This is a genomic window from Bifidobacterium miconis, from assembly GCF_019331735.1.
GTDB lineage: Bacteria > Actinomycetota > Actinomycetes > Actinomycetales > Bifidobacteriaceae > Bifidobacterium > Bifidobacterium miconis.
In genome coordinates, this window is sequence record NZ_JAHBBH010000001.1 from 1 (window position 1) to 57,671 (window position 57,671).

Genomic DNA, 57,671 nt, shown 5'->3' on the forward strand with positions numbered 1-57,671 from the left:
CTTGCCGGCGGCAGTCTTCGCTGTCATGGTTTCCATTGTCTCAGTCGGCATGCTCATCACAGGCCCCTTTCCCGCCGGCCTCACGACCGGCGATCAAAGCCAGTTACACACATTCCGAGACAGTCCCGCTCTTCGTATTTTGGTGGCTCTTCGTGTTTTGGTGTGTATGGGTTGTGCGGTCTGATTCGGGGTGTCGCGGCGGCTTCTTGCGAGGTAGTCCTTCCTTGCCGTTGCTTGGCTGGAATGATTGTGGGTATGGGCGGGATGTCTGCGACGGTGATTGACCGGGGAATGACCGCCGCTGATCCCGTCGGGAAACGGTCGTGGGCATAACCGGTACATGGCGCATCCCGATTCGTGGGCACGGACGGTACACGCAGACGATCGTGGGCATGGACCGGCCACGAAGAACCGGCTCTGAGCCCGTACGTGGTCGGTGTATGCCCACGATCCTGTAGGCGGGCGGACAAGTGGACGGTTCATGCCCACATTCAGCCGAGGAAACCGAGAAGACGCCGAGAGATGCCGCCAACATCACAGGACGGTGAAACCATGCCGGACGCGGCAGCCACCGCTGCCGCTGACCGCGCAGCATCGTGAGATAACACGATAGCAATGCAGCAAGCAAGCCAACACCTCATACACACCACAATGCGAAGAGCCGGTTGACGTGCTGATACGTTGCCGGCCTTAATCGTCATGTGATGGGCTCTGACCGCCCCTCAGTCACCTCGTGACGGCTCCCCCTGACAAGGGGATGACAAGGGGAGCCAAGAGGAGAACGGCCGTGTACGTCTAACGGGTCAGTGGTTCTGACGGTATTCCTTCCAGATGTCGCTGAGCTTGCGGCCGTCGGCGGTGCGCTTCCACACGTCCAGGCCGCCCGACGCGCGTCCGCCGGCCGCAGCCCGGGCCGCCGCGGTGGGGGATGAGTATTCGGAACCGTCCTCCAGGCGGAACTTGCCGTGGTCGGTCACGGTCACCGTCCACCGTTCGCCCTTGCGCGGACGCTCCCACACCAGCGTCTCGCCGGGAATGAGCAGCCCGGCCTTCACCACCTGCGCGATGGTGACGCGCTGGGAGCCGCGCCCGGTCTTGCCCACGGTCGCGCCGGCGTCCTTGGCCAGCTGTTCGACGTCCTGACGGGTCAGGTCGGCATGGCTTTCGTCGTACCGAATCTCCCAGTAGTCGGCGATCAGCCGGATCGTCTCCTCCTGCCGGTGCCGAATCATCGCCGGCGTGCATTCAGCGAAGTCCGTCAACTGTCGCGTCAGCGGATACCGTCGCGAATCGGCGCGCAGCAGCATGCGGTCGCGTCGGCGGCCGTACGCCGCGATGTGGTCCAGCTGATCGGCGCTGCCCTGCACGAGCGCCATGTTGCCCAGCCGGTACATCCAGTAATCGTGGTCGTCCTGCGACCACGACGACCACGAGGCGTCGTCGCCCGTATCCAGCGGCATGATCGGCAGCGCGCTCAGCCTGCGCGGACGGGCGATCCTGCTCTCGGCACGCTGTTCGTTCGCGCGGATCAGCAGCAGCCGGACCAGTTCCTCATCGCCCTGCATTTCGCCGTGCAATCGCACCAGCGCGCCGGCGCGATCGTCGGGAGTCACGGCCAGCCCACGCACAAGCCGCACCGGATAGCCCTTGTCGAGATCACGCATCGCCGCCGCGGCATGCCCGCGACGATCGATGGACGGCGTGCGGTTCAGCGTATCCACGCCGGTCACGCGTTCAAGCGCGGCGAGCAGCTCCTCGAGCCGTTGCCGGTCGTGCAGTCCGAGCGACGCCTCGGTGACCGTTTCGCGGCGCGAATGCGAACCGCGCTGCGCGAACGGCGACAGCCCCTGCTCGCCGAGTTTGCGGAACGAGTTGACCAGCGCCCACATGGCCACGGGCTTCCACTCATGGCCGGGATAGTCGCCGAGCGCCTCCAGCCGGTCGCGCACCGCGGCCGACAGCACCGTGTCGTTCGGGTGCCCGATGATGCGCCATGCCATCGCGTACGGGGCGAGCACGCGGTCCACGAACGCGGGAACTGTGCCGTTCGCCACATGCGGCTGGATCACGTCCGTGAGAAAATCCTCGATGAGCTTGCCCGTGGCCGGCTTGTGCGTGAGCGCCATGTGCAGGAAGGAGAAGAATTCTTCCGTGTCGCGCGGATCGTCGCCGAGCGGATCCATGACGTCGTCCCAGCGCGTCGCGTAGGCGTCGAGCTCGGCGGGCCTGAGCCCGGACGTGGCGCGCGCCTTGAACACGTCGGATGGGGTGAGTGGCAGGCCGCGCATGTTCATCACGTCGAAGATGCGGTGCGCGCCGTCCAGATCGTCGGTGGTGACGATCACCAGCGTCACCCCGTTGACCAGATAGGATGCGAACGTGTGCCGTTCGTCGTCGCTGAAGCGTTCCAGCGCATCGTACGCGGTCTTCGTGTTCACCATGATGTTGCGTTGCGCGGTGCTCGACAGATCCTCGTCGGTCAGGTCGAACAGCGCCTCGAGATTGCCTTCCTGCACGTATTCGCGGAAGAACGCGGCGTCCCGTTCGCGCAAGGTGAGCCGCGGCTCGTTGCGGATGCCGCGCAGCTTGTCGCCGGGCTCGACGATGAGCGCGTCCAGCAGCCGCATCCACTCTTGGTCCTTCTCCAGATCGCGCAGCGCGGCGATGATGATCGACAGGGACACCAGCCGCTGCTGGCCGTCGATCACCTCGAACTTGGTGCCGCCGGCGCGCACGAGGATCAGCGAGCCGAGGAAATACGGGGTGCCCGGGGTCTTGCACGCCTCCTGAAGGTCGGAGATGAGCTGCAGGACATTGGACGCCTTCCAGATGTAGGCGCGTTGGAACGAGGGGATTTCGAATCTGAAGTCCGGGGTGAACACCTTGCCCAGCGGCAGTTCCTTCGCGTTGATCGCCATGATTTGCCCCCTCGTGCGTCGATGATCTGCACGGCCCAGCCTACCAGCGGCCGCCTATGTGCCGTCCGCGCGACGGCGGGCGTGTCGACGGGCTGTCTGCACACGTTGGCACGACGTGCCATGAAGAACGGCATGCCGTGAAGACGGCGTGCCATGGAGTACGGCGGGCCGCGTCTGGCATCCGCGGTCAGCCGACGGGCGGCAGATCCGCGCGCTCGACCAGCCGGGCCAGCTGCACGCGGTTCATGCTCAGCTTGTCGGCCGCGCTTGACAGATGCGCCTTCGCCGTGCGCTCCGAAATGAACATGCGGGCCGCGATCTCCGCGTTCGACAAGCCTTCCGCCGCCAGCAGCACCGTCTCGCGCTCGCGGGCCGGCAACGCGTCGAGCAGGCGGCGCGCCTCGTCGCGCCGGCCGACCGGCCGCTGGACGCGCAGGTCGCCGATCAGCTGGCGTTGACTGGCCGTGTTGAACTGCGGCGCGCCCTCGCACACGTCAAGCACGCGGCGGATGATGTCGCCCGGCGCGTCCGTCTTCGACACGAACCCCTCCGCGCCCGCCTCCACGGAACGCTCCACCGTGTTCGACGGGTTGAGCGACGTGAGCATGAGCACGTGCGGCGCATGGGGAAGCGCGCGCAGCCGACGGGCCGCCTCGATGCCGTCCATGCCGGGCATGGCGATGTCCATGAGCACCACGTCCGGGCGTTCGGCGGCGGCGCGCTCCACCGCGCCGGTCCCGTCGGTCGACGTGGAGACGACGCGGATGCGCCCGTTCGAATAGTCGGTGAGGATCAGACCCATCGCCTGGCAGACCATCGGATCGTCGTCGATCACGCTGACCGTGACCGTGCGCGACGTCTCCGCCGCGTCGCCGCCCGTCGTTCCGGCACCGGAGGGCATGCCGCCGATCGATGGGCCATCGGCAGGTGGAATCGGCTGTACTGTGCTGTTCACGGCTTCATTGTACCGACGCGACGAGGTCGGTCGGTCCCGCCGCCGTCGGCGAGTCCGGCCGCGCGTGCGGTCCCGGCCGCCGGCCCTGCCGCATCGGCCATCGTCCACGGCAGCGTCACATCCACATGGAACACGCGACGGTCGTCGAACCCGTAGCGGCACGTTCCTCCCGCCTCCTGCACGCGCGCGGCCAGTCCCGGCAATCCGGCGCCCCCGCGCCCGCGCTCCGGCGTGCCCGCGTCGTCGGTCGTGACGGCAACGTCGCCCGCATGGCCCGTCGGATTGCTCGCATGCACGTGCACGCCGGCGTCCGGCCCGGCCGTGACCTCCAACGACACCGGCGCGTCCGGCGCATGCCGACGCGCGTTCGTCAGACTCTCCTGCACGGCCCGATACGCGACTTTGCCGATGCTGTCATCCAAATCGCCCAGCTGACGGATGTCGATCCACGTGTCTATGCGCTCGCCGGCCTGCCGTGCGTCGTCGAGCAGCGCGGTCAGCGACTCGCGCGTCAGCGCCGTGTCGTCGGTGGGCGCAAGACGCTCCCACGCCTGCTGCGGATGGCGCAGCATGTCGATGACCGAATGCGCCTCGTCCAGCGCACCCGCCGCCTGACGGCGGATTTCGTCGGCCTTGGCCGCAACCGTTTCGGCGGCCCGCCGCGTCTCCTGCGGATCGGCCGGTTCGTGTCGGCCGTCGGGGGAGACGACGTGCGCCAGCCGGTTCGCCTCGGCCTGCAGCGCGCTGGCGTTCAATGCGATGAGCGAGAGCGAATGGGCGAGCGTATCGTGCGCTTCGGCGGCGATCGCGTCCGCCAGCTGCTGGTTGTCCAGATCGTTTTGCAGATGAGCCGCATGATGTTGCGCGGCGCGCGTTTTCGCGTCCGCCTCGTGCAGTCGCGCACGCGATCGAATGTGCAGTCCCGACAGTACGGAGACGGTCACGCCGGTCAATGCGACGACTATGGCCGTGGCGATGATCGTCGGCTCGCCGACCAGCATGACCAGGTCGCCGCCGTACGCGCCGCCCGTGTACGGTTTGGCGAAAACCAGATGCCACAGCGACGCCTCGGCCGGCTGCAGCGCGTCGCGCAGCTGCGCCCACACGGCGACCGGCGTCGCCGCGGCCACCGCGCGCACGGTGCGCACGATGCCGGACCGACGCGCGATCAGCGAGCACAACGCCATGAGCATCAGCAGCGGATCGTACGGGAACAGCACGGTGACCGCCAGACAGATCCAGAACACCGGCTCGGGATACTTCGAGCGGGCCACCAGCGCAAACGGCCAGACGCCCGACAACAGCAGACCCAGAACGATCCACAGGTAGCGTCCGTCATACACTCCGTGCGAATAGATCTGGGCCGCCATCGATGACTGCACCACGCACATGGATATCGCGCACGGAATCATCAGGCACACGCACCAGAACCGAGTGCGCACCGGCACTTCGTCGTCCGCCATCCGCGTGGCTGCCTGTCCGGGCATACGGCCGGACGCATCTCTCCGTACTCTCATGCCTTCCCACTGTATTGGCACGTCCGCTCCGCCGCCATTGGACATGCGGGCGGCGTTGCGTTGCTCCGATTGCCCGAACGGGCGCCGAACTCCGCCCATTCGTCCACTTACGTCGCATGCGCCTCGCCGGTAGCGTCATAATCACGCGATTCCACGCAAGAGAAAGAAGGAACCATGGCAAAATCCACGTCGAACCGGCAGAACGTCGCCGAGACGAAAAAACCGTTCTGGAAACGCTGGTGGTTTTGGCTGATCGTCATAGTCGCCGTGATCGCCATCGGCGGCAGCCAGGCGGGCGGATCGAAAACGGCCGACGTACCGGCATCGCAGACGCAGTCCCAGACGAAAGACAGCGAACGGACAGACGGCACGGATCAGGAAACGCAACCCCAGCAGCAGGCACAGTCATCGACCGAATCGCAGACGGAGCAGAAGTCGGAGTCGTCCGACGTTCCCGCCGACTATCGGTCCGCGCTGAAGCAGGCCGAATCGTATTCCAACACGATGCACATGTCCAAACAGGGCATCTACGACCAACTGGTCAGCGAATACGGCGGCAAGTTCTCCGCCGAAGCCGCGCAGTACGCCATCGACAACGTCAAAGCCGACTGGAACGCGAACGCCTTGGCAAAGGCGAAGACCTATCAGAGCGAGATGTCCATGTCCCCGGAGGCGATCCGCGATCAGCTCACCAGCGAATACGGCGAGAAATTCACCGCAGAGGAAGCCGACTACGCCATCCAGCATCTCAATGACTGACGAGTTTGTGCGGATAGTGTGACTGTTGTCGGCCTTCGCCTTGCTTGCGGCTGAAATTCAGGTGATTCCAAGGTGGGGCCCCGTAGGATGGGTGCAAGTCACCAGCTAAGGAGCAATCATGGCATTCGGCCAGCAGCCGCAAGACGGCAACAACCAGTACCCGTACGGCCAGCCGCAATACGGCCAGCCCCAGTACGGACAGCAGTACCAGCAGTACGCGTACGCGCCCAATGGCACGGCCGCGATGAACGCGCAGACCGCATATTCCTACGAGGAGGTGCAGTCGGCCAAGCGCGCGTCCGTCACCAAGGCGTACGCCGAGATGACGATCGGCCTGCTCATCACCGCGGCCGTCGCCGTCTTCGCGCAGGTCAGCGGCGCGTACATCGCGTTCCTGCAGGCCACCGGCCTGATCGGCATCATCCTGTTCGCCGTCATCCAGGTCGGCATGGCGGTGTATCTCGGCGCCCGCATCATGAGTATCAAGGCGTCCACCGCGCGCGTCATGTTCTACGTGTACGCGGCGCTCATGGGCTTCACCCTGAGCTCGATCTTCATGGTCTACGACCTCGGTTCGATCGGCGTCGCGCTCGGCATGACGGCCCTGTTCTTCCTCGTGCTCACCATGTTCTCGCTCACCACGAAGATGAACATGCTCAAGGCCGGCCCGATTCTCATGGTCGCGCTCATCGTGCTCATCGTCTCGCAGCTCATCCTCTCGTTCCTGCCGGTGAGCGGCATGACGCAGCTCGTGTGCGCGATCGGCCTGATCATCTTCGCCGGCATGACCATGTACGACGCGCAGCAGACGCGCGCCCTGCTGTCCGCCTACGAGGCGCAGGGCCCGGAGATGATCAGGAAGGTGTCGATCGTCTGCGCGCTCAACCTGTACCTCGACTTCGTGAACATGTTCCTGTACGTGCTGCAGCTGCTCGGCAGCCGCGACTAGCACACGCAGCCGTCGCGCCGGCTGCGGCGCACGCGTGCATGCGTCTCTCGCGAAAGCCCCGTCCATGATTCGTTCATGGCGGGGCTTTTCCGTTGCATGCCGTCGGCGCGCGACGGTAGCGTGGTGCCCCATGAAGAAGCAGGAACTCGTCGGCATGGCATGCCTCGTGCTGACCGCACTGATTTGGGGATTCGCGTTCGTTTCGCAGGTGCAGGGCATGGATTCCATGACCCCGCTGTTTTTCAACGCGACCAGATTCACGCTCGGCGCGCTGTCGCTCATGCCGTTGCTGCTGTGGAGGCGCGCGAAGCGGCGCGCTGCCGGCGGCGTCGATGACGGCGGCGACGACGTCCATGCGGCCGCGGTGGGAGAGGGGGCCGCCGGCAACGCCGGCGCGGCTTCCGCAGTCGCGCGGCTGCTCGCCAATCCGGCGATCGTCGGCGCGGTGTGCGGCGTGTTCCTGTTCACCGCGAGCACGCTGCAGCAATACGGCATCCTGTACGGCAGGTCGGCGGGACGCGCCGGGTTCATCACCGCGCTGTACATCGTGATGGTGCCGTTGCTCGCGTTCGTATTCCTGCACCGCCGCGTGCACTTGGTGACCATGGCCGCCGTCGTGGTCGCTGTGATCGGATTCTATTTCCTGTGCGTCACCGACGGGTTCGGTTCGCTCACGCTGGCCGACCTGCTCCTGCTGTTCACGGCCGTGCTGTTCGCCGCGCACATTCTCGTGATTGACACGCTCGGCGCGCGCGTGGATCCGCTCGTGCTCTCGTTCGGCCAGTTCGTCACCACGGCCGCGCTCAGCTGGATTGGCTCGCTCATCGAAGGCTCGGTGAACTGGGCGGGCGCCCTGCAGGGCTGGGAAGCCGTGCTCTACGCCGGCATCGGCTCCGTGGGCATCGCGTACACGCTGCAGGTAGTGGGCCAGCAGTGGGTGCCGCCGACCCGCGCCAGCCTCATCATGTCGCTCGAATCGTTCTTCTCCGTCGTCGGCGGCGCGCTGCTGCTCGGCGAGGTCATGACCCCGCGCGGCTACCTCGGCTGCGCGCTCATCTTCGCCGGCACCATGCTTGCCCAGCTGCCCGCCAACCCGTTCAAGAAGAAAGCTGACTAGTCCGCCTTCGGGGCCTCGCCGACCTGCGGGGCTCCGTTGATGTCGCGGTGGATGTTTTGCATCTGCGTTTCGATGTTCTGCAACGATCGCGCGCAGTCGAGCAGCGTCTGGGAATGCTCGCTGAGCCGCGAATCCGGCAGATCGGTCTTGTAGCGCAGCGCATGCTCGAGGCTCGCCCAGTAGTCCATGGCGATCGTGCGGAACTGCACTTCGACCGGCGTGTAATGGGCGCCCGACGACAGGAACACCGGCACCGCGTAGATCACGTGCAGCGAACGGTAGCCGTTCTGCTTCGGATTCTTGATGTAGTCCTTGACGCGCAGCACGGAAATGTCGCTTTGCGCCGACAGGTAGTTCGACACCGAATACACGTCGTCGCGGTAGTTGCAGATCACGCGCACGCCGGCCACGTCGAACAGGTTGTCCCGGATCGAGTTCACCTTGAGCGGCAGACCCTTGCGCTCCAGCTTGCCGAGGATCGAATTGACCGACTTGAGGCGGCGTTCCATGTGATGGATCGGATCGTGCGCGAACCGCACCTGGAACTCGGAGTCGAGAATCTCCAGCTTGGTGCTGATCTCGTACATCGCGCCCTCGTACACCTGCATGAGATCGACGAATTCGGTGATCTCCTCGGCGGGGAAGCGGCCGTCGTCGAAATTGACGGCTTTGAGACGAGCCTTCAGCTCGCCCGTGTTGATGCGGCTCTGTCGGTCAAGTATCACGGTTGTCCATTGTAATCGCGCGAATGCGGAGGACCTGAAAATTCGCTGGGTACGGGTGCGCAAGGACGCCGGACACGGCTCCGCCGGAGGCCCGCACGCGCCGGCGGAGCCGCTGGGCGGCCCAATCGTTACGATGGAATGCTATGAACGAAGACATGATGACTGAGGCGGAGCGCGCCTCGAAACGGTCCGAGACGGCCGCCGGCGTCGGCGACGCGGTGTCCCGCGGCAAGGGCGTGTACTACGTGCACACGCTCGGCTGCCAGATGAACGTGCACGATTCCGAACGCATCGCCGGCGTGCTCGAGGCCGACGGCTACGTGCCGGCCAGCGAGGATCAGGTGATCGACAAGGACATCGACCTGATCGTCATGAACACGTGCGCGGTGCGCGAGAACGCGGCCGAACGCATGTACGGCACGATCGGCCTGTGGGCGCGGATGAAGCGCGCACGCCCGAACCTGCAGATCGCGGTCGGCGGCTGCATGGCGCAGCTTGACCGGCAGAAGATCGCGAAGAAGGCCCCGTGGGTGGACGCCGTGTTCGGCACGAAGAACATCGGCTCGCTGCCGCGTCTGCTCGATCAGGCGCGCGTCGCCGGCGAAGCGCAGGTCGACGTGGTCGACAAGCTCGACTATTTCCCGAGCCAGCTGCCGACCGCGCGCGCCTCGCGCGTCTCGAGCTGGGTGTCGATTTCGATCGGCTGCAACAACACGTGCACGTTCTGCATCGTGCCGACCACGCGCGGCAAGGAGCATGACCGCCGCCCCGGCGACATTCTTGCGGAGATTCGCCAGTGCGTCGACAATGGGGCCAAGGAGGTCACGCTGCTCGGCCAGAACGTGAATTCGTTCGGCTACGGCATCGGCGACCGGTACGCGTTCAGCAAGCTGCTGCGCGCGTGCGGCGAGATCGACGGGCTGGAGCGCGTGCGCTTCACGTCGCCGCATCCGGCCGCGTTCACCGACGACGTGATCGCCGCGATGGCCGAAACGCCGAACGTCATGCACCAGCTGCACTTCCCGTTGCAGTCCGGCTCCGACCGCATCCTGCGCGCGATGCGCCGCTCCTACCGCTCCGCGAAGTTCCTCGACATCTTGGGCCGCATCCGCGAGGCCATGCCGGACGCGCAGATCTCCACCGACATCATCGTCGGCTTCCCGGGCGAAACCGACGAGGATTTCGAGGAGACGATGCGCGTGGTGCGTGAGGCCCGCTTCTCCTCCGCGTTCACGTTCGAGTATTCGCCGCGCCCCGGCACGCCGGCCGCCGCGATGGAACAGGTTCCGCACGAGGTCGTTCAGGAGCGTTTCGAGCGTCTCGTCGCCCTGCAGGAGCAGATCACGGCCGAAAACCTCGCTTCGTTCGAAGGGCGCGACGTCGAGGTGATGATCACCGGAGTGGCGGGCAAGAAGGACGCGGCCACGCACCGTGTGACCGGACGCGAGCGCACCGGCGTGCTCACGCACATCGGCGTGCCCGAGGGCGAGCCGATGCCCGAGGTCGGCGACTTCGTCACCGCGACCGTCACGCACGCGGCCAAGCACAATCTCATCGCCGATCCGGATCCGGCCAAGGGGCAGACGTATCATGTGCGTCACTGAGCAGTCCGGGCATGCGGAACGGCCGACCGTCGCGCCGCGCGTCGTGTCGATCGTCGGACCGACCGCATCCGGCAAGACGGGCCTCGGCATCGCCATCGCCAAAGCGTTGCAGGCGCGCGGCCAGCGCGCCGAAATCGTGAACGCGGACGCCTACCAGATGTACCGCGGCATGGACATCGGCACGGCCAAGGCCACGGCCGAGGAGCAGGCGGCGGTTCCGCACCATCTCGTCGACGTCATCGAACCCGACGACGCGATGTCCGTCGCGCGGTTCCAACAGCTGGCTCGCGAGTGCATCCGTGATCTGCAGGCGCGCGGCATCCGCCCGATCATGGTCGGCGGCTCCGGCCTGTACGCGCGCGCCGCCATCGACGACATCTCCTTCCCCGGCACCGACCCGGACGTGCGCAAGCGGCTCGAGGAGCGGGAAAAAACCGAGGGTGCGGGCGCGCTGTTCGCCGAACTCAAGGCCAAGGATCCGGTCGCGGCCGCGCGCATGGACCCGCACAACCCTCGGCGCACCATCCGCGCGCTCGAAGTCATCGAAGTGACCGGCAAACCGTATTCGGCGAGCCTGCCGCACTACCGGTACGTGATCCCCACCGTGCAGATCGGCCTCGACCTGCCGCGCGAGGAACTCGACCGGCGCATCGACATCCGCACCAAGCGGATGCTCGACGGCGGATTCATCGAGGAAGTCGAACGGCTGCGCCCGCGGCTCGGCGTCACCGCCAGCCGCGCGCTTGGCTACCAGCAGGTCGTCGACTATCTCGACGGCCTCGCCGACCTCGACGACACGTTCATGGACATCGCGCAGAAAACCAAGAGGCTCGCCCGCAAGCAGATGGGCTGGTTCGGCCGCGACCCGCGCATCCACTGGCTGCAGGCGCTCAATCCGAAGCTGCTCGACAACGCGCTCGCGATCATCGAACACGCGGACGCCGGCGACTATGACGCGATCGACGCGCGCGCCGACGAATACACGCAGCATCATCTGGGCGACATCGGCCAGGTCTGAGCGTTCGGACGCAGTGGCGGGCGTCGTCGGCGGGGGAGCGGGTGCGGTCAGTGCGCCGGGCCCTGCTCCCAGCCAGCGATCAGGAACGTGCGCGTCGGATTCGCCGGACGCACGATCGCGCCGAACAGCCGCTCGAACCCCGTGGTGTCGCCGCGGTACGCCGCATGCTTGGCTGTCTTGTACCCGTCGCGCGTCACCGGGCCCCAGTCTAGGTCCCAGCCCGCATCATGGGCAAGGCGCGAGGCGAAGATGCGCAAGGTCATCGCGTTGCCGCCCTTGAACGGGTGTAGATAGCCGAGCTCGTCGTAGACGTGGGCCAGCTCGCGCACGAACACGTCGCGGTCCAACGCGACCAGATTGCGCTTGTCGGCCAGCTCGGTCGCGATGTTGAGCGCGCCCGTCTCGATCAGCGCGGCGGGGAAGAACGTGTCCGGATTGCTCGCGATCGCGCGGTCGGACGTGACCTCGCGCGTCGTGTTCGACGTGCGTAGACGGCCCGCATCGGAGAACACCCCCTCGAACAGGCCGCGGTGAATCGCCTCAAGCTCGTTCAGGTCGCCTTCCGCCGGCCAGCCGCGCTCCACCAGCAGCACGGTGCGCGCCACGATGCCGCTGGCATGATCGGCCGCATGGTCGTCAAGGCTCCCGTCCGCCAGACGCGCCGCCGCAAGCCCCGACGTTTCGGCGTCCGCCGCGTCGATCAGCGCGGACACGTCGATGTCGCCGCGCTCGTATCCGGTCAGGGCCCGCATCGTCGCGTCGCCCGGCCTCATCGCTTCCAACGCGCAGTTCTTCAGTGCAAATGCGACTGCGCTCGCACGTTCAGCTGGAGTCATAGGGCCATCCTAGCGGATAAACCGTGAGGATGCCGGCAGCAACGGCGCGAAATGACGTGGTTTGGGTAGAATCGTGAACCGCTATGGCACGAACATCATCATCTGAGAAGAAGAAACCGCAACCCGCCGGACCGTCCGAGGCCGACGAGCCGGTCTGGAAGACGATCCTGCTGGCCGTTCCCCGGGCGCTCGGCGCGGCGGTCCGATCGGTGTCCGGAGTCGGCGAATTCGATCCCGCCTACCGTCGCGACGGCCTGTGCTTCCTGATGCTCGTGCTCGCCATCTGCTTCTGCGCGTCCGAATGGTTCCGCGTCAACGGCGTGCTCGGCCGGTTCCTGCACGCGATCGCGGCCGGCCTGTTCGGCGTGATGAGCGTGATCGTGCCGGTGCTGCTCGCGATCGTCGCCGTGCGGCTCATGCGCAATTCCGGCAAGGGATCGGACAATCCGCGCGTGGTGACCGGCTGGGTGCTGCTCCTGTGGGCGGTGTGCTCGATCATCGACGTGGCCGTCGCCGCGGACACGCCCGGCTTCGACATCGCCGTCCTGCAGCGGGCCGGCGGCCTGCTCGGCTTCGCGCTCGGATCGCCGCTGGCATGGGGCCTGTCGAATGCGTTCGCGATCGTCGTGTTCGTCGTCGTCGCGCTGTTCTCGCTGCTGCTCATCACGCGCACGCATGTGACCGACCTGCCCGGCAACGCCCGTGCGCTCGCCGACCGGCTGCACCTGTTCGACGGCGCGCATAACGGTTCGTCCAGAAAACGCGGCGCGTCCGACGACGAGCAGTCCCAGTTCCCGAACGAAGTGCGCGTCGGCGACGGCACGCTTGCGTTCGCCGACGGCGTGCCCGCGCACGATGGGACCGACGACGACGCCGATGACGGGCGCGGCGCGTCGGCGCGCGGGGGATTCCTTTCCCGCCTGTTCTCCTCATTCCGCCGCAAAGGCGACGAAAACCGTTCACTCGACCGTTACGCCGGCGACGAGGCGTTCGACCATGCCGCCGAACGCCACGGTCAGGCCGCGGAAACGCATCTGGACGGAGGCGCGGGCTCCGCGCATCCGCGCACGGTGTCGTCGAGCGGTGGATACGGCGCCATGGGTTCGTCCATGCCGATTTCCGGCGGACTGCCGCATGCCGTGCCGTCGGGGGCTCCCGTTCCCCGGTCCGTCACGGGCACGGCGTCGGCCGGTTCGGCGGGCATGCCCGGCGCGGACCCGTGGGCCGGCATCGGCGTGGACGGCACGACCGTCATGCCGTCCGGCACGACCCCAACAGTCGCCGAGACCGGCGGGGAACGGGTTGACCCGCACACCGGCGAGCTGCTGGACGACGTGCCGTCCGGCGGCGCATCAGGATATGTCGGCGGAGCCGTGCCGTCATCGTCCTCCTCGTCCGTCACTCCGATGGTCGCGACGCCGTCCGCAACGGCCGCGACGCCGGACGGATCCGGCGTTCCCGCGGCCTGGGCGGCCGACGCGGCGGGGACGCCCGCCCAGGCCGATCAGAACCTGCCGTACCAGCTGCCCAGCCTCGCGATCCTGACCAAGGGCCAGCCGCACGCCGCGCGCACCCCGGCCAACGACCACGTCATCGCCGCGCTGACGAACACGTTCCAGCAGTTCAACGTCGACGCGAAGGTCGTCGGCTTCCTGCGCGGACCCTCCGTCACCCAGTACGAGGTCGAGCTCGGCCCCGGCGTCAAGGTCGAAAAGGTCACCAACCTGCAGAAGAACATCGCGTACGCGGTGGCCAGCTCCGACGTGCGCATCCTCTCGCCGATCCCGGGCAAATCCGCCATCGGCATCGAAATCCCGAACGTCGACCGCGAAATCGTGCACTTGGGCGACGTGCTGCGAAGCGACAAGGCCGTCAACGACCCGGCCCCGATGCTCACCGGCGTCGGCAAGGACGTCGAAGGCCACTTCGTGACCGCCGACCTGACCAAAATGCCGCACCTGCTCGTCGCCGGCGCGACCGGCTCCGGCAAGTCGAGCTTTATCAACTCGATGCTCACGTCGATCATCATGCGCGCGACGCCGGAACAGGTGCGCATGATCATGGTCGACCCCAAGCGCGTGGAGCTGTCCGCGTACGCGGGCATCCCGCACCTGCTCACGCCGATCATCACCGACCCGAAAAAGGCCGCGCAGGCGCTCGAATGGGTCGTCAAGGAGATGGACGCGCGCTACTCCGACCTCGAGTTCTTCGGATTCCGCCACATCAAGGACTTCAACAAGGCCGTGCGCGAGGGCAAGGTGCACGCGCCCGCAGGCTCGCAGCGCAAGGTGGCCCCCTACCCGTACATTCTCGTGGTCGTCGACGAGATGGCCGACCTCATGATGGTCGCCAAAAACGACGTGGAAAGCTCCATCCAGCGCATCACGCAGCTTGCACGAGCCGCCGGCGTGCACCTCGTGCTCGCCACGCAGCGTCCGTCCGTCGACGTGGTCACCGGCCTCATCAAGGCCAACATCCCGTCGCGTCTTGCCTTCGCGACCTCGTCGGCCACCGATTCGCGCGTCATCCTCGACACCACCGGCGCCGAGGCGCTCATCGGCCAGGGCGACGCGCTGTTCCTGCCGATGGGACTCGCCAAGCCGTTGCGCGTGCAGGGCTCGTGGGTGAGCGAATCCGAAATCCGCAAGGCCGTCGAATTCGTGCGCACCCAGCGCAAGCCCAGCTACCGCGAGGACATCGAACAGATGGCCAAGGAGGCGGAGAAGTCCGCCGCCGAACCGGACGAGGAGATCGGCGACGACATGGACGTGCTGCTGCAGGCCGCCGAACTCGTCGTCACCACGCAGTTCGGCTCCACGTCCATGCTCCAGCGCAAGCTGCGCGTCGGCTTCGCCAAGGCCGGCCGACTCATGGACCTGCTCGAATCGCGCGGCGTGGTCGGCCCGTCCGAAGGCTCCAAGGCGCGTCAGGTGCTCGTCCAGCCGCAGGACCTGCCCGCCGTGCTCGCGTTCATCCGCGGCGAGACGAGCTCGCTGCAATCGTCCGGCGGCGACGCCGGGGCCGCGCCGGACGGATCGGGCGCACTGGTCTGACATTGCGCAATGCCGTGCGCTCCCTCCCGCGCGCATGGCGTACAATATAACGGTTGGCCGTTGCGACATGCTCCGGCCGACGCCCTCGTGGCGAAATGGTATACGCAGTCGACTTAAAATCGATCGCTTCGGCTTGCGGGTTCGAGTCCCGCCGGGGGCACCTTTCTTACGCTGCGCCGCATAAGCGTTATCCGGCGGACAGCCGATCCGAGACGATTCGGAAACATTCGGTTTTTCTCGTGCTTATAGACTGACCCGCGAATTGATACGCGAACGGCCGAACAAGGCCGGGGGAGGGATGACCATGGCCGGTTGGCTGGACGTGAGCCGCGAAACTGAGGACGGGCTGCCCACGATGCTCGTGCAGGCGGTCGTGATCGCCGCCGCGATGTGCGTATGCGAACTGGTCAGCGCACCCATCTACGTGACGATGTCCGGCGACGCGTTCAACATCCTGCCGTGGTTCCTCGTCGCCTCGCTGTTCGCCGTCGCCTTCACCTGCACGGTCGGTTTCATTCTGCTGTGGGTCGTCGAATCGCTCACCGCGCGCCACAGCCTGCCCAAGCTGCTGCCGTTCGTCTACGCGCTCGCCGGACTCATCGGCTTCGCCGCATGGGGCTACGCCGTCTATCCCGCCGTCATCGACTCGATCGTCGTGCCGGTCGGCGGCACGGCGCTCGCCGCGGGCGCGAAGCTCGGCATCGGCGTCAACTGCGCGGCCGCCGGATTCGTCTCGTTCTTCTTCGGCGCCATCCTCACGCCGCGCATCGCGGGCCGTCGCGCCGCGGTGATCGCGGCCGGCGTCGCCGCGCTCGCGATCGCCGCGCTGGGCGGCGTCGTGTTCGCCATGACCATGTCGACGCTGTCCTGACCGGTCGCCCCAGCCCGCGACGCCGGATGGCGCCGCCCGTCGCAACGCTTGCGCGGTGCGGCGAGGACGGGTATCCTAAGGCACATTGTGCGCGGCGATGCCGCGTGTATCGACAAGGAGGAACACATGGCAGCGAACATGCCCAAGGTCAACGCCGAATTCGGCGCCACGCCGACCATCGAATTCGAGGGCGAGGCTCCGGCCGGACTCAAGGCCGTCGAGCTCGTCGAGGGCGACGGCCCGATCGTGCGCCGCGGCGACACGGTGACCGTCAACTATCACGGCGTCGTGTGGGGCAAGAGCGAGCCGTTCGACTCGAGCTTCGCCCGCCACCAGCCGGCCAGCTTCGGCATTGGCGTCGGCCAGGTCATCAAGGGCTGGGACCAGACCGTGCCGGGCCACAACGTCGGCTCCCGTCTGGTCGTCTCCATCCCGCCGGAGTACGGCTACGGCTCGCGCGGCGTCCCGCAGGCCGGCATCGGCGGCGGCGACACGCTCGTGTTCGTCATCGACATCATCTCCACCCGCTGAGCGACGGGACACCCGTCCAGCAAGCGGACGCGCCGGCGCAAGTCGGCGCTTTTTTCGTACACTGACTCAACAGACCTAACCAAGGAAGGACCATCATGGGTGAAGAAAAGGCCGTCCCGCTGACGCAGGATGCGTACGACAAGCTGAAGGACGAACTCGCCTACCGCGAAGGCCAGTACCGTGACGAGATCACCAAGCGCATCGCCGCGGCCCGCGCCGAGGGCGATCTGTCCGAGAACGGCGGCTATCAGGCCGCCCGCGAGGAGCAGAGCAAGAACGAGGGTCGCATCAACGAACTCATCGTCAAGCTGCGCAACGCGGTCATCGTCGAGGCCCCGAAGGCCGGCACCGTCGGCAACGGCTCGCTGGTGACCATCGAACTGGCCGGCAACGAGATGACCTACGTGCTCGGCGCGCGCGACATGGCGTCCGTCACCAAGTACGACGTGCTGAGCGAGGATTCGCCGATCGGCAAGGCCATCATGGGCGCCAAGCAGGGCGACACGGTGAGCTATCAGGCCCCGAACGGCCGCACGATCAGCGTGACCATCAAGGAGGCCAAGCCGGTCGAGTGACGCGGCTCCCGCGGCCGGTTCCGACTGCGCGGCATTCCGTTGACGAGGGGGCTTCCTGCCCGGGTTTCGGTGTGGGAAGCCCCCTCGCGCATTTGGCGGGCGGAACCGCGGGGGCGCGCGGTCGGCGGCATCGGGTGCATCCGTGATCCGTTGTCCGGCCGTCGCGTCGGCGCGTCCGCTAGTGCCAGAGCGAGACGATCACCATGTAGATCGCGACCATATGGCATGCGTATCCGGCAACGGTGCCGGTGTGGAAGATCTCGTGGAAGCCGAACACGCGCGGCCACGGGTCGGGCCTGCGCAGCCCGTAGACGATCGCGCCGGCGATGTAGCACGCGCCGCCCGCGCCCAATAGGATCACGACGGTGGGCCCCGCGTACGGGGACGTCCAGAACAGGCTCATGAACGCGACGCCCGACACGCCGAAGATGATGTAGACGATCACGTACAGCCAGCGGGGCGCGCCGATCCAGATCACGTGGATGACGAGCGCGACCAGCGTGCACGCCCACATGCCGGCGATGATCGCGTCGCGCCAGTGCGGCGCGAGCGCGAACGAGACGGGCGTGTACGTGCCGGCGATGAGCAGGAAGATGTTCATGTGGTCGATGCGGCGCAGCACGTCGGTGACGCGCGGCGACCAGTCGCCCAGATGGTAGGCGGCCGAGTTGCCGAACAGGACCAGCGAGCAGGTCATGAACACGGCGCACGCCCATTTGAGTCCGGCTCCCTGCGCGAGGCAGATGAGCACGATGCCGGCGGCGAGTGCGAGGGGCGTGGCGACGGCGTGGATCCAGCCGCGCAGGAGCGGCTTGGGCCGGCCGTGCACGTCGAGTCGGATCTTGCGCTCGACCTCGGCGGGGGAGATGCCTTCGAGGCGGGCCGCGCGCGTCTCCGCCTTGGCGATGACGGCAAGCGCCTTTTCCTCGCCGTGCCGGCGGATGCGTTCGGCCTTGGCCTGCGCTTTGACGCGTACGGCGTCCGCCTTGGCCTGCAGCGCCGCCTCGCGCGCCTTGGTCGCGGCGTCGCGGGCCGCCTGTATGGCCGCGCGTTTGCGCGCGACCTCTTCTTCGGAGACTGCCATCGTTCCTCCCATCGACGATTGCTGTCGATATCGGCGTCGGCATAGACAATAACCTACGCTACCGTAACCTACGATAACGTAACCAATGTGTTTGTCAAGACCGTGTTCGGCATGGGCATGTTCGCGTGACGCACACGGTTGCGTATGATGGTGGGCATGGCTGATTTCACACAAGTACTCGCTACACGACCCGACTTCGACGCGGAGGACCGCGAATGGCTGCACCATCTGGTGGGCGACTGGCAGGTCATCGCGGACCTGAGCTTCGCCGACCTGCTGCTCATCGTGCAGGACGGCGACGGCCATTACGTGGTGGCCGAACAGTGCCGCCCGTCCACCGTCTCCACGCTGCGCACCGAGGACGTGGTCGGCGACCTCGCCCCCGAAGACATGATCGGCGAGCTCGACGCGGCCATGAGCTCCGAAGTGGTGTTCCGCTCCACCGTGCTGCGCAACGTCGGCAAGTCCACCGTATGCAACGTGTACGCGCCGGTGCGCCACAACGGCAAGACGCTCGGACTCGTGGTGCGCGAGACCAACATGGCCACGCGCGAATCCAACGGCCGCAACGAGTCCGAAAGCATCAACGCGGGCAAGCAGCTCTACGAGATGATTCCGCGCGGCCAGTTCCCCTACACCGATTCGGTGATGAGCCAGCGGCACATCGCGCGCGTCTCCGACGGCTTCATCGTGCTCGCCGAGGACGGCGTGGTCCGCTACGCCTCCCCGAACGCGATCAGCTGCTTCCGCCGTCTCGGCTCGCTGGTGACCATGCAGGGCAAGCTCCTGAGCGAAGTCGGCACGCAGCTCCTGCACGAAAACGATCCGCTGCCCGAATCGCTGCCGCTGGTTTTGAGCGGCAAGGCGGCCATCGACTCCGAGCTCAACGCGAACCGTTCCGCGGTGTCCATGCGCTCCATGCCGCTGTACGGCACGAACGGGCGCACGGGCGCGATCATCCTGTGCCGCGACGTGACCGAGCTGCGCCGCCGCGAGGAGGAACTGCAGACCAAGGACGCGACGATCTCCGAAATCCACCACCGCGTCAAGAACAACCTGCAGGCCGTCTCCGCGCTGCTGCGCCTGCAGGCGCGCAAGACCAAGTCCGAAGAGGTCAAGAAGGAACTCGAGGAGGCGCAGCGCCGCGTGCAGACCATCGCGATGGTGCACGAGGGCCTGAGCCAGACCGCCGACGAGATCGTCGACTTCGACAAGGTGATCTCCAACCTGCTCAAGATGAGCGTGGACCTGGCCACCATGCGCGACCAGCACATCAGCATCGAATACGTCGGCCAGTTCGGCATGATGCCCGCGCAGGACGCCACGCCGCTGTCGCTCGTGCTCACCGAGCTGATCACCAACGCGGTCGAGCATGGCTTCGAAGGGCGCAAGGAGGGCCACATCGTCATCTCCGTGGGCCGTTCGGGCGCGAACCTCAACGTGGTCGTCGAGGACGACGGCTCCGGCCTCGACCACGAGGAAAAGAACGGCATGGCCCGTTCGAGCGGTTCCGGCCTCGGCACGCAGATCATCAACACGTTCGTGACCAACGACTTCGGCGGCAGCGTGCACTGGGAGCCGCGCCGCGAGGGAGGCACGCGCGTGGTGCTCGACATGAAGCTGCGCGCCGCGCAGGACGAGTGACCTCGCACGCTGCGAGGCGCATACGCGAAGCGGCCCACGGGAAAAGATCCCGTGGGCCGCTTCGCGTATGAGCCGCCGCATTGGTTCGGATATCCGGACACGCCCGATCGCGCAGGCTCCACTCCGGCTGAATCAGATCTGCTGCAACGCCTGGGAGCGGCGGGCACGCATCGCGCGGCGCTTGAGCGCGCGGCGCTCGTCCTCGCTCAGACCGCCCCACACGCCATAATCCTGATTGGTGTCCAGCGCGCACTTCAAGCACGCGTCGATGACCTTGCAGGTACGGCAGACGGCCTTGGCCTCCTCGATCTGCTGATATGCCGCGCCGGTGTTGCCGACCGGGAAGAACAGTTCCGGATCCTTGTCTCGGCACGCGGCCTTGGCTCGCCAGTCAAAAGCACTGCTCATCGTATCGCCTTCCTCATTCCACAGGACTCATGTCTTGTAACCACTACACAGATAACCACGAAACCACCGACTTTTCAAGAGGTTACGCTTACGGAATTGCCCGGGGAGTCCGCGCGGAGGCATTGGACCGGCGTCGCGCGCCCCCTGTCGATCAGCACCGCGCGCCCCGGCGTGTTCAGATCTTCGTGGGTGAAACGGGCCAGCAGATCGGACGGAATGCCGCTCGACAGATCCGTCGGCCGGTCGCCGGTGGGGAAGACGACGCGCGTCGTGCAGTGTTCCGGCACGCGCACGTGGCGCATGGTGAGCGCCGCGAAGATCACGGTGACCGCGGGATCGCGCAGCGCCGCGCGAAATTCGGCGCACAGCGGATCCTCGCCGAGCGGGTCGAGCAACGGATCGGCGTCGTCGGCGAGCCAGACCATGCGCGGATGCGCGGGCGGCTGCGCGCCACGCGACGCCGTGCCGGTCGCGCCGGCATCCGGCACGGCGCGCGCCGGGCCTCGTACGATGGAGGACTCCATGCCGTGCGCGGTGCGTCGGCTGACCCGCAGCTGGACGGACGGCACACCGCGCAGCATCGAGCCGATGACGGACAGCACCGTCGATTTGCCGCGACGGTGGGCTCCCACGATCGCGACGTTGCCGAGCGTGACCGGAAGCGTCGCGGTGCCCAGCGTCACGCCGTCGTCGGACAGCGCGAACGGCACGGTGTCCGGACCGGCCGCCGCGTCGGACGGGGGCAGGCACGCCGCATCGGCCAGACGCGGCAGCGGCGCGCTGAACAGCGGATCCGCCGCCCTGAGCCCGCAGAAACGCTGCGCCGACAGCATCGCGTCGACCGCCGCGTCGATGTCGCGCACCTCGCAGCAGCGCATCGCCTCGATCGTCTCGCCGTCCGAACAGTAGGCCGCGCCGGGCAGCGACGGGCTGATGGACGCCGCGTCCGACACGCCGAGCAGCTCCTTCGACTGCATCGGATCGCGCACGCGCAGGCAGATGTTGACCGCGATGTTCGCCTTCATGTCCGCGCTGACCTGTCCCTGCGGGTTCTGCGTGCACGCCACCAGGTGCATGCCCAGCGACCGGCCGAGCGCGGCGATGCGCACCAGACGCCCGACATAGTCCGGCAGCTGGCTGCGCAGCGCGTGAAATTCGTCGACTACGATCATCAGCCGTGGGGGAGGGGCGGCCATGCGCTGCACGTCCGCCACGCGGTGCTCGGCGACCAGCCGTTCGCGCCGGCGCAGTTCGCTTTCCAATGCCTCCAGCGCGCGCGTGGCGTGCGCCAGGTCGAGATCGCACACGTTGCCGGCCACATGGGGCATGCGCGCCAGCGCGCTGAACGCCGAACCGCCCTTGAAGTCAAGGAAGACGAAATGCAGGCGATCAGGCGGATTGCGGCAGGCCAGCGACAGGCACCACGTCTGCAGCAGCACCGACTTGCCCGAGCCGGTCGTTCCGGCGACCAGCGCGTGGGGACCGCGCCGGGACAGGTCCAGCAGGAACGGCCCGCCCTCCCGCATGCCGAGGAGCGCTTCCATGCTCGGCGGTTCCAGCCAGCGGCGCACGATATGGCGCCAGACCAGTGGTTCGTCGCGCGGATCCGGCCATGCAAGGGATTCCCAGGACCGTGATGCGATGGCGCCGAACGCCTGGCGCGAATCGCCGTTTTCGGCGCCGACGCCGGCGGAGGGCCTATTGCCGGAGACGCCGCCGGCCCCGTCCGGCCCGGACGCGGCGCCGCGCTTCCCGCCGGACATGCGCGACAGGGCAAGCAGCGCGGACGCGGAGCATCCGATCAGTCCGGGCACGACCATCATCGCGAACATCCAGCGGCGTTCGGCCACCATGACGACGAGCATGACCAGCTGCGCGCCGATCGGCGCGACCGCAGCCGCAACGGACAGCGCGCGCGTCCTGCGCCCGCTGTCGTCCTGATGCCGTCGTGCGTCCCTGTTGTTGCCCATACGGCGAGTCTGCCGGGCCGACCGACCGAACGCAAGCCGAAACGGGGGCTGTGGTCGAAAGGTCGGCATCGGCGTGTCGCACAGGCTCCGCGCGGCGGCCTCGTCTCGGCCGCGCGGCGATCAGCCGGCCGACTCGGCGAGCGTGCCTACGGTGCCGCTTTTGTGCGTGCCCGCAGCCAGCTGCGCAAACAGTTCGGTGTTCGCGGAATCGTCCAGCAGCACGCTCGAACCGACGCCGTCCACGTAATAGTCAGGATCCGACCAGTACACGCTGCCGTTCACCCCCGCGTCTGCGGTGGCCGCACGGAACGCGAGCGCCATGGCGCACAACGTATATGGATTCGTGTTTTCGTCCACGGTGATCGAGTCCAGCGAGGCGGACGCCAGCTTGGCCAGCTTGGCGGGATTGGCGAGCGTGGAGGCGCTCATCGCCTTCTTCATCACCGCCGCGATGACCTGACGCTGCCGGGCCGCGCGTCCGAAATCGCCCTGCGGATCGGCGTAGCGCATGCGCGAGAACGCGAGCGCGGTGGTGCCGTCCGCCTTGTGGCAACCGGATTTCCATTCCAGCCCCGAATACGCGTCGCTGACGTCCTGGTCGTAGCACAGTTCGACGCCGCCGATCGCGTCGACCACGTTCTTGAGCCCGCCGAATTGGATTTCGGCCACATGATCGATCTTCTGCCCGGTGATCTGTTCGATTTCGCCGACCAGCGCCTTGTTGCCGTACGCTTGGTCGACCGAGTTGATCTTCATGTACTGGCCGTCGACCTCTACCAGCGAGTCGCGGGGAATCGAAATGAGGGAGCTCGGACCGCTTTTCGGCTTGGTCAGCACGAGAATCGTGTCGGTGCGGAAGCCTTCGATGGTCGAATCGTCCGAACCGTTCACGCCGGCCGTGCCGTCGCGCTTGTCCGAACCGAGCAGCAGCCAGCTCGTGGCCCCCGACGTGTCCTTTTTGCCGGTCAGCCACGCGGCGTGGCCCAGATTGCCGTCCACCCAGTTCCACGCGCCGAACACGGCGAGCGCGAGCAGGACGACCAGCGTGGCGAGCACGCCGAACATGATGTGCGCGGGATGGTGCCTGCGACGGGCGTGGGTTCGGCCGGCGCCGCTGTTGCGAGGCTGTTCCCGCGGGGACGTCTCGTTCCGGACGGGGGACGAGACGTCCCCGCGGTGCGCGGCATGGCGTTCGTGCCCGGAGGTGCGGTGATGCGTCGGCATCGGCTGCGGGCGCGACTCGGCGGGCGGCGACACGGGACGCGCCGCCGCGTTGGCCGTCGATCCCGAGGAACGCCGCGCGGTGCGGGAAGCCGCCGACGGGGCGAAGCTCTGCGGCTGCTGCGGATCGAACCTTGCGGCCGAAGACGTTCCGGAAACGCCCGAAGGGCGCTGCTGCGGGCGTTTGGCGGGAGCGGGGGAAAAGGAAGGCGGTTCCGACGGGTTCGGCTGGGGCCGTCGCGCATCCCCGGTCGGTCGGGTCGAGCGTTTGCGGGATCCGGAGGGTATGAAGCTGGGCGGGGTCGCCGAGTCCATGCCTTCGCTGCCGTCAGCCATATCCTGTGTTCCTCCATAGCCGGTTACGTTCTCATGTCACTTTGGCACAGCGCGTGCGGGACCGTGCCCGGACGCCGCCATACCTGCGCAGGAACGGCACATAACGTGGGCTTGGCCGTCGAAACGGCCGTCCTGCGACCTGCGCGGCGGAAATGACCGGTCTATCATATCCGTTTCAAAAACGTGGTATTGACACGGCAGTGACTTGACAAACGCCGGATCGCGTGTGTGTAATTTAACAGCCGACCGTACGGTTGGCGCACAAGAAAACCATCGGCTAAGGAGGAGACGCATGTGGGGTGTCGTCGAGGATTCCGCCGATGAGCCGTTCGCCGAGCTATGGGAGCTGTTCGCGCCGGGCGAGGATCTGTCCTGGCAGCACAAGGCGCTGTGCTCCCAAACCGATCCGGAGGCGTTCTTCCCGGAAAAAGGCGGTTCCACCCGCGACGCCAAGCGCGTGTGCGCCGGTTGCGAGGTGCGCGAGCAGTGCCTCAAATGGGCGCTCGACCACGATGAGCGCTTCGGCATTTGGGGCGGCATGAGCGAGCGCGAGCGCCGCCGCTACAAGAAAGAGCACAAGGAGCAGGCGTGACGCCACGCGAGGGCGCGCGCGTACACTGGAGAACATGAATTCCACGGGCAGCAGCGAAATCGAGCAGGCCATCGCCGCCGCATTGGCGGATCGTCCCTATTCCCACCGTCAGGACGTCGACGATTCGGTGGCCGCGGCGATCACCGTCGAGGACGATCTGCGGTTCTTTCCCGAAACCTTCCGCGCCATGCTCTCGCAGAGCATCCTGCCGGGCATGATCGTCGTCATCGACTGCGACGGCGCCGGACAGCCGGCGAAGGCGGCCAGTTTCGACGTCATTCCCTCGCCGTCCGGTCCGGTCTCGAGCGTGCCCGACGCGAAAACCGTGGAAATCCGGCTGGTGCGCGTCGCCGGGGCCTCGTCGTTCGCCGACGCCGTCACGAAGGGCATGACCGCGGCACGTCTGCCCGACGGCATCCGCGCATGGTGGACGCTGCACGACGATTCCCGGCCGGCGGACGAGCATTGCCTCGCCCGCCTGCTCGACGCGTGGCGCAACAATTCGTCCGCCAGCCTGCTGGGAGCCAAGCAGCTCGACTGGCAGGCCCGCGACCTGCACGACGTCGGCCGCTACGCCGGCCGTCACCGCGTCGAATCGCTCGTCGTCGACGGCGAGGAGGATCAGGAACAGTACGATTCCCGGCAGGACGTGTTCGCCGTTTCCCTGGCCGGGGCGTTGCTGCCCGTGCGCACGCTGGCCGATCAGGAGGGCGCCAACCCGTGGTTCTCCACCTTTGGGGAGTCCAACGACTTCTGCCGGCGCATATGCCTTGACGGCGGGCGCGTCGTCGTCGTGTCCGCGGCGCGCATCGCCCACCGCCGCGCGCGCTTCGAGGGCATCCGTTCCAGAGCCGGGGAGCCGGTCGAGGAGGGACGGCTCAACCCGTCCCTGTCGGTGATGCACGCGGAGCAGAAATACCTCTACACCGACATGGCCGTCGCCCTGTGGCCGTTCATGTGGGTGTTCCGATTGCTGCGCGCGTTCGTCATGGCGGTTCGCCAGCTGGTTTCCAAGCGGCCCTATGAGGCGGGCTGCGAGCTGTGCCTGCCGTGGCTCGGCCTGCTGGGCCTGCCGCGCGCCCTCGCGGCACGTTCCCTGGTGGCGCGGCACAGCCGGATTCCCCTGAGCCGGCTGGGGGCGTTGAGCGTCAACCACCAGCAGATGGCCCAGTGGAAGGACCGCGCGCAGGCGTTGGAGGACCAGCGGCACACGATACTGCTCAGCCCGCTGGCCAAGGCCCATCTGCGTCGCCGCCGCGTCAGGCGCTGGGGCCTGGCGCTGGCGATGGCGCTGGCCGCGTTGCTCGCCGTCGCCGTGGTCCACCGTCAGGTGCTCTTTCCCGCCTTGTCCGGCGGATCGCTGTACTCGAACGGTCTGCTGCCCACCGACGCCACCATGCGTCAGCTCGCCCAGTCGGCCACCACTCCGTGGGTGTTCGGTTCGGGCACGGGCATTCCGGCCCCGCCCACCCCGTGGCTGCTGGTGTGGCTGCTCGCCTCCGTCGCCACCGCGGGCCATCCCGCACTGGCCCTGTCCCTGATGTTCTTCTTCTCGGCGCCCCTGATGGCGCTGTCGTTCTGGGCGTTGGCGGGCGTGTTCACCCGTTCGGACGCGGTGCGCGTGGTGTCCGGCCTGCTGTGGGTGGCCTTGGCCATGGCCATGGGCCTGTTCGACGAGGCCGATCTGCCGATGCTCACCGTGATGGCGTTCCTGCCGGCCGCGTTCGCGTTCGCGTTCCGCGCCGTGGCCATGTACCGCACGGAGGATCAGATCCGCGTCCACCAGTCGGTGCAGTCCGCGGCCCTGGCGTCCCTGTGCTTCATTCCCGTGGTCGCCGCCGAACCGCAGCTGCTGTTGCCGCTGGTCGTCATCTTCCTGTCGTTCCTGATGCTCGTGCGGCGTCATCGTCTCATGCTGCTCCTCATGCCGGTGCCTGCGGCGTTCGTCGTGGCCCCGACGCTGGTCAATGCGGTGCGATACGCCTCCGAAGGCGCATGGCGGCAGCTGTTCGGGGACGCCATGGTGCCGTCCGCCGCGGCCAATGGCGTACCGGCCTCCCTGACTCTGCAGGGGGTGTTGGCCCGCGCGTTCGGACTGGACGCCGGATTCGGCCTGCATGCGGTGCTGGGAGGGGACCTTGCGGCGATCGTGGCCGCGGCCGTGCTGCTGGTGCTGTTCGCGCTCGCCGTCTGCGCCCTGTTCGCGCCGATGGCGCTCAGGTTTTCGCTGATGATGTGGTCCGTGGCCGCGTGCGGCGGATTGCTGTCCCTCGTCTGCGCCCGTCTCGTCGTCGCGACCGGGGAGGATGGCGACGTCGCGGCCTCCGTGCTGCCCGGGTGCGCGCTCATGCTGCTCGGGCTCATGTCGTGCGCGTGCCTCGTGTCGGGAGCCGCCGTCAAGCGATTCGTCCCGTTGCGCACCAGCGCCGCCGGGGACGCGGCGCGAGGACGTTCCTCGTCCCGCAGCATCGCGCGCACCGCCGTCGTGCACACGGCGCGTCTGCTGCTCGTCGCGATCCTGTCCGCCGGACTGGTGGCCACCGCATGGCTGGGACTGCTGCGCGGAGGACACGGCGGCGTCGCCGTGTCCGAAGCCGGTCTGCCGATGGTCGCGTCCGACTATCTGCAGCAGGGCGATGATCACCGCATCCTCGCGCTTCGTGCGGTGTCGAACAACAGCGTCGAATACGCCGTCATGCGCACCGCGCGGGGCGATCTGATCGACAGCTCGCCCGCGCAGCGCGTCCGTGCGGCATTTGCGGGAACCGACAAGGCCGACGAGACCATCGCCGCGTCCGCGGCCAAGCTGATGGCCGGCGGCGACGCCGACGCCGTGGCCGCGATCAGCAAGCTCGGCTTCGGCGGCATCTTCGTGGCGTACGACGCCTCGGCCGGCTCGGACGAGGCCACGCAACGGCTGACCAGCAACATCACCGCGTCCGAAGGCACGCAGACGGTGGTCGCCGCCGACAACGGCACCTACTACAGGCTGACCATCAACAGCGCCGACAGCCAGAACATCGACACGTCGTGGCAGCGGCGCACCCAAACGAGCCGGTGGCGCTACGCGTGGCTGTGGTGCATGGGAGCCGTCGTGGCCGTGTACTGCTTGGTCGCGCTGCCGCATCGCACCTACCGCTATCGCGAGGAGGAGTCATGACGCAGCAACGAGCCGTGCGCAGGCACGCCGCACGCAAGGGACTGAGCGTCGCATTCGGCGCGCTCGGCGCGATCGTCGTCGTCGCGCTGTTCGCCGCGATGACGATCGTCCTGCCCCTGCCGGGGCTCGCCGACGGCACCGGCAATACCGGCGGATCATCCTCGCAGACCGTCAGCCAGCTGCAGCTGCAGTCGTACTGTCCGGCACGCATGAGCCTGGCCGACAACGGCACCTACGGCGACAGCGCCTATCAGGCCACGGCCGGCGACATCACGTCCGCGGCGCGGTACGCCGCGTTCGGCTCGGTGTACCGCGCTTCGTTCGGCGCATTATCGGCAACGGATTCCGGCACCGCGCTCAAGGGCTCGTCCAAGGACGGATCCGTGCTGGCCGGCTCCGGCACCGTGAACGACGCCGCGGCCATGCTGTCCACGCGACTGCTGGAATCGAAGACCGGCACCGGCGCCGCCGCGGCGGCGGCCTCGTGGGCCACCAAGGGCGATCTGCGTGGCGTGTCCGCGGCCACCTGCGTCACGCCGGCGCTCAGCCACGGATTCCTGCTTCCCTCGACCGGCACCGGCACCACGCAGCAGCTCGTCGTCGCCAACCCCTCGGCAAAGGCGACCACCGTGCAGGTGCAGGCGTGGGGCGCCGACGGCAAGGTGACCCTGTCCACAGGGGAAAGCGTCACCGTCAAGGCCAACGGCGAAACGGTCACCGACCTGTCGGCCGCGGCCGGCGGACAGAGCGCCCTCTACGTGACGGTGTCCAGCGAACAAACACCGGTGGCCGCCGTGGTGCGCATCGTCTCCATCGACGGTCTGACGCCGCAGGGAACCGAATACGCCGTGCCCGCAGGACAGTCGAACACCACGTCCGTGCTGCCCGGCGTCGAGGCCGGCGACCGCGTGCATCTGTTCGCCCACAGCGGCGGCGACGCGTCGGCGAGCCTGTCGTGGATCACCGCGCACGGGCTGTCGACGATCGGCAAGCAGGCGCTGCACGCGGGTCGAACGTCCGTCTTCGATCTCGGGGCGGCCCCGAAGGACGCGTTCGGCATACTGGTCACGTCCGGCAGCCGCATCACGGTCGGCGCGCAGGCCGCACGGACCGCCGATGACGGTCAGGCCGATTTCGCGCTGCTGCGCAGCGAGACCGCGACCGCGTCATCGGCGATCGTCGTGCCCGGCGACCTTGCGGCGACGATCACCGTCGCCAATCCGACCACCTCGCCCGCTGCGGGAACCCTGTCCGCCTACGACGCGAACGGCGCGCTCGTCGGCGAACGGAAGATCGAACTGCAGGCGGATTCGGCCCATGCCGTCGACGCGTCCGCCATCGCGGACAAGGCCGCGATCATCCGGTTCGACGTGGCCGACGGCACCCTTGCATGGGGAGCGCGCCTGACCTCGCCCGAAGTCGACAAGGCCAAGGCGAGCGGCGTCGCCTACCTGTCGCCGTCACCGCTCGCGGAACTCACCGAACGCATCTGGGCCAACCAGAACCCGACCGTGGTGCGCTGACGCGGTCGCAACGGGTTCTTTCCATCGCAGTCCCGCCGGGGCCGTCTCGGCCTCGTCCGCGCCGGTCGCGGACCCATGTCGCAGGCCCCGCGTCACAGACCCCAATCCGGGTCGATCTCCTCCGGACGGCGGCCGAACAGCTCGGCCAGACGGGACACCACTTCGTCCCTGATGATCAGCTGCATGTCCACGCGACCGCGCGCCACGGCCTGAATCGGCATGCGGTACAGCACGATGCGCGCCGGCACGCCATGCGCGGCGGGAAAGCACTGCGAGTTGAAATTCGGCTCCGGCTCCCACGGCGCCGGCTGCGACGGCGGCACGTCCTCCACTGCGAACTGCACGGACTTGACCATCTGCGGCCACGCGCCGTTCAGCCGGCGGATCTGCGCGGCGACCATGTCGTCGAACATGCCGCTTTTCGTGCGGTAACGGGGCAGTCGGGTACCGAACATCGGCGTGCGCGTGCCGCGTCCGTGACGGTTGCGGTACACGCGGGCATTCCAGGGAGCTTCGATCATGCACTCCACCATAGGCCATGGCGGCGGCATCGCGGGTCGCGAACCGCTGCGTGAGCTACGATACTGTCATTGGGGGCCGGTCGTGGGAACCGGTCGACACGGGCCGAGCGTGAGTGGAAAGGCGGGACGAGCATGATAAGGGTACGCGCATGGGACAACGCCGACTGCGCGTCGATGTGCCGTCGCATGCAGGCGATCGCCTTCGACCTCGACAACACGCTGGCCTCGTCACGCCAGCCCATGAAACCGGACATGGCGGCCAGATTCACCGAACTCACGCGGCTGCTGCCCGTCGCCGTCGTCACGGGAGGGCGTCACGGGCTCGTCGTCAGCCAGGTGCTCGACGTGCTGGGTCCGGACGCCGACCTGGACAACCTGCATCTGATGCCCACCAGCGGCACGCGGTACTACCGCTGGCATGACGGCGCCTGGCGGCTCGAGTACGCCTATGACCTGAGCGACGGGGACTTCGCCGCCGCGGTCGCCTCGCTCGAACGCCGGGCGCGCGAACTCGGCCTGTGGGAGGATCATGTCTGGGGCGAGCGCATCGAGAACCGCGGCAGCCAGATCACCTTCTCCGCGCTCGGGCAGGGCGCTCCGGAGGAGGCCAAGCGCGCGTGGGACCCGGACGACGAGCGCAAGCGACGCCTCGCCGCAGCCGTCGCCGCCGACCTGCCGCAGCTCAAGGTGCGTCCAGGCGGCTACACGAGCATCGACGTCTCCCTGCCCGGCATGGACAAATCGTACGCGGTGCGCCGTCTCGCCGAATCGCTCGGCATCGAACCGGCCGACATCGTGTTCGTCGGCGACCGCATGACGCCGGGAGGCAATGACTATCCCGCCGCGCAGGCCGGCGCCGAGGCGATCAGCGTGACCGGTCCCGCGGACACGGTGCGTCTGCTCGACGCCCTGCTGCCGTTGCTGCGCGAACGGCCGGCCGGCAATGCCGAATGACCGGTCCCGGGCGACCGCTCACTGAGATCGCTCACTGAGATCGCTCCCTGAATGATATTCGCCGAATGACCATGGGAGTGGTGCCATGCGAAGCACGTATCACGGCAACGGGAACCGACGCGTCGGGGATGCCGGCGATTCCTGCAGCATGGGGAGCGACGCGAATCGCCATGACGGCCGCTTCGGCGTGGACGGTGAAGGCATTCGCGGCTCGGTGAACTCCATATGCCGAAGCGCGCTCGGGATGCTGCTGCCACGCGGCTGCGCCGGCTGCGACCGGCCCGACGACGTGCTGTGCGACGACTGCCGGGCGCTGTTCCGCCATGTCCTCGCCCGTCCCGTGCCCGGCACCGCAACCGGTTGCGGATACGGGTGCGCCGTGTATGAGGGCGCGGCCAGACGCGCGATGCTGTCGTGGAAAGACCACGGCGACGAGGAATGCGACGCGCCGTTCGCGGGCCTGCTCGCCGATCTGGCCTGTCGCAGCGGCGCGGCCAGACCGGGGGAGCGTGTCGCGCTGGTGCCCGCCCCGTCGTCCCGCATGTCGATGGAACGGCGCGGACGATGGCACATGCGCGCCCTGACGTCGCGCATGTGCCATCTGCTGTCGGCCCGGGACGTCGACGCGATATGCCTGCCCGTGCTGCGTTCCGCGCGACTGTCGTCCAAGTCGGTGGAAACCACGAACGCGGCCCAGCGGGCGGAACGCATCCGCAACGGCATCGTCGTCGCCGATGCCGTTGCGTGCCGTCGGCGCGAGCTGATCGTGATCGACGACATCATGACCACCGGCGCGACGCTGCGCCAATGCGTTGCGGAGCTCAACGGCGCGGACGGCACCGTGCGCGCCGCACTGACGCTCGGCCACGTGCCGGAACGGGCGGCGGACAGGCCGTCGCAATAGCGCCGACGGCCTGTCCGCCGCCCGTGAACGATGACGCGGTCCGCCCCGCGCGCATGCAACCCGCGGTCAGGAACGGGCCGGCTTCGTCTCGTGCCGTTTGGGCAGCCGGATTTCGAAATCGGCGCCGCGCTTGTCGTCCACGACGCGCACCGTGCCGCCATGCAGCTGCGCGGCCCAGCGCGCGATCGACAGGCCGAGCCCGGTGCCGCCGGATTCGGTGCCGGGGCCGGTTTTGCCCTTGACGAAGCGGCGGAAGATGACCGCGCGCTCGGCTTCGGGAATCTGCGAACCGAAGTTCACGACGTTCGTGACGACCATGCCGTCCGTGTCGTCCTCGTGCGCCTCGACGAGCACGGTGGTGCCGTCCGCCGAATGCTTGAGCGCGTTGGCGATGATGTTCGTGAACAGCTGGCGCAGGCGGTCCTGATCGCCCTCCATGCGGATGGCATCGTCCACGCGCAGCAGGATCTCATGCGCATGGCCTGCGTCCGCGATTTCCAGCGGTTCGATCGTCTCGTCGAGAAAGTCGCGGAAATCGAACTCCTCGATGTTGAGGCTCGCCGCGCCGGCCTCCATGCGGGACAGGTCGAGCAGGAACGCGATGAGGTCGCTCAGCCGGTGCGTCTGGTTGAGCAGACCCTCCAGATTGGCCGGCGTGGGCTCGACCACGCCGTCGGCCATGTTCTCGACCATCGCCTGCAGGGCGGAAACCGGCGTGCGCAACTCATGGCTCACATTGGCGATCATGTCGAGACGCATCTGGTCGGCGTGCTGCAATTCCTCGGCCATGTCGTTGAACGCGCGCGTCAGCTGGCCGATCTCGTCGTTGCTGTCGGTGCCCATCTGCACGCGCACCGTGTAATCGCCGTCGGCCATCGCGTTCGCCGCGTCGCGTAACTGGCGCAACGGGGCCGTCAGACCGTGCGAAAACAGATAGGTGATGCCGAGCGCGACGATCAGGGTGAGCGGCATGGCCATCCATCCGCTCCAGCCGATCTTCTGCAGAATCCACGCCATCACGAACACGATCAGCGTCGCGATGACGATGAGCACGCTCAATTCGACCTTGAGCGAGGGAAAGAAACCAATCGGGCGCACGACCCTGCGGCGTGCGCCCGACGGACGGTTCGACTTGACGGTCATTGACCCTACCTGCCGCTCACTGTGCCGGCGGTTCGAACGCGTACCCGACGCCGTGCACGGTGCGGATCGTTTCCGAGCCGAGCTTGTGGCGCAACGCCTTGACATGCGAATCCACGGTGCGCGTACCGGAGGCGTCGACCCAGTCCCACACCTCTTCGAGCAGCTTTTCGCGCGTGAGCACGGAACGCGGCTTGCGGGCCAGCGTGGCCAGCAGATCGAATTCGGTGGGGGTCAGGTGCACCTGATTGCCGTTGAGCGTCACGATGCGCTGCGCCGGGTCGATCACCAGAGAACCGAAATCGAGCAGCTTCTCGTTTTCAGAGTTCTTGGCGATGACCTTCGCGCGCTCCACACGGCGCAACAGCGCCTTGCAGCGGGCGATCAGCTCGCGCATCGAGAACGGCTTGGTCATGTAGTCGTCCGCGCCGGCTCCGAGGCCGATCACCTTGTCGGCCTCGTCGTCGCGGGCGGTCAGGATCAGCACCGGCACCGGGCGTTCGGCCACGATGCGCTTGGTCGCCTCGAGGCCGTCCATCACCGGCAGCATGATGTCCATGATCACCAGATCGGGCTTGAGTTGCTTCGCCGCCTGCACCGCGCTCGCGCCGTCCGAGGCGACGCGAGCCGTCCAGCCTTCGGCCGTGATGCGCTGCGCGACCGCGGTGGCGAGGGTGGGTTCATCCTCGACCACCAGCACGGTGCGCGGCGTGGTGGAGCGGGTGGAAGTGTTCAGCATGTGGAAACCGCCTTTCAGTCTGTCGGTTCCAAGAATACAGCTCCCAGCGCCGGAATGGTGAGTTTCGCCGACCATTCGCGCGAATGGTACTCGATCGGGTCGGCCTCGAACGTGCCGTTGTGGATGTCGGAGCCGCCGTAGATCGCGTCGTCGGTGGTGAGCACCTCACGCCACTTGCCGCCCTTGGGCAGCGCGACCTGATAGTCGCTCCACGCCTCGCCGGAGAAGTTGACCACGACGACCATCTGCTGGCCGTCCTTGCCGATGCGCACGAAGCTGAGCGTGTTGTGGTCGGCGTCGTCGCTGGTCAGCCACTGGAAGCCCTTCGGATCAAAGTCCTGGCTCCACAGCGCGGGGGACGCCTTGTACAGCGCGTTCAGGTCGGCGACGAGCTTCTGCACGCCGCGGTGGTCGGGCCAGTCAAGCGCCGCCCAGTCGACGGAGCTTTCGTGATTCCACTCGCCCCACTGGGCGACCTCGTTGCCCATGAACGTCAGGTTCTTGCCCGGGTGCGCCCACTGGTAAGCGAACAGGGCGCGCACGCCCGCGTACTTCTGCCAGTCGTCGCCCGGCATTTTGCCGTACAGCGAACCCTTGCCGTACACGACCTCGTCGTGGCTGATCGGCAGCACGTAGTGCTCGGAGTACGCGTAGACCATGGAGAACGTGATCTCGCCGTGGTGCCACTTGCGGTTGATCGGCGTCTCGTGCAGGTACTGGAGCGTGTCGTGCATCCAGCCCATGTTCCACTTGAGGCCGAAGCCGAGACCGCCCTCGTCGGTCGGCGCGGTGATGCCCGGGTACGCGGTGGACTCCTCGGCGATCATCATGATGCCCGGATTGTTCTTGTACGCGGTGGCATTGGCTTCCTTGAGGAAGTCGATTGCCTCGAGGTTCTCGCGGCCGCCGTAGATGTTCGGGCGCCACTGACCGGGCTGGCGGCTGTAGTCGAGGTAGAGCATCGAGGAGACGGCGTCCACGCGCAGCGCGTCGACGTGGTACTCCTTGAGCCAGAAGCTCGCGTTGGCCACCAGGAAGTTGCGCACCTCGCGGCGGCCGAAGTTGAACACGTAGGTGCCCCAGTCCGGGTGCTCGCCGCGCAGCGGGTCCGGATCCTCGTACAGCGGCGTGCCGTCGAATCGGCCGAGCGCGAACGCGTCTTTCGGGAAGTGCGCGGGCACCCAGTCCATGATCACGCCGATGCCGGCCTGATGCAGGCGGTCCACAAGATACTTGAAGTCATCGGGAGAGCCGAGTCGGGAGTCGACCGCGTAGTAGCCGGTGACCTGATAGCCCCACGAGCCGGAGAACGGGTGCTCCGCCAGCGGCATGAACTCGACGTGGGTGAAGCCCTCCTCCTCGACGTACGGCACGAGCTTGTCGGCGAGGTCGCGGTAGTCGTGCACGTCCTTGCGCCAGCTGCCGGCATGCACCTCGTAGATGCTCACCGGGCCGTCGTGCGGGTTCGTCTTGGCGCGCTTGTCCATCCATGCCGCGTCGTCCCAGTGGTGGACGGAATCGACGACGATCGAGCCGGTGGCCGGCGGGATCTCGTGCGAGCGCTCCATCGGATCGGCCTTCATCTGCCACTCGTAGTTGGCGTTGAGAATCTCGTACTTGTACACTTCGCCAGCCTGCACGCCCGGAATGAAGATTTCCCACACGCCGGAGGAGCCGAGCTCGCGCATGGCATGACGGCGGCCGTCCCACGAATTGAAGTTGCCGACCACGCGCACCGCATGTGCGTTCGGCGCCCACACGGAGAACGCCGTGCCGACGACCTGCTCGCCGGCAGTGCCGTCCGCGCCGCCCATCGGATCGTCGAAGCGCATGACGTGCGCGCCCAGCGCGTCCCACAGACGCTCGTGGCGGCCTTCGCCGAACAGATAGGTGTCCATTTCGCCGATGGTGGGCAGGTACCGATACGGGTCGTCCTCCACGACGGTCACACCACTGCCGTAGACGGTGCGCACGCGGTAGTCCGGCACGGTCCAGCCGTGCTCGTTCTTCGACGCCGGCACGACGGCGGTGAAGATGCCGTTGTACTCGTGCGGGGCGTTGGTCGCGCCGTCCTGCGTGATGATGGTCACCGTCTTGGCCAGGGGGCGCAGCACGCGGATCGTCGCGGTGCCCTCCTGCGGTCCCTCGCCGAGATGCCCGCCGAGCACCTCGTGGGGGTTGTAGAACGCCGCGTTGCTCACCGCGTCCAGGTCAGCCTGGTTCACGGGCACGGCACGGATATCGTCGTTGATGTGAGAGTGTGTAGCCATAAGAACAAAGTGTAGAACCGGTTCGCCGAAAAACGGGTATTATTGGCGCGTCGCTTGTCATTTTCGGGCGTTTTGGGCAAGGTCCACGCCACATGCCACAATTGTTCGGGTTTGTCTTAGGCTCGTACGGAGGATTCATGGGTTACAAGGTCGGCGATATGGTTGTCTATCCGCGTCACGGCGCGGCTAAGGTGGAGGCCATCACCGAGCGGACGGTGAAGGGCGTGACGAGGGAGTATCTTCAGCTGTCCGTGCTGTCTTCGGACGGACTGGTCATCAACGTGCCGGTGGAGAACGCCAAGAAAGTCGGCGTGCGCGACATCGTCGACGCGAACGAGGTGGCCAAGGTCTTCGAGATCCTGCGCACTCCGATCATCGAAAAGGAAATGAACTGGTCCCGCCGCTACAAGCTGAACGTCGAGAAGATCGCCACCGGCGACGTGAACAAGATCGCCGAGGTCGTGCGTGACCTCGCGCAGCGCGACGTGGACGACCACGGTCTGTCCGCCGGCGAAAAGCGCATGCTCACCAAGGCCCGTTCCATCCTCACGTCCGAGATTGCGCTCAGTGAGAAGCTCGACGATGCGGACGCGCAGCGTCTGCTCGACGTGAACCTCGGCTACGAGGAGCCCCGCCCCGGCGACGACAAGCATCACACCAAGGCTCCCGAGGAGCCTGCAGCGGATACGCTGGCCCGTCTCGAGGCCGAGGGCAAGAAATCCAAGAAGCGCTGAACTCGCGTATGATGACGGTCTGCGGTCGACATGCCGCAGACCGTTTTTTTTTGTTATTCATCCGTATCATGCTCAGGCAGGCTCCGCACCGCAGTGTGACGGGTTGACCGGAAAGGAAACGTCGATGACGATGCTGATAGGACAAGGGTTCGATGCGCATCGATTTGCCGACCCTGCAAGCGCCCGCCCTTTGTGGCTGGCCTGCCTCGAATGGGACGGCAACGGTATCGAAGGCGATTCGGACGGCGACGTGGCCGCCCATGCGCTGATCGATGCGTTGCTGTCGGCCGCGCATCTGGGCGATATCGGCACGCTGTTCGGCGTGGGCAAGTCGTCGGCCGGCGCTGGCCGGCACGGCGCCGACATGCTGCGCGAAACCGTCGAATATCTGCATGCTCACGGGTTCGCGCCGTCCTCCGCCAGTGTCGCGCTCGTCGGCAATCGGCCGAAAATCGGCCCACGGCGAACCGAAGCGGAGAGTGCGCTATCGCAAGCCGTCGGTTGCCAAGTCTCCCTGACCGCCACCACCACCGACGGTATGGGCTTCACCGGCCGTGGCGAAGGCATCGCCGCCATCGCCACGGCCTTGGTGACCGCCGTCAGCGACGTCGCATAGCGTCCCAGCCCTTGGCCGCCGCCCAAAACAGGGTGGACAGGGTCACGATGATGAAGCTCGGGGGAGCGGGGAACATGGCGGCCAGCACCAGCCCGCCCCAGATCGCCGCCAGGCACAGCGCGCTCGCCAGCAGCATCGCGCGCAGCGGCGTGCCGGCGAGAATGTTCGCCGTGGCCGCCGGCGTGATCACCAGCGCGAAGATAAGCAGCGTGCCCACGGCCGGCACTGCGATCGTGATCACGCCGGCCATGATCGCCATGAACGCGACGTTCATCGCGCCGATTGGCACGCCCTTGGCCTGCGCGACCTGCTCGTCGACCGAACTGAACAGCAGCGGGCGGTAGATCACCGCGAGCACGGCCAGCAGGATCGCGTCGAATATGGCGAAGCCGACGATCTGGCCGGTCGTGATCGTCAGGATCGAGCCGAACAGGATCGACTGCATCTGCTGCGAGGCCGAACTGGACAGTCGCGCGAAGAACAGGCCGAGACCGGTGGCGAACGCGAGCACCGTGCCGGTTGCGATCTCGCGCTGCGACGCGCGCTTGCCGAGCGCGCCGATCACCAGCGCGCCGCCCAACGCGAACGCACCGAGTCCCAGCGAGACGGGCAGACCGAGCAGCACCGCGCCGGTTGCGCCCGGCAGGCCGATGTGCGCAAGCGCGTGCGCGGCGAACGTCGAATGCCGTGCGATCGTGAAGTACCCCATCACGCCGGCGGCCACCGCGATGCACAGGCCGGCGAGGAACGCGTTCGCCATGAACGGCGCGGTGAGCGTGTACATCCATTCCGGGTCGAAGGAAAAGTCGATCATCGTGCGCCTCCCATGGTGTTCGTTGCGCCGGACGCGTCCGCATGATGGTGATGGAATTGCGCGACCTCGTTCGGCGCGTGCGTGTCCTGCTCGACGCCCTCGGGCTCGTCGGCGCTGGGCGTGACGAACATGTCGCCCTGCGGCGTGGTGATGACCTGCACGCGCGTGCCGTACAGGTGCGTGAGCAGATCCGAGTCGAGCACCTGGTTCATGGCCGCGTAGTGCGGATGCCCGTCAAGCAGGTAGACCGCTCCGGTCAGAATCGGCAGCAGCATGTTGAGGTCGTGCGCGACAACCTGAATGGTCATACCGAGCTCCTGATTGAGCCGGGCGAGCACGTGCACGACCGCGCGCTGGCTGGCCAGATCGAGGTTGGCGAGCGGTTCGTCGAGCATGAGCAGTTTCGGGTCGGAGACGAGCGCCTGCGCAATGGCGACACGTTGGCGCAGACCGCCCGACAGTTCCGACAGGCGCATCTTCGCCTTGTCCGCGATGCCGGTGAACGCCATCGCTTCGTGCGCCTTGGCCTTCTGCGCGCGCGTGACCGGGTGGATGCCGAATCGGGTGCCAGTCAGTCCCAGCAGCACCGACTGTTCGGCGGTCAGGTTGGAGTCGATGTCCGAAGCGTAGCTTTGCGGCACGTAGCCGATGCGGTCGTTGGCCTCGCCGGCGGGTTTGCCGAGCACGGTGAGCGATCCGGCGGCGAGGGGAATGAGCCCGAGTTCGGCCTTCATCATGGTGGTTTTGCCGGCTCCGTTCGTGCCGACGATGGCGGTGACGGATCCGGCGGGAATAGCGAAGTCGCCGTGCTGCCAGATGATGCGTCCGCCGCGCGCTACCGCGGCGTCGCGGAACACGATGCAGCCGTCCTGCGAATGATTGGTGATCATGTGTCTTCCTGTCCTTGCGCGCCGGCAATATGCGGCGCATCCAGCCGGATTATGACAAATGACGTTGACAATCATTCTCAGTAATGCGTGTTGCTGTCGGCCTCAGTACGCACAGGGCGGGCGTTCCGTTTCTGGAACCGCCCGCCCTCTGTGTACTGTGCTCCTGAACTACGACGTCTGTCGCTTGATCCCCGCCGTTTACTTGCCGGGATCAGTCTGTCCCGCATTGGACGGTGTGGAATCGTCGTCGGAGGAACTGTCTGTCGTGCCGTTCGACGAATCGTTCGAGGCATCATCGGGCGACGAATCGGTGCTGTCGCCGTCCTTGTCCGTATCATCGGTCGTCGCTGGGCACGAGGCGACATCATCCGAACTGCTATCCTTGCCATCGGACGAACCGGTTGACGAATCGGAGCAGTCGGTTGTGAAATGGGCAGCGATCGCATCGACCAGCGAGTCGATCCAATCGGTCAGCGATGCAGCATCGGACGGCATCTGCTCGCTCACGTCGACGATCGGCACGTCCGCACGCCCGGCCGTGCCGGTGATCATGTTCGTCGCGTCAGAAGCTTCCTGCGTGTTGTTCACCAGCAGATCCACGCCGTGCGATTCCAACAGCTTCTGGAATTCCTGCAGATCGGCAGGGGCGGCTTCGCCCTCGGCGGCCGCCGACGACGCATAGCCCTTCGGCGTCTTGTCTTCAAAGCCCATGTCGCTCATCAGATAGTAGGCAACCGCCTCGGTGGCCGCATACGTGGCGTCGGCGTTCGCGGAGGAGAATTCCTTCATCTTCTCCTCAACGGTCTTCTCCTGCTCCTGCCATTCCTTATAGCGCTTGGTGAAATCCTTCTTCTTGCTCGGCAGCGCCTTTGAGAACGCATTCACCAGCTCCTGCGCCATGCCGTTGCGCGCGTCCTTCGAGAACCACAGATGCGGGTTGTCGCCTTCCATCGCGCCTACAGTCTGTGCGGCGGAAACGATGACGGTGTTCTTGCCGACGCTTTTGGTGGCCCAAGAGTCGTAGCCGGCGCCGTTCGCCACCACGATCGTCGCCTTGGACAGCTTCGCCACATCCGAGGTCTTCGGCTCGAAATCATGCGCGTCCACGCCCGTCGAACGCAGAATCGATGTGACCGACACGTCGTCGCCGCCGATCTGCTTGGCCAGCGAACCCCACTGGTTGATCGAGGCGACCACTGCGATCGGGCCGGTCGGCTCCTCCTGCTGCGGCGTCTGCGTCGGCGTCGTGGCGGCGTTCGACGTGCCGCAGCCGGCCGCGGCCACCAGCATCAGCGCGGCCAATGCGCCCGCAACAGCCCTGCCTATGCGCGATCCGCGAATGTTCATTGCCCTGCTCCCTCGTACGCGTCCGAACATGTCGAAACAATCCTTTAACTGTCTCCACGATACCCTGATGCGAAGGCAACGAACCGACACACAGGGGAGACGACACATGACCATCAAACTCGACGGCAAGCAGACGGCGGCGGACATCAAGGCGCATCTGGCCGAACGCGTCGCACGGCTCAAGGAACAAGGTATCGAACCGGGCCTCGGCACGCTGCTGGTCGGCCACGACGCCGGCTCGGTCAAGTACGTAGCCGGCAAGCACGCCGACTGCGCCGAAATCGGCATCCGCTCCATCAAGCACGAACTGCCCGAAGACGCGACGTTCGACGACATCGCCGCCGTCGTGCGCGATATGAACGCCGACCCGGCCTGCACCGGCTATATCGTGCAGCTGCCGCTGCCCAAGGGCATCGACGAGAACGCAATCATCGACCTGATCGACCCGGCCAAGGACGCCGACGGCATGCACCCGTACAATCTCGGCGAACTCGTGCTGCACGTCAAGGGCGACATCACCACGCCGCTGCCGTGCACGCCGCGCGGCGTCATCGAACTGCTCGGCGCGTACGACATCGACCTCAACGGTAAGGAGGTGTGCGTGCTCGGCCGCGGCATCACCATCGGCCGTACCATCGGCCTCATGCTCACCCGCCGCGCCGTCAATGCGACCGTCACGCTGTGCCACACCGGCACGAAGGACGTCGCCGACCACATGCGCCGCGCCGACGTGATCGTCGCCGCGATGGGCTCCGCCGGATTCGTCAAGCCCGACATGATCAAGGACGGAGCGATCCTGCTCGACGTCGGCGTCTCGCGCGTCTTCGACGAGGAGGCCGGCCGCTGGCGCGTCAAGGGCGACGTGGACAAGGCCTGCTACGACAAGGCGTACGCCTACTCGCCGAACCCGGGCGGCGTCGGCCCGATGACCCGTGCCATGCTCCTCGCCAACGTCGTCGAAATGGCCGAACGCCAGCTCGGACGGTGATATCGCGACACGCCCGAAATATATGTGCAGGGCTGGCGGTATGGTTGAGACTTGCGTGCGCGAAAAGCGCGCGCGGATAACTGAAGAACGATATTATCCACCAACTAGTTATTAAGAAACCACATTAATGGCAGAGAACAATAACGAAGTCGCCAAGGTCGCCATCAACGACATCGGCACCGAAGAGGACTTCATCAAGGCAGTCGATTCCACCATCAAGAACTTCGATGATGGTGATCTGGTCGAGGGTACCGTCGTCAAGGTCGATCACGACGAGGTCCTGGTCGACATCGGCTACAAGACCGAGGGTGTGATCCCCTCCCGCGAACTTTCCATCAAGAAGGACGTCGATCCGGACGAGGTCGTCGAGGTCGGCGATCCGATCGAGGCCCTTGTCGTCACCAAGGAAGACAAGGAAGGCCGTCTGATCCTGTCCAAGAAGCGCGCCCAGTACGAGCGCGCCTGGGGCGACATCGAGAAGATCAAGGAAGCTGACGGCGTTGTTGAGGGCACCGTCATCGAAGCCGTCAAGGGCGGCCTCATCGTGGACATCGGCCTGCGCGGCTTCCTGCCGGCGTCGCTGGTCGAAATGCGCCGCGTCCGTGACCTCTCCCCGTACATCGGTCAGAAGATCAAGGCCAAGATCCTGGAGCTCGACAAGAACCGCAACAACGTGGTCCTGTCCCGTCGCCAGTACCTCGAGGAGACCCAGTCCGAAGTGCGCGAGACCTTCCTCTCGCAGCTCAAGAAGGGCCAGATCCGTGAGGGCGTCGTGTCCTCCATCGTCAACTTCGGCGCGTTCGTCGATCTCGGTGGCGTTGACGGCCTGATCCACGTCTCCGAGCTGTCCTGGAAGCACATCGACCACCCGTCCGAGGTCGTCAAGGTCGGCGACAAGGTCACCGTCGAAGTGCTCGACGTCGATCTCGACCGCGAGCGCATTTCCCTGTCGCTCAAGGCCACCCAGGAGGATCCGTGGCAGCGCTTCGCCCGCACCCACGTCCCCGGCCAGATCGTCAAGGGCAAGGTCACCAAGATCGTCCAGTTCGGCGTGTTCATCTCCGTCGAGGACGGCATCGAGGGCCTCGTGCACATCTCCGAGCTGGCCAACCGCCACGTGGAGAACCCGGAGACCGTCGTCAAGCCGGGCGAAGAGGTGTTCGTCAAGGTCATCGACGTCGATCTCGATCGTCGCCGCATCTCCCTGTCCCTCAAGCAGGCCAACGACTCCGTCGACCCGAACTCCGAGGACTTCGATCCGGCGCTGTACGGCATGCCGGCCGAGTACGACGAGGAAGGCAACTACAAGTACCCGGAGGGCTTCGACCCGAACACCAACGAGTGGATCCCGGGCTTCGAGAAGCAGCGCGAGGAGTGGGAAGCCCAGTACGCGGCCGCCCACGACCTGTGGGAGCAGCACAAGGCGTTCGTCGCCAAGGAGCTGGAGAACGCCGCCGCCTCGGCCGCCGAGGATGGCCAGGCTCCGAAGGAAGAGAAGCGCGAGCGCGAGGAAGTTTCCTCCAACTACTCTTCCGAGTCCACCTCCAACGGCACCCTCGCCGACTCCGATCAGCTTGCCGCCCTGCGCGACCAGCTGCTCGGCAAGTGAGTTTGCTGAATTCGCCGTATAGCGAATAGCGGAAAGCCCGTCAACCGCAATGGTTGGCGGGCTTTCCGTGTTTCAGGTCCGTTTTCGTCGCGTCCGATGGTCGTCGTGCGCGGTTGTGCGGCGGACTTTGGCGCATGATGGGTAAGCTGGGACGAAGTGAACGTGCGACGAAAGGAGCCGCGTGATTATTCGCATCGGATTGACGGGCGGCATCGCCGCGGGCAAAAGCACGGCGTCGCGCCGGCTGGCGGAGCTTGGCGCGACCGTGATCGACTACGATCTGCTGGCCCGTCACGTCGTGGCGCCCGGCAGCGTCGGGCTGGGCCGGATCGCCGACGAGTTCGGTCCGGCCGCGATCGGTCGCGACGGCGGGCTGGACCGGGCGTGGATGGCCGATCACGCGTTCGGTCCGAACGCTCCGGACGGCGCGCGCGAACGGCTCGACGCGATCGAACATCCGCTCATCTACGACGAAGCCGCAAGATTGGAACATGACGCGATCGCGGCATTCGATCATGCCGGTGCCGGCAACGGTGACAGGACACTGGTCATTGTGCACGACGTGCCGCTGCTGGCCGAGGTGATCGGCACGATCCCGTTCCGCTTCGACCATATCGTCACGGTCGAGGCGCCGATCGATGTGCGCATCGCGCGCATGATGGGGGAGCGCGGCATGAGCCGCGAGCAGGCCGAGGGGCGCGTCCGGCATCAGAGCGACGAGGCGACGCGCCGGGGGATCGCCGACGTCGTCATCGATTCGACGCAGTCCATAGAACAAATGTTCGACGCTGTTGATAGGCTGTATGCGGATTGGACCAGTCGGGAATAAACGCCGAAAGGAGCGATGATGGGCTTCAACATCCAACGCACGAACAAGCCGTTCGTCGTCAAATCGCCGTACCGGCCGTCCGGCGACCAGCCGCAGGCCATCGACGAGCTGGCCCGGCGCATCGAAAACGGCGAGAACGACGTCGTGCTCATGGGCGCCACCGGCACCGGCAAGACCGCCACCACCGCGTGGCTGATCGAACGGCTCCAACGGCCCACGCTCATCATCGAACCGAACAAGACGCTCGCCGCGCAGCTGTGCGCCGAATTCCGCGAGCTCATGCCCGACAACGCGGTCAGTTACTTCGTGAGCTACTACGACTACTACCAGCCCGAAGCGTACATCCCGCAGACCGACACCTATATTGAAAAGGACTCCAACATCAACGACGACGTGGAGCGCCTGCGCCATGCCGCCACCGCGAACCTGCTCACGCGGCGCGACTGCGTGGTCGTCGCCACCGTCTCGTGCATCTACGGCCTCGGCACGCCCGAGGAATACGCGGGCCGCATGCTCTTCCTCAAGGAGGGTCAGGAAATCAACCGCGACGACCTGCTGCGCCAGTTCGTCGCCATGCAGTACAAGCGCAACGACATCGCGTTCACGCGCGGCACGTTCCGCGTGCGCGGCGATACGGTCGAAATCATCCCCGTCTACGAGGAGCTCGCGATCCGCATCGAATTCTTCGGCGACGAAATCGACCGCATCTCCACGCTCCACCCGCTCACCGGCGACGTGATCGACCATGAGACGGAAGTGCACATCTTCCCCGCCTCGCACTACGTGGCCGGCCCGGAACGCATGGAACGCGCGCTCAAGACCATCCAGCAGGAGCTTGACGAGCGCACCGCCGAACTGCGCAAGCAGGGCAAGGAGCTCGAGGCGCAGCGCCTGACCATGCGCACCACCTATGATCTGGAGATGCTCTCGCAGGTGGGCGTGTGCTCCGGCGTGGAGAACTATTCGCGGCACTTCGACGGGCGCGCGCCCGGTACGCCGCCGCATACGCTGCTCGATTTCTTCCCTGACGACTTCCTGCTCGTCATCGACGAATCGCATGTCACCGTGCCGCAGATCGGCGCCATGTACGAGGGCGACGCCGCACGCAAGCGCACGCTCGTCGACTTCGGCTTCCGCCTGCCGTCCGCCATGGACAACCGTCCGCTCAAATGGCCGGAGTTCCTGGAGCGCGTCGGCCAGACCGTCTATCTGTCCGCAACCCCCGGCGACTATGAGCTGGGACTGTCCGACGGGGTGGTCGAGCAGATCATCCGCCCGACCGGTCTGCTGGATCCAAAGGTCGAAGTGCGCCCCACCAAGGGGCAGATCGACGACCTGCTCGCCGAAATCAAGGACCGCGTGGCCAAGAACGAACGCACGCTCGTCACCACGCTCACCAAGAAGATGGCCGAGGATCTGACCGACTATCTGATCGAGCGCGGCATCAAGGTCGAATACCTGCACTCCGACGTCGACACGCTGCGCCGCGTCGAACTGCTGCGTGAACTGCGCGAGGGCAAAATCGACGTGATCGTCGGCATCAACCTGCTGCGCGAGGGCCTCGACCTGCCCGAGGTCTCGCTCGTGGCCATCCTCGACGCCGACAAGGAAGGCTTCCTGCGCTCGTACCGTTCGCTCATCCAGACGATCGGCCGCGCGGCCAGAAACGTGTCCGGCACGGTCATCATGTACGCCGACGAAACCACCGACGCGATGCGCAAGGCCATCGACGAGACCGAACGCCGCCGCGCCAAGCAGATCGCCTACAACAAGGAGCATCACATCGACCCCAAGCCGCTGATCAAGAAGATCAGCGACGTCAACGACATGCTCGCCAAGGAGGACGTGGACACCCAGACCCTGCTCGCCGGCGGCTACCGCAACGCGAACAAGGCCGGCAACTCGCATCTGGGCGTGCCCGCCATCGGCAAGGAGGAGGCCGACAAGCGGCATGAGGAGATCCTCAAGGCCGGGCTGCCCGCACAGGACCTCGCCGACCTGATCCGCCAGATGAGCGAGCAGATGCACACCGCCGCCGAACAGCTCCAGTTCGAGCTCGCCGCCCGCCTGCGCGACGAAATCCGCGACCTCAAAAAGGAACTGCGCGGAATGACGGAAGCGAACAAGTGAGCTTCCGTAGCAGCGAGCAGCGGTAGCGTCGCGAGCGTCGCATATAACGCGGAAGCGAACAAGTGAGCGTGCGCGGGCGAGTCAGCGCCTGTACATATGCTGGGAGGCATGTCTGAAACCCCCATTGCATTCATGATCGCCACGTTCGTGGTGCTGGCCGCGTTCTTCGTCGTGGACCTGTTCGTCATCGGCCGCAAGCCGCACGTGCCCTCCACCAAGGAGTGCCTGCAGCACATCGCGTTCTTCGTCGTCGCGGCGCTCATCTTCGGCGGCATCATGTGGGCCGTCGCCGGCGCGAAGCCGGCCATCGAATTCTATTCCGGCTGGCTTACCGAATATTCGCTGAGCGTCGACAACCTGTTCGTGTTCGTCATCATCATGTCCAACTTCGCCGTGCCGAAGGTGCTGCAGAAGTACGTGCTGTCCGTCGGCATCACCGTCGCGCTCATCCTGCGCGGCATCTTCATCCTCATCGGCGCCGCGCTCATCGAACGCTTCACCTGGATCTTCTTCATCTTCGGCGCGTTCCTGATCGTCACGGCGCTCAAGCTCGTCACCGGTGGCGACGACGATGAGGAGTACCACGAGAACGGCGTCATCAAGGCCCTGCGCAAGATCATGAAGATCTCCGACGAATACGACGGCGAAAAGCTGCGCACCGTCAAGGACGGCGTCAAGTACTTCACCCCGATGCTCGTCGTATTCCTCGCCATCGGCACCACCGACGTCATGTTCGCGTTCGACTCGATCCCCGCGATCTTCGGCCTGACCAAGGACCCGTTCATCGTGTTCACCTCCAACGTGTTCGCCCTGCTTGGCCTGCAGCAGCTCTACTTCCTGCTCGGCGCCCTGCTCGACAAGCTCGTCTACCTGCCGCTCGGCCTGTCCGTCGTGCTCGGCTTCATCGGCGTCAAGCTCATCATGGAGGCGCTGCACGGCAACTCGCTGCCGTTCCTCAACGGCGGACGGCCGATCGCATGGGTTCCCGAGGTGCCGACGTGGCTGTCGCTTGCGGTCATCGTGCTGGCCATCGGCGGCGCGGCGCTCGCCAGCGTGCTCAAGATGCGCGCTTTGGACGCGGCTTCCGCGCAGGGCTCCGCCAAGGCCGAGTGAAGCGTTGGCGTATCGCCGGTAAACCTTTGCGGAACATGAGGTGTGAACGCTCACAACACACCCATGGAAAAGGTGGCTCGAATCGATTTTTGCTAGTAGACTGACTGTCGGCGGCTGGGCCAGAAGGCCCGGCCATAATCAAGGATAGGATAGGCATTCATGCGTAAAGCCAAGATCGTTGATACCATCGGTCCCGCCACCGAGGATTACGACAACCTGCTCAAGCTCGTCGAAGCCGGTATGGACGTCGCTCGTCTGAACCGCTCCCACGGCACCCCCGAGGATCACCTTCGCGTCTACAACAACGTGCGCAAGGCAAGCGAGGCCACCGGACGCAACGTGGCCGCCCTGGTCGATCTGCAGGGCCCGAAGATCCGCTGCGGCTGGTTCAAGAAGAACGCCGAGGGCGAGGACAAGGTTCAGCTTCAGCTTGGCCAGGAATTCATCATCACCACCGACGACATCGAGGGCGACGAGCACATCACCTCCACCACCTTCAAGGGCCTGCCGGGTGACTGCCATCCGGGCGACCCGATCCTGATCGACGACGGCAAGGTCCGCCTCGAGGTCACCAAGGTCGAGGGCAACAACGTGTACACCAAGGTCGTCGTGGCCGGTCCGGTGTCCTCCCACAAGGGCATCAACCTGCCGGGCGTCGCCGTCTCCCTGCCGGCCCTGACCGAGAAGGACGAGGCCGATCTGCGTTGGGCCATCCGCACCGGCGCCGACATCATCGCCATGTCCTTCGTGCGCTTCGCGACCGACATCGACCGCGCCCACGAGATCATGGACGAGGAAGGCCGCCGCATCCCGATCGTCGCCAAGATCGAGAAGCCGCAGGCCCTCGAGAACCTCGAGGAGATCATCAAGACCTTCGACGGCGTCATGGCCGCCCGTGGCGACATGGCCGTCGAGTGCCCGCTCGAAGAGGTCCCGCTGGCCACCAAGCGCATCATCGAGCTGGCCCGCCAGTACGCCAAGCCGGTCATCGTGGCCACCGAAGTCCTCGGCTCCATGGTTCACTCCCCGGTTCCGTCCCGCGCCGAGGCCTCCGATTGCGCCAACGCCGTCCTCGACGGCGCCGACGCGACCATGACCTCCAACGAGACCGCCGTCGGCGAGTACCCGACCGAGACCGTCGCCACCATGTCCCGCATCTCCGGCTTCGCCACCGAGCACGGCTTCGACCGCATCCCGGAGCTGAAGAACCTCGACATGTCCTCCACCGGCGCCGTCTCCTCCGCCGCCGTCGACCTGGCCGACAAGCTCAACGCCAAGGCCATCGTCGCCTACACCCAGACCGGCAACACCGTGCACCGCGTCTCCCGCGAGCGTCCGGCCGCCCCGATCTACGGCATCACCAACAACGAGCACACCTACCACTGGCTGGCCCTGTCCTGGGGCACCGAGGCGTTCTACGTCCCGGAGGACTACCATGACAAGTCCCGCAAGGACCTCATGGCCTACACTGACGCCATCCTCAAGAAGGCCGGCAAGGTGTCCGACGGCGACAAGATCGTCGTGCTGAGCTCTGCTCAGGGCGAGCACGCCGCCGGCTCCACCGACTCCATCTACGTGCACACCGTCGGCAACAACTGATCCGGCACGGCCGCGTAGACCAGCCGGTCTGATGGCATAAAGAAGCCCCTGTCCGCAACCCAAGGGATTGCGGACAGGGGCTTTTTCATACCCGCTCAGGCGACTGTCGACATTGCGTGGCCGCAGACAGCATGCGGCCATAACCGACCGCCTGCGAACGTCACCGTGGAGTGCGGCGGAATCGCCGGCGGCGACTATCCTGCGTCACTGGCCGAGCTGATGATCCGGCGCGCTGTGCAGACGCAGAATCGCGATCAGCGTCTTCGCGTCGACGATGGTGCCGTTGACGGCCATTTCGTACGCCTGGTCCAGCGTGTACAGGCGCACGTCCGGACGCGGCGTCTCCGGGCCGAAATCGCCGCGGTCCGTAGGATGCAGCCCCGTGGCGAAAAACAGCGCGGTGTGCTGTGCCGAGAAGCTCGGCGTGTCCAGGAACCGGGCGAACTGGACGAACCGGTCGGCGGTGTAGCCGGCCTCCTCGCGCAGCTTGCGCACGGCGATGTCGAGCGGCTTCTCGTCCTGCTTGGCCGCGTGCCCGCCGGGGATTTCCAGCGTCCAGCGATGGGTGGGGATGCGGTACTGCTCGACGAGCGGGATAAGCCCGTCGTCGGTCATGGCCAGCACGCCGACGGCGTCGCCGTTGTTGCCCTGCAGCACGTAGCGTTCGAACGTGCCGGCCTGCGGCGAGGAAAGGGACACCTGATCGACGTTGAAGTAGTGGCTCTTGACGATTTGCTTGCGCGACTCCTCCTTGAGCGGAGAGGTGCGCCACGGATCGAACCTGCGGTAGGTTTCGTTGCTCATGACTGCCTCCTTGGTGGCATGATCGGTTTCATTGTATATCGTTAACATCGGGGGCCCGGGGTTTTGACCCCGGGCACAAGGGGCGCGTGTCGTCATGGAAACGGGCCGGTCCGGCCCGCCCGGAAGGCGGGGCGCGCGCCCGCGACTCGCAGAAATCCGACAATGCAGTCTCCGTCCGAAAAGTATGGTATTCTTCCGTGAGTGCGGAAAACGCCCTCGTATCCCAATTGGTAGAGGAAGCAGCCTCAAAATCTGCGCAGTGTGGGTTCGAGTCCCACCGAGGGCACGCGATTGGAGCAAAGAAGGCTACTCCCTTTTCTCTAAGGGCGTAGCCTTCTTGTGCAATGACGCAAAATAACTGTTGTCAGGTCGGGTGGAGGGTTATAAGAAGACGCCCGGCCACTGATGAAAAGAGGTTGGCATGGTGGCAAGGAAAAAGACCTCGGAAACACCCGATGTGCTGGGTTCGGTGTTGACCGATGACGAACTGAAGGCCGCGGCGGAGGGCAATATCCCCGGCGAGCCCGTTGCGGACGAGAACGAAACTCCCGAGCCCGAGGAGAACCATCAGCGCACCGTCGTGGTGGCCGAGGACGAGTCCGTCAACCGTATGGATCTGGTCGCCATGCTCGAAGACAACGGTTACAAGGTCGTCGGCGAGGCCGCCAACGGCGAGGAGGCCGTCGATCTGACCCGCAAGTTCCGTCCGGATGTCGTGTGCATGGACGTCAAGATGCCGCGCATGGACGGCATCGCCGCCGCCGGCGTGATCTGCGACGAAAACATCGCCCCGGTGGTCATGCTCACCGCCTTCTCCCAGCCCGATCTGGTCCGGCAGGCCACCGGCGCCGGCGCGATGGCATACGTCACCAAGCCGTACGAGGAGTCCAAGCTGTTGCCCGCACTCGAAGTCGCCATGGGCCGCTTCGCTGAGATCAACGATCTGCTCGACACCGTCGAACGCAGCGAGAACAAGCTCAAGAACGCGCAGGACGAGCTCAAGAAGATGGAGGCCCAGCTCAAGAAGGCCGAGGACACGCTGGAGGAGCGCAAGCTTGTCGACCGCGCCAAGGGCCTGCTCATGGACAAGGCCGACTTCTCCGAGCAGGGCGCGTTCCGCTGGATCCAGAAGACCTCCATGGACCAGCGCATCCCGAAGAAGCGTCTCGCCATGGCCATCATCGCCAAGTACGGCGATCCCAAGCCGGAAAGCAACGATGACTGAGGCATCGCCAGCCAATACTGAAACGCGCGGAACGCTGCTGGTCGTTGACGGCCACTCACTGGCGTTCCGCGCGTTTTTCGCTCTTCCCGTCGAAAACTTCAGCACCGACGCCGGCCAGGCCACCAACGCGGTGTGGGGGTTCGCGACCATGCTGTCCCAAGTCATCGACGCGGAACGGCCCGACCATCTCGCCGTCGCGTTCGACGTCAAGGGCGGCACGTTCCGCAACCAGCTGCTGCCCCAGTACAAGGGCACGCGCGAGGCCGCGCCCGAGGAACTGCTCACCCAGCTGCCCCTGATCCAGCAGATGCTCACCGCGCTCGGCGTCACCTATATCGAAAAGCCCGGCTATGAGGGCGACGACGTGATCGGCACGCTCGCCACGATGGGCGCCGCCGCCGGCTACCGCACGCTCGTCCTGTCCGGCGACCGCGACGCCTTCCAGCTCATCGACGACCATATCACCGTGCTGTATCCGGGCCACCACTTCAAGGACCTCAAGCACATGACGCCCGAGGCCGTCGAGGAAAAATACCATGTCACGCCCGCACAGTACCCGGATCTCGCCGCGCTGCGCGGCGAGACCGCGGACAACATCCCCGGCGTGCCCGGCGTGGGCGACGGGTTCGCCGCCAAATGGATCAACCAGTACGGCGGACTCGACGGCATCATCGAACACGCCGACGAGATCAAGGGCAAAAAGGGCGAGGCGCTGCGCGACAATCTGGAACAGGTCAGGCTCAACCGCAAGGTGAACGCGCTGGTGCGCGATCTCGACCTCGGCGTGTCCGTCGACGACCTCACTTTCGGCAAACCCGACGCGAACGCCGTGGACGCGCTGTTCAAAACGCTGGAGTTCGGCGTACGCTCGCGCAGCAAGATCCTCAAGTCGTTCAACGGCGGCGTCAAGCCGACGCTGTTACCGCAGGGAACGGACGCAGCCGGAAACGCAAGCCAGCCCGACGAGCCGGCGCTGACCGTGCCCGAACTGACCGTCTGCACCGACGCGTCGCAGATCGGCCAGTGGATCGACGCCAATCTCGCCGACCCGTGGCAGCAGGGCATGACGAACGCCGCCGGCGACGCCACGGCGCAAGACGGAGCCGGCACCTGGACGCTGCTCGCACAGGGAGATCCCAAGCCCGGCCGCAGCACGCTCGACAACGTGACCGTCATGGCCGCGGGCCGGGCGCTGCTGATCAAGACGCCGTTCGACGAGCCGACCAAACATGCGCTCGCCGCACTGCTTGACGAGCACCACGGCACGCTTGCCGTGCACGGCTACAAGGAACATCTGCATCTGCTCGGCGCGGCCGGACTGCACCTGCCCGAACCCAAGTTCGACACCAAGCTCGCCGGCTACCTCGTCCACCCCGACTTCCACGCGGACACGCTCGAACAGGCCGCCGCGCACTTCCTCGACCTGCACGTCGAGAACAGGAAGCCGCAGGTCACGCAGGGCCTGCTCGACCTCGGCGACGACAACGCCGGCGACGAGGAGCCAAAGGAAAACCCGAACGAACTGACCGCCACGCGCATCGCCATCGTCCGGGCGCTCGCCGACGCGCTGGCGCCCATGCTCGAACAGCGCAGCCAGTCGCATCTGCTCGCCGACATCGAGCTACCCGTCTCCCGTGTGCTGCACGGCATGGAAGACGTGGGCGCAAAGGTCGATGAGCAGCGGCTTGACACCATGCGCGAGCAGTTCGCCGCCGACGCGCGGCAGGCGCAGGAAATGGCGTGGGATCTGGCCGGCAGCCGCGTGAACCTGCAAAGCCCCAAACAGCTGCAGCAGGTGCTGTTCGAGGACATGGGCCTCAAGGCCACCAAGCGCACCAAGTCCGGTTCGTACACGACCAACGCGTCCGTATTGCAGGACCTGTACGTCAAGTACGCGAACGACGACCGTGCCAGCGGATTCCTCGGCGCGCTGCTCAGGCACCGTGAAACCAACAAGCTCAAGCAGATCGTGCAGACGCTCATCGACGCGACGAATCCGCGGGACGGGCGCATCCACACGACGTTCGAACAGACCGTGGCTGCGACCGGACGTCTGAGCTCGGTCGACCCGAATCTACAGAACATTCCGAACAGGAACGCCGCGGGCCGCGAAATCCGTTCCGCGTTCGTGCCGGGGGAGGGCTACGCCTCGCTGCTCAGCTGCGACTATTCGCAGGTCGAACTGCGCATCATGGCCGACCGTTCCGGTGATGAGGCGCTCATCGAGGCGTTTCGTTCCGGCGCGGACTTCCACCGCTACGTCGCCTCGCTCGTCTACGGTGTGCCGGTCGACCAGATCACGTCCGACCAGCGCAGCCACGTCAAGGCGATGAGCTACGGCCTTGCCTACGGCCTGAGCACGTACGGCCTCGCCCAGCAGCTCAAGATCAGCCCGTCGCACGCCGACGAGCTGAAGGCCAAGTACTTCGCCACGTTCGGCAAGGTGCACGACTATCTCGAGTCGCTGGTCGCCGACGCACGCGCCAAGGGCTACACGGAAACGATGTTCGGCCGCCGCCGGTACTTCCCGGCGCTGTCGTCCACGAACCGCGTCGCCCGCGAGGCCGCCGAACGCGCCGCGCTCAACGCTCCGATCCAGGGCTCGGCCGCCGACATCATGAAAATCGCGATGATCCGCGCCGACCGGGCCCTGCGCGAGGCCGGCGTGAACAGCCGCATCATCCTGCAGATCCACGACGAACTCGTCGTCGAGGTCGCGCCTGGCGAGGCCGAACAGGTGACCGGACTGGTCGCCGACGCGATGGAGCACGCCGTCGACCTGTCCGTGCCGCTGGACGTGTCCACCGGCATCGGCGACGACTGGCAGCTCGCCGCACACTGACCGGACCACCGCCAACCCGTCCGTTTGCACGGCGGAACGCCTCGTGGCGGAACGCCGCGGAAACGGGTCATCTTCCGTAAAGGAGCACCGTCATGCCCACGCTCAAGCAGGTCGTCGACGTACTGGAAACCTTGTATCCGCTGCGATACGCGGAACATTGGGACGCGCCCGGGCTGATCGTCGGCGACCCGGCACGGCAGGTGCGGCGTATCGCGTTCGCCGCCGATCCGACCGCGGCCGTCGTCGACGCGGCGATCGCCGGACACGCCGACCTGCTGGTGACGCACCATCCGCTGCTGTTCCGCGCCGCGCACGAAGTGTCCGCGATCGGCGCGCACGGCGACGTCGTGCGCCGGCTGTACGAGTCCGGCTGCGCGTTGTGGGTCGGGCATACGAACGCCGATGCGGCGTACCGTGGCGTCGGACAGGCCGCGGCCGACGCGTTCGGACTCGTCGACCAGCACCCGCTCGTGCCGATCCGCGACGACGAGGCCGCCGCGGCCGGCCGCGAGGTCGGCTTGGGGCGCGTCGGGCGGCTGGAGGCGCCGATGACGTTCGAGGCGTTCGCCCGGCGCGTCGCCGGCGCGCTGCCGCACACCGAACTCGGCGTCACGGCGAGCGGCCCGCTCGACCAGACGGTCGAAACGGTGGCCGTGCTGCCCGGCTCCGGCGACTCGCTGTTCGACGAGGTGCGCGCCAGCGGCGCGGACGTGTATGTGACCAGCGACCTGCGCCACCATCCCGCCACCGACGCGATCGAACAGGCCCGGCACGAGGCCGGCCTGCGCGCGCAGGGCATCCATATCGGGCTCGGTGACGCGCGCATCCGTCCGTTGCTCGTCAACACGCCGCATTCGGCCATCGAATCCCTGTGGTTCCGGTATGCGCTCGAAGACGTGCCCGCGGCCGTCGAACGGGCGACGGGAGAGTGGCCCGACGTCGAATGGCTGCGCATCAACACTGATCCGTGGACGCTGCGGCTGTAACGTGTGTAACGTGACATGGCATAACGTGACACGGCCGTGCCGCGGCCGTAACGGCGCGCAATGAGATATGCGATGTGCGGCGTACGCGGATCGGGACGCGCATACCGCATACGGACAAGGCAAGGGGGATATGAGACATGCATGATGTGATCGACATGGACGCGCCCGTCGAGGTGCGTTCGCGCACAACCGTATACCGCGGCGCGATCTTTTCCGTCGAGGACATGACCATCGCGCTGAAACGGCGCGACGGCGGCGAAGTCGACATCCGCCGGCAGGTGCTGCGCCACGCGCCCTGCGTCGTCATGCTCGTGCACGACGAGGAACGCGACCGGTACGTCGTCGAACGCGAGTACCGCGTCGGCTCCGACCGGTTCGCCTACGGCATTCCCGCCGGACTCATGGATCCCGGCGAGGATCCCGAAACGGCCGCATTGCGCGAACTCGCCGAGGAAACCGGCATCGTGCCCGCCGAACCCGGCGACGTGACCATCGAACACGTGGGCGACTACTACTCGTCCGAAGGCATGGCCGACGAGCTCGCGCACATCATGGTGCTGCATCTGAAGCGCTTCAAGCTCGTCGAACGGCATCTCGACGCCGACGAGCACGTCGACTCCGCATGGGTCGGCTGGGACGAGCTGCTCGCGCTGCCCGTCACCGCGTCCAATTCGATCATCGCCATCCAGCACGAGCGCATCCGCCGGCTGCTCGCGGAACGCGGCTGACACGCCCGCAATGCAAATCGTCGCACAGTGTTCAGCTGACACGTCGTCAACATTCATATTGTCGTGAGATACTGGGGATATGCAGATCAGACCAGGTTTGATGTATCCGCTTGGTGCCAGCTATGACGGCGCCGGCGTGAATTTCGCACTGTTCTCCCAAGTCGCCGACAAAGTCGAGTTGTGCCTGTTCGATGACGACGACAACGAGACGCGCATCGAAATGACCGAACAGAACTCGTACGTGTGGCACAACTACATCGCCGGCATCCAGCCGGGCCAACGCTACGGGTATCGCGTGTACGGTCCGTACGATCCCAACCGCGGCTTGAGATGCAACCCGAACAAGCTCCTGCTCGACCCGTACGCCAAAGCCATCGAAGGCAACATCGACGGCGACGAGAGCCTGTTCTCGTACTACTTCTCCAGTCCGGACGACGTCAACCGACGCAACGACCTCGACTCGGCCGCGCACACCATGAAATCCGTGGTCGTCAACCCCTACTTCGACTGGAGCAACGACCAGCATCCGCGCATCCCGTACCACGACTCCGTCATCTACGAGGCGCACGTGCGCGGCATGACCAACCTCAACAAAAACGTCCCGCCGGACATCCGCGGCACGTACGCCGGCCTCGCCTATCCGAGCGTCATCGAATACCTGAAGAAGCTCGGCGTCACCGCCATCGAGCTCATGCCGATCCACCAGTTCGTCAACGACACGTTCCTGCAGGAAAAGGGCCTGTCGAACTACTGGGGCTACAACACCATCGGCTTCTTCGCGCCGCATAACGCGTATTCGAGCTCCGGCGAACGCGGCCAGCAGGTCAACGAGTTCAAATCCATGGTCAAGGCGTACCATCAGGCCGGCATCGAGGTCATCCTCGACGTGGTGTACAACCACACCGCCGAAGGCAACCACATGGGCCCCACCCTGAGCTTCAAGGGCATCGACAACCAGTCGTACTACCGTCTCGTCGACAACGACCCGCGCCACTACTTCGACACCACCGGCACCGGCAACTCGCTGCTCATGCGCTCGCCGCACGCGCTGCGCCTCATCACCGACTCGCTGCGCTACTGGGTGTCCGAAATGCACGTCGACGGCTTCCGCTTCGATCTGGCCGCCACGCTCGCCCGCCAGTTCCAGGAAGTCGACAAGCTGTCCGCGTTCTTCGACATCGTCGAGCAGGATCCGATCATCAGTCGCGTCAAGCTCATCGCCGAACCGTGGGATCTCGGCTCCGGCGGCTATCAGGTCGGCGGCTTCCCGTCCAGCTGGTCCGAATGGAACGGCCGCTACCGCGACTGCGTGCGCGACTTCTGGCGCTCGCAGCCGTCCACATTGCCCGAATTCGCGTCGCGCCTCATGGGCAGCTCCGACCTGTACCAGATGAACGGCCGCCGACCGGTCGCGTCGGTGAACTTCATCACCGCGCACGACGGCTTCACCATGAACGATCTGGTCAGCTACAACGAGAAGCACAACGACGCGAACGGCGAGGGCAACCGCGACGGCGAGTCCAACAACCGTTCGTGGAACTGCGGCGTCGAGGGCCCGACCACGATTCCCGACGTGCTCGACCTGCGCGAACGCCAGATGCGCAACATGTTCGCCACGCTGCTGCTCAGCCAGGGCATTCCGATGATCTGCGGCGGCGACGAGGTGGCCCGCACCCAGCAGGGCAACAACAACGCGTACTGTCAGGACAACGAGATCTCGTGGACCAACTGGGATCTCAACGAGTCGCAGAAGGATCTGCTCGAATTCGTCTCCAAGCTCATCCACCTGCGTCTCGAACACCCGGTGCTGCACCGTCGTCGCTTCTTCTCCGGGCGAGAGCCGGGGGAGAGCCCGGACAGCCTGCCGCAGGTCGAATGGTTCGACCACACCGGCTCCATCATGGATATGGACGACTGGGCGAACACGCATGCGTTCACGGTGATGATCTTCCTCAACGGTTCGAACATCCCGGAAATGGACTACTACGGCAAGCAGCTCGTCGACAACGACTTCATCATGATCTTCAACGCGCATTACGAGCCGATCATGTTCACGCTGCCGGACGAGAAGTACGGCCGCAAGTGGCAGCTCATCATCGACACGCACAATCCGAAGGGCCCGGAGCTGAGCTACGAAGCCGGATTCGTGATCACTGCGCAGTCGCGCAGCTTCATGCTGCTCAAGAGCGCGAAGAACCCGAACCCGGAGCAGCTGTTCTGAGCGGGGATCGGGATTTTGATTCCCGACTTCCGCCGCGGAACGGTGACTGATCGATCGGCCCGGCGTTTCGTCTCATTGACGGACGCCGGGCCGATTCGTGTTTGATTCGTATTCGATTCATATGGCTGCGTTGTGCGCTGGGCCAAGTAATCCGTTCGCCCGCTGCCCGAATGATCGGTTCGCCGACGTCTCATGATCCGGCAAGCCGTCGGCCGATCCGCCGACGTCAGCGGTCGGACGCGAGGCGTGATTCGATCATGTCGGCAGGCTGTTCTGACCTGCCGTCGGCGAGCGTGTCTGCC

47 protein-coding genes and 2 tRNA genes (1 of these 49 running past the window's edge) are annotated in these 57,671 nt (G+C 66.2%); 31 read left to right on the plus strand and 18 right to left on the minus strand.

Features of this window, described 5'->3' with window-relative positions; translation table 11 throughout:
• A partial coding sequence (locus KIH79_RS00005; protein ID WP_219057505.1) for a hypothetical protein occupies positions 1–184 on the plus strand: 184 nt, incomplete at its 5' end.
• Between the two features lie 619 nt (positions 185–803).
• On the opposite strand, the gene KIH79_RS00010 is transcribed toward KIH79_RS00005, so the two are convergent.
• The 3 genes from KIH79_RS00010 to KIH79_RS00020 form a co-directional block, all read right to left on the minus strand.
• Positions 804–2,918, minus strand: a complete 2,115-nt coding sequence (locus KIH79_RS00010; protein WP_219057506.1) for a GmrSD restriction endonuclease domain-containing protein — start codon at positions 2,916–2,918, stop codon at positions 804–806.
• Positions 2,919–3,105: 187 nt separating this feature from the next.
• Positions 3,106–3,819 (minus strand): response regulator transcription factor, encoded by a 714-nt coding sequence (locus KIH79_RS00015; protein WP_219057638.1) that lies wholly within the window; start codon positions 3,817–3,819, stop codon positions 3,106–3,108.
• A 50-nt stretch (positions 3,820–3,869) separates the two neighbouring features.
• Positions 3,870–5,285 (minus strand): sensor histidine kinase, encoded by a 1,416-nt coding sequence (locus tag KIH79_RS00020; protein ID WP_219057639.1) that lies wholly within the window; start codon positions 5,283–5,285, stop codon positions 3,870–3,872.
• 279 nt (positions 5,286–5,564) lie between these two features.
• On the opposite strand from KIH79_RS00020, the gene KIH79_RS00025 reads away from it, so the two are divergent.
• From KIH79_RS00025 to KIH79_RS00035, 3 genes are all read left to right on the plus strand, one after another.
• On the plus strand, positions 5,565–6,149 hold the full coding sequence (locus tag KIH79_RS00025; protein WP_219057507.1) for an Ltp family lipoprotein: 585 nt from the start codon (positions 5,565–5,567) through the stop codon (positions 6,147–6,149).
• Between the two features lie 118 nt (positions 6,150–6,267).
• Positions 6,268–7,098, plus strand: a complete 831-nt coding sequence (locus KIH79_RS00030; protein WP_219057508.1) for a Bax inhibitor-1/YccA family protein — start codon at positions 6,268–6,270, stop codon at positions 7,096–7,098.
• A 154-nt stretch (positions 7,099–7,252) separates the two neighbouring features.
• The gene (locus tag KIH79_RS00035) at positions 7,253–8,215 is read left to right on the plus strand and encodes a DMT family transporter (RefSeq protein ID WP_219057640.1); all 963 of its coding nucleotides are present in this window, start codon (positions 7,253–7,255) and stop codon (positions 8,213–8,215) included.
• Here KIH79_RS00035 and KIH79_RS00040 read toward each other — a convergent pair.
• Positions 8,212–8,940: a GTP pyrophosphokinase gene (locus tag KIH79_RS00040; RefSeq protein ID WP_219057509.1), complete on the minus strand. Its 729-nt coding sequence runs from the start codon at positions 8,938–8,940 to the stop codon at positions 8,212–8,214. The genes KIH79_RS00035 and KIH79_RS00040 overlap by 4 nt on opposite strands.
• A gap of 143 nt (positions 8,941–9,083) precedes the next feature.
• On the opposite strand from KIH79_RS00040, the gene miaB reads away from it, so the two are divergent.
• Complete coding sequence (miaB, locus tag KIH79_RS00045; RefSeq protein ID WP_219057510.1) at positions 9,084–10,544, plus strand: tRNA (N6-isopentenyl adenosine(37)-C2)-methylthiotransferase MiaB; 1,461 nt, start codon at positions 9,084–9,086, stop codon at positions 10,542–10,544.
• Positions 10,531–11,562, plus strand: a complete 1,032-nt coding sequence (miaA, locus tag KIH79_RS00050; RefSeq protein ID WP_219057511.1) for a tRNA (adenosine(37)-N6)-dimethylallyltransferase MiaA — start codon at positions 10,531–10,533, stop codon at positions 11,560–11,562. Before miaB ends, miaA begins: the two co-directional genes overlap by 14 nt.
• A gap of 47 nt (positions 11,563–11,609) precedes the next feature.
• On the opposite strand, the gene KIH79_RS00055 is transcribed toward miaA, so the two are convergent.
• Entirely contained in the window at positions 11,610–12,398 is a 789-nt protein-coding gene (locus KIH79_RS00055) for a Fic/DOC family protein (protein WP_219057512.1), read from the minus strand.
• 83 nt (positions 12,399–12,481) lie between these two features.
• Between KIH79_RS00055 and KIH79_RS00060 the strand changes: the two genes are divergently transcribed.
• The 5 genes from KIH79_RS00060 to KIH79_RS00080 all read left to right on the plus strand — a co-directional run bounded on the left by KIH79_RS00060 (position 12,482) and on the right by KIH79_RS00080 (position 17,428).
• A complete protein-coding gene (locus KIH79_RS00060) occupies positions 12,482–15,451 on the plus strand; it encodes a DNA translocase FtsK (RefSeq protein ID WP_219057513.1) in 2,970 nt (989 codons plus the stop codon).
• Between the two features lie 81 nt (positions 15,452–15,532).
• Positions 15,533–15,611 (plus strand) — tRNA-Leu (locus tag KIH79_RS00065).
• 144 nt (positions 15,612–15,755) lie between these two features.
• On the plus strand, positions 15,756–16,322 hold the full coding sequence (locus KIH79_RS00070; protein WP_219057514.1) for a 4-hydroxybenzoate polyprenyltransferase: 567 nt from the start codon (positions 15,756–15,758) through the stop codon (positions 16,320–16,322).
• Positions 16,323–16,448: 126 nt separating this feature from the next.
• Complete coding sequence (locus tag KIH79_RS00075) at positions 16,449–16,853, plus strand: FKBP-type peptidyl-prolyl cis-trans isomerase (RefSeq protein WP_033494901.1); 405 nt, start codon at positions 16,449–16,451, stop codon at positions 16,851–16,853.
• Positions 16,854–16,948: 95 nt separating this feature from the next.
• Positions 16,949–17,428, plus strand: coding sequence for a GreA/GreB family elongation factor (locus tag KIH79_RS00080; protein WP_033494795.1), 480 nt, complete (start codon positions 16,949–16,951; stop codon positions 17,426–17,428).
• Positions 17,429–17,606: 178 nt separating this feature from the next.
• Here KIH79_RS00080 and trhA read toward each other — a convergent pair whose 3' ends face one another.
• Positions 17,607–18,512, minus strand: a complete 906-nt coding sequence (gene trhA, locus KIH79_RS00085; protein WP_219057515.1) for a PAQR family membrane homeostasis protein TrhA — start codon at positions 18,510–18,512, stop codon at positions 17,607–17,609.
• A gap of 156 nt (positions 18,513–18,668) precedes the next feature.
• Between trhA and KIH79_RS00090 the strand changes: the two genes are divergently transcribed.
• Positions 18,669–20,156: a sensor histidine kinase gene (locus KIH79_RS00090; RefSeq protein WP_219057516.1), complete on the plus strand. Its 1,488-nt coding sequence runs from the start codon at positions 18,669–18,671 to the stop codon at positions 20,154–20,156.
• A gap of 132 nt (positions 20,157–20,288) precedes the next feature.
• Here the strand turns inward: KIH79_RS00090 and KIH79_RS00095 are convergent, their stop codons facing one another.
• The 3 genes from KIH79_RS00095 to KIH79_RS00105 form a co-directional block, all read right to left on the minus strand.
• On the minus strand, positions 20,289–20,564 hold the full coding sequence (locus KIH79_RS00095; protein WP_033494792.1) for a WhiB family transcriptional regulator: 276 nt from the start codon (positions 20,562–20,564) through the stop codon (positions 20,289–20,291).
• 74 nt (positions 20,565–20,638) lie between these two features.
• A complete protein-coding gene (locus tag KIH79_RS00100) occupies positions 20,639–22,534 on the minus strand; it encodes an FtsK/SpoIIIE domain-containing protein (RefSeq protein ID WP_236023478.1) in 1,896 nt (631 codons plus the stop codon).
• 120 nt (positions 22,535–22,654) lie between these two features.
• Positions 22,655–24,091 carry an LCP family protein gene (locus KIH79_RS00105; RefSeq protein ID WP_219057517.1) on the minus strand — a complete coding sequence of 479 codons (1,437 nt, stop codon included), beginning with the start codon at positions 24,089–24,091 and terminating at the stop codon, positions 22,655–22,657.
• A 292-nt stretch (positions 24,092–24,383) separates the two neighbouring features.
• Between KIH79_RS00105 and KIH79_RS00110 the strand changes: the two genes are divergently transcribed.
• From KIH79_RS00110 to KIH79_RS00120, 3 genes are read left to right on the plus strand one after another with little or no spacing between them, the layout of a single operon-like run.
• On the plus strand, positions 24,384–24,683 hold the full coding sequence (locus KIH79_RS00110; protein ID WP_219057518.1) for a WhiB family transcriptional regulator: 300 nt from the start codon (positions 24,384–24,386) through the stop codon (positions 24,681–24,683).
• 34 nt (positions 24,684–24,717) lie between these two features.
• Complete coding sequence (locus KIH79_RS00115) at positions 24,718–27,843, plus strand: glycosyltransferase family 2 protein (RefSeq protein ID WP_219057519.1); 3,126 nt, start codon at positions 24,718–24,720, stop codon at positions 27,841–27,843.
• A complete protein-coding gene (locus tag KIH79_RS00120; RefSeq protein ID WP_219057520.1) occupies positions 27,840–29,366 on the plus strand; it encodes a DUF5719 family protein in 1,527 nt (508 codons plus the stop codon). Before KIH79_RS00115 ends, KIH79_RS00120 begins: the two co-directional genes overlap by 4 nt.
• A 92-nt stretch (positions 29,367–29,458) precedes the next feature.
• Here the strand turns inward: KIH79_RS00120 and KIH79_RS00125 are convergent, their stop codons facing one another.
• Positions 29,459–29,887, minus strand: coding sequence for a metallopeptidase family protein (locus tag KIH79_RS00125; protein WP_219057521.1), 429 nt, complete (start codon positions 29,885–29,887; stop codon positions 29,459–29,461).
• A 135-nt stretch (positions 29,888–30,022) separates the two neighbouring features.
• Between KIH79_RS00125 and KIH79_RS00130 the strand changes: the two genes are divergently transcribed.
• Both KIH79_RS00130 and KIH79_RS00135 read left to right on the plus strand, forming a co-directional pair.
• On the plus strand, positions 30,023–30,841 hold the full coding sequence (locus KIH79_RS00130; protein ID WP_420829333.1) for an HAD-IIB family hydrolase: 819 nt from the start codon (positions 30,023–30,025) through the stop codon (positions 30,839–30,841).
• Positions 30,842–31,085: 244 nt separating this feature from the next.
• Positions 31,086–31,745 carry a ComF family protein gene (locus KIH79_RS00135; RefSeq protein WP_219057523.1) on the plus strand — a complete coding sequence of 220 codons (660 nt, stop codon included), beginning with the start codon at positions 31,086–31,088 and terminating at the stop codon, positions 31,743–31,745.
• Positions 31,746–31,811: 66 nt separating this feature from the next.
• Here KIH79_RS00135 and KIH79_RS00140 read toward each other — a convergent pair whose 3' ends face one another.
• From KIH79_RS00140 to glgB, 3 genes are read right to left on the minus strand one after another with little or no spacing between them, the layout of a single operon-like run.
• Entirely contained in the window at positions 31,812–32,888 is a 1,077-nt protein-coding gene (locus KIH79_RS00140; RefSeq protein ID WP_219057524.1) for a sensor histidine kinase, read from the minus strand.
• A gap of 16 nt (positions 32,889–32,904) precedes the next feature.
• A complete protein-coding gene (locus KIH79_RS00145; RefSeq protein WP_033494781.1) occupies positions 32,905–33,624 on the minus strand; it encodes a response regulator transcription factor in 720 nt (239 codons plus the stop codon).
• A 14-nt stretch (positions 33,625–33,638) separates the two neighbouring features.
• Positions 33,639–35,894, minus strand: coding sequence for a 1,4-alpha-glucan branching protein GlgB (glgB, locus tag KIH79_RS00150; RefSeq protein ID WP_219057525.1), 2,256 nt, complete (start codon positions 35,892–35,894; stop codon positions 33,639–33,641).
• Positions 35,895–36,031: 137 nt separating this feature from the next.
• Between glgB and KIH79_RS00155 the strand changes: the two genes are divergently transcribed.
• The gene (locus KIH79_RS00155) at positions 36,032–36,628 is read left to right on the plus strand and encodes a CarD family transcriptional regulator (RefSeq protein WP_033494777.1); all 597 of its coding nucleotides are present in this window, start codon (positions 36,032–36,034) and stop codon (positions 36,626–36,628) included.
• A gap of 130 nt (positions 36,629–36,758) precedes the next feature.
• Positions 36,759–37,244 (plus strand): 2-C-methyl-D-erythritol 2,4-cyclodiphosphate synthase, encoded by a 486-nt coding sequence (gene ispF, locus KIH79_RS00160; RefSeq protein ID WP_219057642.1) that lies wholly within the window; start codon positions 36,759–36,761, stop codon positions 37,242–37,244.
• On the opposite strand, the gene KIH79_RS00165 is transcribed toward ispF, so the two are convergent.
• The 3 genes from KIH79_RS00165 to KIH79_RS00175 all read right to left on the minus strand — a co-directional run bounded on the left by KIH79_RS00165 (position 37,228) and on the right by KIH79_RS00175 (position 40,295).
• The gene (locus KIH79_RS00165; RefSeq protein ID WP_219057526.1) at positions 37,228–38,058 is read right to left on the minus strand and encodes a metal ABC transporter permease; all 831 of its coding nucleotides are present in this window, start codon (positions 38,056–38,058) and stop codon (positions 37,228–37,230) included. The genes ispF and KIH79_RS00165 overlap by 17 nt on opposite strands.
• Complete coding sequence (locus KIH79_RS00170) at positions 38,055–38,948, minus strand: ABC transporter ATP-binding protein (RefSeq protein WP_219057527.1); 894 nt, start codon at positions 38,946–38,948, stop codon at positions 38,055–38,057. The genes KIH79_RS00165 and KIH79_RS00170 overlap by 4 nt, the downstream gene beginning before the upstream one ends.
• A 198-nt stretch (positions 38,949–39,146) precedes the next feature.
• A complete protein-coding gene (locus KIH79_RS00175; RefSeq protein ID WP_219057528.1) occupies positions 39,147–40,295 on the minus strand; it encodes a metal ABC transporter solute-binding protein, Zn/Mn family in 1,149 nt (382 codons plus the stop codon).
• 106 nt (positions 40,296–40,401) lie between these two features.
• Between KIH79_RS00175 and KIH79_RS00180 the strand changes: the two genes are divergently transcribed.
• The 6 genes from KIH79_RS00180 to pyk all read left to right on the plus strand — a co-directional run bounded on the left by KIH79_RS00180 (position 40,402) and on the right by pyk (position 48,563).
• Positions 40,402–41,283, plus strand: a complete 882-nt coding sequence (locus KIH79_RS00180; RefSeq protein ID WP_219057529.1) for a bifunctional methylenetetrahydrofolate dehydrogenase/methenyltetrahydrofolate cyclohydrolase — start codon at positions 40,402–40,404, stop codon at positions 41,281–41,283.
• 127 nt (positions 41,284–41,410) lie between these two features.
• Positions 41,411–42,892, plus strand: coding sequence for a 30S ribosomal protein S1 (rpsA, locus tag KIH79_RS00185; RefSeq protein WP_219057530.1), 1,482 nt, complete (start codon positions 41,411–41,413; stop codon positions 42,890–42,892).
• Positions 42,893–43,073: 181 nt separating this feature from the next.
• On the plus strand, positions 43,074–43,721 hold the full coding sequence (coaE, locus tag KIH79_RS00190) for a dephospho-CoA kinase (RefSeq protein ID WP_338023089.1): 648 nt from the start codon (positions 43,074–43,076) through the stop codon (positions 43,719–43,721).
• A gap of 18 nt (positions 43,722–43,739) precedes the next feature.
• The gene (uvrB, locus tag KIH79_RS00195; RefSeq protein ID WP_219057644.1) at positions 43,740–45,851 is read left to right on the plus strand and encodes an excinuclease ABC subunit UvrB; all 2,112 of its coding nucleotides are present in this window, start codon (positions 43,740–43,742) and stop codon (positions 45,849–45,851) included.
• 108 nt (positions 45,852–45,959) lie between these two features.
• Positions 45,960–46,964, plus strand: a complete 1,005-nt coding sequence (locus tag KIH79_RS00200) for a TerC family protein (RefSeq protein ID WP_219057531.1) — start codon at positions 45,960–45,962, stop codon at positions 46,962–46,964.
• Between the two features lie 159 nt (positions 46,965–47,123).
• Positions 47,124–48,563: a pyruvate kinase gene (pyk, locus tag KIH79_RS00205; protein WP_219057532.1), complete on the plus strand. Its 1,440-nt coding sequence runs from the start codon at positions 47,124–47,126 to the stop codon at positions 48,561–48,563.
• Between the two features lie 204 nt (positions 48,564–48,767).
• Here the strand turns inward: pyk and KIH79_RS00210 are convergent, their stop codons facing one another.
• Positions 48,768–49,367, minus strand: coding sequence for an NUDIX domain-containing protein (locus tag KIH79_RS00210; RefSeq protein ID WP_219057533.1), 600 nt, complete (start codon positions 49,365–49,367; stop codon positions 48,768–48,770).
• Positions 49,368–49,579: 212 nt separating this feature from the next.
• On the opposite strand from KIH79_RS00210, the gene KIH79_RS00215 reads away from it, so the two are divergent.
• The 6 genes from KIH79_RS00215 (at position 49,580) to glgX (ending at position 57,369) form a co-directional block, all read left to right on the plus strand.
• A tRNA-Leu gene (locus tag KIH79_RS00215) sits at positions 49,580–49,653 on the plus strand.
• A gap of 135 nt (positions 49,654–49,788) precedes the next feature.
• Positions 49,789–50,592, plus strand: a complete 804-nt coding sequence (locus KIH79_RS00220) for an ANTAR domain-containing response regulator (protein ID WP_219057534.1) — start codon at positions 49,789–49,791, stop codon at positions 50,590–50,592.
• Positions 50,585–53,434, plus strand: coding sequence for a DNA polymerase I (polA, locus tag KIH79_RS00225; RefSeq protein WP_219057535.1), 2,850 nt, complete (start codon positions 50,585–50,587; stop codon positions 53,432–53,434). Before KIH79_RS00220 ends, polA begins: the two co-directional genes overlap by 8 nt.
• A gap of 92 nt (positions 53,435–53,526) precedes the next feature.
• Positions 53,527–54,420, plus strand: a complete 894-nt coding sequence (locus tag KIH79_RS00230) for a Nif3-like dinuclear metal center hexameric protein (RefSeq protein ID WP_219057536.1) — start codon at positions 53,527–53,529, stop codon at positions 54,418–54,420.
• A 137-nt stretch (positions 54,421–54,557) separates the two neighbouring features.
• The gene (locus tag KIH79_RS00235; protein ID WP_219057537.1) at positions 54,558–55,148 is read left to right on the plus strand and encodes an NUDIX hydrolase; all 591 of its coding nucleotides are present in this window, start codon (positions 54,558–54,560) and stop codon (positions 55,146–55,148) included.
• Between the two features lie 79 nt (positions 55,149–55,227).
• Entirely contained in the window at positions 55,228–57,369 is a 2,142-nt protein-coding gene (glgX, locus tag KIH79_RS00240; protein ID WP_219057538.1) for a glycogen debranching protein GlgX, read from the plus strand.
• A gap of 226 nt (positions 57,370–57,595) precedes the next feature.
• On the opposite strand, the gene KIH79_RS00245 is transcribed toward glgX, so the two are convergent.
• On the minus strand, positions 57,596–57,671 hold the end of the coding sequence (locus KIH79_RS00245) for an ABC transporter permease (protein ID WP_219057539.1). It continues 1,181 nt past the right edge of the window; the window shows 76 of its 1,257 coding nt (coding positions 1,182–1,257); the start codon falls outside the window, past its right edge — the gene reads right to left on this strand; it ends in the stop codon at positions 57,596–57,598.

What these genes read in the sequence shown, in the direction of transcription:
- KIH79_RS00170 (WP_219057527.1), bottom strand. Translation starts at nt 38,948, where the DNA reads ATGATCACCAATCATTCGCAGGACGGCTGCATCGTGTTCCGCGACGCC.
- miaB (WP_219057510.1), top strand. Translation starts at nt 9,084, where the DNA reads ATGAACGAAGACATGATGACTGAGGCGGAGCGCGCCTCGAAACGGTCC.
- KIH79_RS00155 (WP_033494777.1), top strand. Translation starts at nt 36,032, where the DNA reads ATGGGTTACAAGGTCGGCGATATGGTTGTCTATCCGCGTCACGGCGCG.
- KIH79_RS00220 (WP_219057534.1), top strand. Translation starts at nt 49,789, where the DNA reads ATGGTGGCAAGGAAAAAGACCTCGGAAACACCCGATGTGCTGGGTTCG.
- KIH79_RS00125 (WP_219057521.1), bottom strand. Translation starts at nt 29,887, where the DNA reads ATGATCGAAGCTCCCTGGAATGCCCGCGTGTACCGCAACCGTCACGGA.
- KIH79_RS00105 (WP_219057517.1), bottom strand. Translation starts at nt 24,091, where the DNA reads ATGGCTGACGGCAGCGAAGGCATGGACTCGGCGACCCCGCCCAGCTTC.
- KIH79_RS00020 (WP_219057639.1), bottom strand. Translation starts at nt 5,285, where the DNA reads ATGATTCCGTGCGCGATATCCATGTGCGTGGTGCAGTCATCGATGGCG.
- KIH79_RS00180 (WP_219057529.1), top strand. Translation starts at nt 40,402, where the DNA reads ATGACCATCAAACTCGACGGCAAGCAGACGGCGGCGGACATCAAGGCG.
- KIH79_RS00100 (WP_236023478.1), bottom strand. Translation starts at nt 22,534, where the DNA reads ATGGGCAACAACAGGGACGCACGACGGCATCAGGACGACAGCGGGCGC.
- KIH79_RS00145 (WP_033494781.1), bottom strand. Translation starts at nt 33,624, where the DNA reads ATGCTGAACACTTCCACCCGCTCCACCACGCCGCGCACCGTGCTGGTG.
- ispF (WP_219057642.1), top strand. Translation starts at nt 36,759, where the DNA reads ATGCTGATAGGACAAGGGTTCGATGCGCATCGATTTGCCGACCCTGCA.
- trhA (WP_219057515.1), bottom strand. Translation starts at nt 18,512, where the DNA reads ATGGCAGTCTCCGAAGAAGAGGTCGCGCGCAAACGCGCGGCCATACAG.
- KIH79_RS00175 (WP_219057528.1), bottom strand. Translation starts at nt 40,295, where the DNA reads ATGAACATTCGCGGATCGCGCATAGGCAGGGCTGTTGCGGGCGCATTG.
- KIH79_RS00025 (WP_219057507.1), top strand. Translation starts at nt 5,565, where the DNA reads ATGGCAAAATCCACGTCGAACCGGCAGAACGTCGCCGAGACGAAAAAA.
- glgB (WP_219057525.1), bottom strand. Translation starts at nt 35,894, where the DNA reads ATGGCTACACACTCTCACATCAACGACGATATCCGTGCCGTGCCCGTG.
- miaA (WP_219057511.1), top strand. Translation starts at nt 10,531, where the DNA reads ATGTGCGTCACTGAGCAGTCCGGGCATGCGGAACGGCCGACCGTCGCG.
- KIH79_RS00235 (WP_219057537.1), top strand. Translation starts at nt 54,558, where the DNA reads ATGCATGATGTGATCGACATGGACGCGCCCGTCGAGGTGCGTTCGCGC.
- KIH79_RS00200 (WP_219057531.1), top strand. Translation starts at nt 45,960, where the DNA reads ATGTCTGAAACCCCCATTGCATTCATGATCGCCACGTTCGTGGTGCTG.
- KIH79_RS00110 (WP_219057518.1), top strand. Translation starts at nt 24,384, where the DNA reads ATGTGGGGTGTCGTCGAGGATTCCGCCGATGAGCCGTTCGCCGAGCTA.
- KIH79_RS00035 (WP_219057640.1), top strand. Translation starts at nt 7,253, where the DNA reads ATGGCATGCCTCGTGCTGACCGCACTGATTTGGGGATTCGCGTTCGTT.
- KIH79_RS00165 (WP_219057526.1), bottom strand. Translation starts at nt 38,058, where the DNA reads ATGATCGACTTTTCCTTCGACCCGGAATGGATGTACACGCTCACCGCG.
- glgX (WP_219057538.1), top strand. Translation starts at nt 55,228, where the DNA reads ATGCAGATCAGACCAGGTTTGATGTATCCGCTTGGTGCCAGCTATGAC.
- KIH79_RS00030 (WP_219057508.1), top strand. Translation starts at nt 6,268, where the DNA reads ATGGCATTCGGCCAGCAGCCGCAAGACGGCAACAACCAGTACCCGTAC.
- KIH79_RS00095 (WP_033494792.1), bottom strand. Translation starts at nt 20,564, where the DNA reads ATGAGCAGTGCTTTTGACTGGCGAGCCAAGGCCGCGTGCCGAGACAAG.
- KIH79_RS00070 (WP_219057514.1), top strand. Translation starts at nt 15,756, where the DNA reads ATGGCCGGTTGGCTGGACGTGAGCCGCGAAACTGAGGACGGGCTGCCC.
- KIH79_RS00080 (WP_033494795.1), top strand. Translation starts at nt 16,949, where the DNA reads ATGGGTGAAGAAAAGGCCGTCCCGCTGACGCAGGATGCGTACGACAAG.
- KIH79_RS00075 (WP_033494901.1), top strand. Translation starts at nt 16,449, where the DNA reads ATGGCAGCGAACATGCCCAAGGTCAACGCCGAATTCGGCGCCACGCCG.
- KIH79_RS00055 (WP_219057512.1), bottom strand. Translation starts at nt 12,398, where the DNA reads ATGACTCCAGCTGAACGTGCGAGCGCAGTCGCATTTGCACTGAAGAAC.
- pyk (WP_219057532.1), top strand. Translation starts at nt 47,124, where the DNA reads ATGCGTAAAGCCAAGATCGTTGATACCATCGGTCCCGCCACCGAGGAT.
- KIH79_RS00010 (WP_219057506.1), bottom strand. Translation starts at nt 2,918, where the DNA reads ATGGCGATCAACGCGAAGGAACTGCCGCTGGGCAAGGTGTTCACCCCG.
- KIH79_RS00140 (WP_219057524.1), bottom strand. Translation starts at nt 32,888, where the DNA reads ATGACCGTCAAGTCGAACCGTCCGTCGGGCGCACGCCGCAGGGTCGTG.
- KIH79_RS00115 (WP_219057519.1), top strand. Translation starts at nt 24,718, where the DNA reads ATGAATTCCACGGGCAGCAGCGAAATCGAGCAGGCCATCGCCGCCGCA.
- uvrB (WP_219057644.1), top strand. Translation starts at nt 43,740, where the DNA reads ATGGGCTTCAACATCCAACGCACGAACAAGCCGTTCGTCGTCAAATCG.
- KIH79_RS00120 (WP_219057520.1), top strand. Translation starts at nt 27,840, where the DNA reads ATGACGCAGCAACGAGCCGTGCGCAGGCACGCCGCACGCAAGGGACTG.
- polA (WP_219057535.1), top strand. Translation starts at nt 50,585, where the DNA reads ATGACTGAGGCATCGCCAGCCAATACTGAAACGCGCGGAACGCTGCTG.
- rpsA (WP_219057530.1), top strand. Translation starts at nt 41,411, where the DNA reads ATGGCAGAGAACAATAACGAAGTCGCCAAGGTCGCCATCAACGACATC.
- KIH79_RS00210 (WP_219057533.1), bottom strand. Translation starts at nt 49,367, where the DNA reads ATGAGCAACGAAACCTACCGCAGGTTCGATCCGTGGCGCACCTCTCCG.
- KIH79_RS00060 (WP_219057513.1), top strand. Translation starts at nt 12,482, where the DNA reads ATGGCACGAACATCATCATCTGAGAAGAAGAAACCGCAACCCGCCGGA.
- KIH79_RS00135 (WP_219057523.1), top strand. Translation starts at nt 31,086, where the DNA reads ATGCTGCTGCCACGCGGCTGCGCCGGCTGCGACCGGCCCGACGACGTG.
- KIH79_RS00015 (WP_219057638.1), bottom strand. Translation starts at nt 3,819, where the DNA reads ATGCCCTCCGGTGCCGGAACGACGGGCGGCGACGCGGCGGAGACGTCG.
- KIH79_RS00230 (WP_219057536.1), top strand. Translation starts at nt 53,527, where the DNA reads ATGCCCACGCTCAAGCAGGTCGTCGACGTACTGGAAACCTTGTATCCG.
- KIH79_RS00090 (WP_219057516.1), top strand. Translation starts at nt 18,669, where the DNA reads ATGGCTGATTTCACACAAGTACTCGCTACACGACCCGACTTCGACGCG.